We start from the raw sequence: 57,671 nt of genomic DNA, 5'->3' as shown, positions 1-57,671 counted from the left end.
GCTGTTTTGCTTCTTCAATTCCGCCCATTACCTCTACTACAATATCAATATTTGAATCATTTAGAACTTCATCTGCATGACTTGTTACTGCAATTCCATCAATACAAACATCGCGTTCTTTTTCCAAATCACGTACAACGACTGTTTTCACTTTCACTTCGTATCCTGTATCAAGTGCGATTTTTTTATAATGTTCTTTCAAAATATGAACAACACCACTTCCGACCGTACCTAAACCTAATACCCCAACATTTATAACGTTATTCATCTTCTAATCTCCTCCTAAAAGTTTAATTGTTACATCTATAAATCACCTTACTCTGCTTTTTTGTCATGCAGGTGGTGGTTATTTCCGTACTTATAAATCGTTTCATATTACCGCACCTCCTTTCAAAGTAAAAAAACACACCCATCCCTAGGAAAGGGACGAATGTGTTTTCGTGGTTCCACCCTTGTTCCAATCTAGACGTATTTCCTCCTAGATTGCTCAAGTTCAGATAACGGCTGATACCGCCAATAATTACTAGATTACTCGTTCACTATTGAAGTTCAAAGGTGGTAAAATCATTTCTCGTGTTAGGAAGCTCACACCCTTGGCTTCCCTCTCTGTAAACCGTAAAAATGATTTCGTGTCCTTATCGTTACTTTTTCGTTCATGTTTATTTGTTAACTCATTATACTCGCATAAAAAACAAAATCAATAATATTTTTTAATTATTTTAAATTTTCAATCTCTTATACTATAAAAAACACACTCATCCCTAGGAAAGGGACGAATGTGTTTTCGTGGTTCCACCCTTGTTCCAATCTAGACGTATCTCCTTCTAGATTGCTCAAGTTCAGATAACGGCTGATACCGCCAATAATTACTAGATTACTCGTTCACTATTGAAGTTCAAAGGTGGTAAAATCATTTCTCGTGTTAGGAAGCTCACACCCTTGGCTTCCCTCTCTGTAAACCGTAAAAATGATTTCGTGTCCTTATCATTACTTTTTCATTCATGTCTATTTGTTAACTTATTATAGTTATCAAATTTTTAAAAAGCAAGCCTATTTTTACTAACTATTTTCAAAATAATTTTTTATTATATTTCACAATAGCATTATGCAACTGCCACTCAATTTACCTATTTTGTCATTTCTCCAGTTTATAAATCAACGGTTAATATATAAAGTGAAACTTTAATCAGTGGGGATTTTGTTCATCCCCACTGATTATTAGCCTTCACCAATCGGGCTTTTACGGGCAGTTGATCCCCACCTAACTTCTTTGCTTTCGCTGAATTTTGAGGTAGGGGTGTTACTGCCCGTTAATGCGGGATAAATCCCCATTCTAAAACCCGTACATACTCACCTCACAAAATTATATCAATAAAATTTTTAATACAATCTTTTTGTATAACTTTCTTCTAAAGAACGTGCAACATCTTCTTCTGAAGCATTCACTTTCGCATGCTCTAACAACATTTTTGCTGCTGAAGGTAACTCTTTTTTATGTAACCAAGATTCTGGATCCCACATCTTCGAACGAATAAACGCTTTTGCACAATGAATGTAACACTCTTCTATTTCAACAACAATTCCAAGCAACGGATTACGTCCATTCGCCTGCATTTCTTTCAAAATTTCTTCATCGTTTGTAATATACGCTCGGCCATTTATTCTAAGTGTCTCCCCAAGACCTGGAATAAAAAAGATTAGTCCTACACGTGGATTTGAAATAATATTCAAAATGGAGTCTATACGACGATTTCCTGGTCTTTCTGGAATGATAATTTTATTATTATTGAGTACGTATACAAATCCAGGTGCATCTCCTCGCGGCGAGGCATCACACTCCCCCAACTTATTTCCAGTGGATAATACTAGAAAAGGAGATTTAGAAAGAAAATCTACGCAATGGTGGTCTAATGATGAAATGACTTTTTTCAACGCTCGCTCACTTGGTTGCCCCAATATTTTCCGTAACTCTTCCTCTGTTGAAATAATCGATTTTATTTCCGTACGCTCTATCCCCACTTATAACCACTCCTTTTTCTTTATTTTCCCAAAATTCAATACAAATATTGTATAATAAAATTTGAGGAAAGGGGAATTAAAATGACAGAGTGGTTAACAATATTTGATCCTGAAAGAAATACACTTGGGAAGAAATTACGTGATGAAGTGCATCGTGACGGCGATTGGCACGAAACATTTCATTGCTGGTTTGTAGAAAAAGATAATGAAGATATGTTTTTATATTTCCAATTACGCTCTAAAAATAAAAAAGAAGCTCCATGTATATGGGATATTACTTCAGCTGGACATATTATGCATGATGAAGATGTACAAATTGGTGGTCTTCGTGAAATTGAGGAGGAATTAGGGCTTTCCTTTCAAACTAATGATTTAACATACAAGGGAATCTTTAAAATAGATTATGAAATTTCAAATCTTACTGATCGCGAGTTTTGTCATATGTATTTTCACAACGTCATCAATCCACTTCCATTCGCACCAGGTGAAGAAGTAGACGATGTGATGAAAGTACATGCAACTTCTTTTCTACAACTATTAAAAGGAGAGATTTCATCTTTAACGACTATTTCAGTCTTAAACAATACACCGATTACGATAACATTTGAAGATATTTATCCGTATGATCTTGCATACTATGAATTTGTTATAGAGCAAGGAAAAGAATTATTAAAAAATAATAGTTTATAAATAAAATAGGACTCTTAGCATAATATTGCGTAGAGTCCTATTTTTTATTATTGTTCAAGGATTTTTAATCTACTCTCTACTTGTATAAATAAACGAATGATTAATAACAGCATAACCACTATAATCGCTATTATTGTATGTGGATATCTAAACAGTTATACTAATAACACTTCCAATTAACATCATGATGAATCCGTTCTGCTTCATCACTTCTGCACTATACCTGTTACCCGCATCCCATAATTCCTTATTTTTCATAGATCGTTTCGTACGATAACCATATGCCGCATTAATATCGGTCGGTGGATTTTTTTGAAGAATAATTGCCGCAAGTACAAAAATAATACCAATCAATATGCTTATTCCTATGTTTACTAGTGCATCAATCAATTATATCCCCCTAACTTACACTTTCATTATACGACATAACCCTTATTTTCCTAATTTATAACACATTCACTTTCTTTCTTTTGATGTCTGGAACATACTTGGAAGTGTTACAAAACGTGCCCCTTTCGTTTTTAACTGCGGAATGATTTTGTCTAGTGCATCTACAGATCCTTGTAAATGCCCACCTGGTGTTGAATGTTGGAGGATGACACTTCCAGGAAATGAATTCCCTAGCACATTATTTGTAATCGTATCAGCACTCACACCTTTCCAATCAACTGTATCAACACTCCACTGTACAATCATAAAATTTTGCTCTGTGGCCCATTTTAATTGATTTTCAAGTATTTCACCGTATGGCGGACGTATAAACTTCGGTGCATAACCAGCTAAACGATTTAATATTTCTTCCGTTTTTATAATTTGATTACGGTACTCATCCTCATTTACTTTCGCTAAGTTCGGATGACTATACGTATGATTACCAATTACATGCCCTTCATTTGCAATACGCTTTACTACGTTCGGAAATTTTTCTGCGTTTTCACCAAGTAAGAAAAAAGTAGCTTTTACATTATGTTGTTTTAACTTATCTAATATTTTTGGCGTGAATTCTAAATCTGGTCCATCATCAAATGTAAGAGCGACTTCCGCTTTATTATACGGTCCTGAAAATGCGTACGCATATTTTTCAACCCATGAAAATGGTGTCCACGATCCACGATCATCTGCTTTCATTTGTACTTCATAATTTTGAGGGATATATGCGTATGGCAATGAGTTTATATAGTCTCCATAATAAAATGAGTTATATGGCATATAAGCATACGAAACATCTCGTTCTAGTCCCCATTGATATGGAGCAAACATTTCTGGCGAATAAAAATAATACATGATAAAAAACCTCCCTAAATTTTCATATGTGATTCATCTGCACTTTGTTAGAGAAATTGTTATTCATAAACAAAAATAAGACTGTCCTTAATTAGGACAGTCTTACTGCTTTATATTATTAATAAATTGATGTACTATCTTTCGGCAAAGTTTTCACATGTTTTAAATAGTTCGTCACTTTATCATCATCTTCTTGCGGATATTGATATTCATACGTGTTAGCGACTTCGTTCGCCACTTCCCTAAATAAATCACTCATGACAAAGAATGACTCCCATATGTTTTCATATTCAGCATTAGAAAATGTCCTTTTAAATTGCTCCCACATATCTTCTTCAATATATTGCTCAAAATGCTTTCCAAACTTCCCTGTATTAACTGTAAAGTCTGTTTTCATACCAATATACCATTCTAGCATTACGATGAACATATCTCGCACTGGTCCTTCAAGCATTCCTTTTGCATAAGAAAGCTCTTCTCTCCATAGCCCTTTTGCCACATTCGTACTACACCACCAAAATTCATTACAGCAATCTAAAAACTCTTTTTCTGTAGGCTTTTTTATTAAGTAATCTTTATCGCTTGCTGGTGGGAATTCTTCCAGACAATTATCTTTATCAAGAAGCAGTTTACTTAAACTATCTTGTCCAACGAACTTTTTTATTAACTCAACTGGAACTAGCGTTAAATCAATCCGATTTCCATCTATGAACTGCATTAAATATGGAAACTTTCCGTCTTCATCTGGTGGAACTAACGACATTTCTTCTGGCATTTGTACAATCATTATTTCTCCAAATCTATGAATCCAATTATGATTAGACGTAAAAGATTGTATATCATTTACAACATACATAATATCATAGTCTTGAAAACAATCTTTTTTCACATTTGGATTTACACGCGATCCATTCATGATGACAGCTCGAATTCTTTCATCCTCTTTTGCTATATTTATAATTACGTCTAGCATTTCTTTTTCAGTTCTCATCTATTTATAGCCTCCAATTTTTTAATATACAATATAGTGCTATGTATACTGGAGGTCCACGAGCTAATCTCGTTATACACGATACATGTTATAATTTTTGAAACTTCTTTTTCATCCTTTTCCCTCCTTACATCACTCTTTTACAACTACCATTCCTTTCAATTTACCAATGCTTTCTACCATTCACTTTTAATTATACCGAAAATTCTGTCTCGAATACAAAAAATAAAGAAGGGACATCTACCCCTTACAGAATAGATATCCCTTCTTTTAAAGTTAAATTTAATTCCTATGGATTAGTAGACCAAAGCCCAGCAGATTTAATAAATGTACGTTTATTTAATTTCAGCTGCGCTACGATAAATTCTGCAATATCTTCCGCTTGCATTACTTTATCAGGGTTTCCATCAGTTAATCCTAAATCTACAGCCATATCAGTTGCTACTGTACTTGGAGTTAAAGCTGTTACACGAATGTTATGTTTGCGAACTTCCATCGCTAACGATTCTGTTAAACCAAGGACACCAAATTTAGAAGCACTATATGCACTTGTTACAGGTGCACCTTTTTGTCCTGCTGTAGATGAAATGTTAATGATATCACCAGATTGTTGTTCAATCATGCTCGGTAAAGCTGCACGAGTTGCATAGTATACACCCATTAAGTTTACTTGAATGATTTTTTCCCAATCAGCAACGTCTAATTCTAAAAACTTACCGAATTTAGAAATACCAGCGTTATTAATTAAAATATCAATAGATCCTAAACCATTTTTTAACGTTTCAATCGCAGTTGTTACTTCTTCGTATGAAGAAACATCTGCAGTTGCAATAACAGCTTTTACGCCTTCTGCTTCTACTTCTTTCGCTACAGCTTTTAAGTTTTCTTCTGAGCGAGCTAAAAGTCCTACATTTACGCCTTCTTTCGCTAATGCAATCGCTACAGCGCGACCAATCCCTCTACCTGCTCCTGTAATTAAAGCATTTTTACCTTGTAATAATTCTGCCAAGTATAACACTCCTTAATCATTTCAGTTATGTATTATATTAAAATTGTATCTATGTTTATGTAAAAAGGCAATGATGCACTTTCATGTGCGTAGGTTACTTGTAGGTAACTATAGAAAGTTTTTATTTATAAGTTTCATTTTTTTACCGTTATTCATGTAAAATAAAAACAAATCCAGCATAGGGGAGTGTATGAGTATGAAAAGCGAAGGAAAAGCTTATCAATATAATTGCAGTAACGGTAAATGCATTTTTAAAGAGAAATAGTGTTAGAAGGTTCTCCTTCTAACACTATTTCTCTTCATGATTTGGCATACGCACAATAAATTCAGTACCTTTTCCTTCCTCACTCTCAACTTTTATTTCCCCATGATGAAGGTCGAGTACTTTCTTTACAATAGCTAAACCTAAGCCACTTCCTCCATAGGCACGATTTCGTGAAGAATCCGCTTTATAAAAACGCTCAAAAATATGTTGTTTCTGTTCTTCTGATATACCAATTCCTGAATCACGGATACGCACTTCCACTACTGTCTCACGTTCCTTTAACTGAATAGTAATCGTACCACCGCTTGGAGTAAATTTAATACTATTATGAATTAAATTAATCCACACTTGACTCATACTTTCTTGGTCAGCAATAACATGTACTTTTTCTAAATCTAGTTCTAACTCAATTTCTTTTTCAGCCCAGAGTGGTTCACTATTTAACACAATTTGCTTTAATTGTTGATCTAATCGATAGCTCACTCTTTCTGGTATATATTCTTCTGATTCTAAAAGAGTTAGCTTTAGTAAATTTTGACTTAGTTTAGATAATCTCGTTGTTTCAGTTTCAATAATGGTAAGATAATGCTTTCTTTTTTCCTCAGAAAGATTATCGTCTTGTAGTGCTCTAGCAAATCCTTTTATAGAAGTTAATGGTGACTGTATTTCATGAGAAACATTTGATACAAACTCTTGTCTCATTTTCTCCATCGCATTCAGTTCATCTGTCATATCATTTATACTTTTTACGAGCACGCCAATTTCGCCATCATACTTTTCTTCATTTCGTATTTTTACGGAGAAGTCTCCTTTTGCAATTTTTTGTATCGGTTCAATAATAGTCCAAATCATTGCCTCTCGTTTTGGCCTCATTAATATTCCAATCACTGTCCAAATAAGAATAATAAATACAAAACCGACCATATCACTAATTAGAAAGGCAACAAACGGCGATACGTTTACGTCAAAAGCATTCAATATACTAGTTGCTACATAAAATGCGATAGACCAAATTATAGTAAGAAAAGAAAAGAGCGCTAATACCGCTCCAAATACTTTCAGCATCTTCAACTTACTCATTCGTTTTCTTTTTCTCATTTACTTACCTCTAAGCGATACCCTAATCCTCTTATTGTTTTAATACTAAATTTCGACTGCTCTTCTTGAAACTTCTCACGTAACCGATTAATATGAACGTCTAGTGTACGTTCATTCCCTTCAAAATCATATCCCCATATTTCTTCAATTAATTGCTCTCTCGAACAAGTTCTTCCCGATTTAGACCCTAAAGTAAAGAGCAGCTCAAATTCCTTTAACGGTAATGTAACCGTTTGTTCTCCAGATGTAACTTCGAATGTTTTACGATTTAATAATACATTTCCAACTTGAATCGATTGGGAAACTGTAATTTGGTAACGTTTCAATAATGCCTTTACTCTCACTACTAATTCTATAGGGTCAAATGGTTTTACAAGATAATCATCTGTCCCAAGGTGAAATCCTTTTACTTTTTGTGATGTTTCCCCTTTGGCAGTTAGCATCAGAACCGGGATATCATAGTATTTTCTTAATTCAAAACATACATCAAATCCATCCATATTTGGCATCATGATATCAAGAATAACCATATCGACTTTTACGTCATCCATTTTCTGAAGTGCATCTACTCCATCAATTGCCTCATATGTTTGAAAACCTTCTCGTTCTAAAAATACCGAAACGAGTTCTCTAATGTGTGGATCGTCATCTACTATTAAAATTTTAGGTATCAAAGGAACCATTTCCTTTCTACTTAGCATCTAATATATTGTTTAAAAATGAATCATCAGTTGAGTAAAATCCCACTGATGATTCATTTTATAATGCCCCCTCTTTAATTTTCAATTGCTGCGTTGCAAACTCACGATACATATCATGCGTCTGTAATAATTCATCATGCGTACCACTACCTGTAAGATTCCCTTTCTCAATAAAGACAATTTTATCTGCATCTACAACAGTAGAAAGTCTATGCGCAATCACTAACGTTGTTCTGCCTTTCATTAAGTTATTTAACGCTTTTTGAACGACAGACTCAGATTTACTATCTAAGCTTGAAGTCGCCTCATCTAACATAAGAATTTGCGGATTTCGAAGTAACGCTCGGGCAATAGCAATTCGCTGTCTTTGTCCCCCAGAAAGCTTCACACCACGTTCTCCAACTTCTGTTGCATAACCATTTGGTAAGTCATGAATAAATGCATCAACATATGCCATTGCTGCTACTTTTTCAATTTCTTCATCCGTTACTTCGCCCTCGACGCCATAACAAATATTATCACGAATTGTTCCATCAATTAACGGACTATCTTGTGATACGTAACCGATTTGACGTCGCCATGACTCTAATGAATAACTCGTAATTGATTCTTCCCCTAATTTAATGGCGCCACTAGTTGGCTCATAAAAACGTTCCAATAATGAGAATAACGTTGTTTTCCCACTACCACTTGGTCCTACAATCGCTGTCACTTTTCCGGATTCAATTGTGAAATCAATATTTTTCAAAACTTGCTCTTCTTCGTTATACTCAAAATGTACATTTTCAAGAACGATCGGTTGCTTAGCATTTGTCACTTTCACACCAGTTTCATGATCTTCTACTTCATATTCTAAAATCGTATTAATTCTTTCCGTTGCACCAATTGCCTTTTGGAATTGTGTAAAGAACATAGATAATTGACTCATTGGCATTACAATTTGAACTAAATACAAAATAAACGCTACAAGTTCACCGGTTGTTAATGCACCGCTAGAAACTCGCATCCCGCCATACCCTACGATAATAACAAGTAGTGCCATTAAAACAAACGACATAACTGGCGAAATTAATGCTTGCACTTTCCCTTCTTTCAAACCAAATTGTAATAACTTTTGTATACCTGTATTACCCGTTTCATATTCTCTCTTTTCTGTATTTGAAGATTTCACTAAACGAATTTCTGATAACACTTGCGTTAACACACTTGTAAAAGATGCAGTTTCATCTTGAAGCGCTTTTGAAATCTTATACATTTTTCGTCCAAGTGGAACTAAAATTAACACAGACAACGGAATAACCGTTAAAAGTAACGCAGTCATTTTCCAATCTAAAACAAATAATACAATTAACGATCCAACAATTGAAATACCACCTGTTAATAAGTTTGACAAATGCTCAGAAATTAACGTTTTCACAACACCTGTATCATTCGTCATACGGCTAATAGTATCACCTGTTCTATTTTGATCGTAATAAGATACCGGCAAGATAAGTACCTTTTTCCACAAACGTTCTCTTAGTCCCGCTACAATCTTCTGCCCAATATAATTTAGTAAATATATAGACAACCCTGCCGCAATAGTTTGCATTACAAAGAAAGCAACTAACCCAACAATTTGTCCTGCACTAATTGAAGAAAGCGAAAAATTATCTACTAATCCTTTTGTCAGCATAGGAATAAATAAACTCGCTCCCGTAGAAAGCAAACTCATTAACAACGCAAAAACTAAAATTCCTTTCGGAGGATTTGTATCTTGAATAAGGCGTAAAAACTGCCTCCAACTCCCTTTTTTCTTTATTTCATTTCTAACTTCCATTCCTGTTCATCTCCTCATGTTAAACAAAACTGTTCTTTCTAAAATTAGAATACGATACAAATGTAAACTGAATGTAAACACACTTTTTCTATTTTTACAAAATATACATAAAAACTCATCTTTACAACAGATATAAACATCTGATATTATTACCTGGTACTTAATATTATTCTATGTAAATTATAGATAAATAATTTAAAACACGATATAAATCTCCAGTTAGTGAAAGGAGTATCCTTTTTGCAAACAAATATACATTCTGAAAAGGAAACAATTATTTTTATTCATGGATTAGTTGGCAATCGTCACGCCTTCAAAAAAGAGCAAAAACGATTTTCTGCCTCCTACAACATTATAACTTATGACTTATTAGGTCACGGTGATGATAAAGGAGAAGCAATCGACTTTTCATTACAGCGCCTCGTAGATCAATTATTAAACTTATATGAACAAGAAGGTATTAAAAAAGCACATATTTGTGCGCTAAGTTACGGCTGTTACATCTCTACAATTTTTGCACAAATGCATCCAGAAAAAGTATTAAGTATTTGTCATATTGGAGGACATTACAATAACCCTTCTCGTTTATATAATGTATTTCAAAATTTTTGGGAGAAGCGAGGAGATGAATACTCTAAATGGCTCTCTCAATACGCAAATACTATTTTTCCAAGCGGTATATTAAAAGCAAATCCGTTCGCAGTCATTTCAAGAAATATTTACTACCGTTTCGGATTACAATTACATTCATCCATAATTGCCCAGTCATTACGACATCGGTTAGAATTCGATTTAAAATCTAAATTAAAATCACTTCCTCACCCTATACTATGGGTAATGGGAGAGCATGATCATCTCTATAAATCTTGTCTATTTGATTTGAAATCTATTTTGCCTAACGTTCTATATAAGGAAATACCGTTAGCGGGACATGCAGCGAACTTATTTCGTCCTAACTATTTCCATGACTTATATGATCGATTTTTAAATGGAAAGTTAAAATAAAAACTATTAAACTTCCAATTTATTCAACTATAAAAAGGCTTCCCAAGTTTCCTTGGAAAGCCTTTTCTCTATACGAAAAGTATATAAAACTACTTTTTCTTAGTATGCTTTTGTGTAACCTAATAGGTGCTTGCTCCAGTAAGAGTTACTTACAGAACTAATACGTACACCAGTTGCATCTGTTTCTGCACTAATGAACTGACCGTTTCCTAAGTAAACACCCATGTGAGAAGGACCTGATTTATAAGTATTTTGGAAGTATACTAAATCACCTGGTTGTGGATTGCTAGTTTTTGTTTTAGAGCTCCAGTATCCAGCAACTGTTTGACGAGCGCCTTTATGACCAGTTTGATTTAATACGTAGTGAATGAATCCACTGCAGTCAAAACCAGCAGGTGTTGTACCAGCAGTTCTGTATGGTGAACCATTTAAAGATCTAGCGAATCCAGCGATTGAAGATGTATCTCCACCTGTTGTTGGTTTTTGTACGTCTTTACCTGGTTGTTGAACGTTATTTGTAACATTATTGTTATTTGTAACGTTGTTTACTCCGCCTTTTACAAACTTAACGAAGTCTGCACTTACGTAACCTGTGCGGCCGTTATGGTTAATTTTGTACCAACCATTTTCAGCACCAGTAACGTTTAATACTTTACCATTCGTTACTCCACCGATTACAGCGTTGTATGTAGCTGGGCCTGTACGTACTTTTAAAGCACCAGTGTTAACAACATAAGAACCACCAGTTTGAACTGTTGTAGTATTGTTGTTTGTAGTTGGTTGTTGTGTTTCGTTAGATACAGCAGAACCACCTTTTGTTACGAAGTCTTTGCTTACGTATCCAGTTCCACCATTGAAGTTGATTTTAAACCAATCTTGTACTTCACCTACAACTTGTACTGTTTTACCTTTGTTTACAGAACCTAATACTGTATGAGATGTACTTGGGCCTGTACGTACGTTAAGTGAAGAAACGTTTACTGTGTAAGTACCTGTTCCTTGTTGAACAGTCGTTCCTGTTTTGCCACCAGTCGTTACGAAGTCACCACTTACATAACCTGTTTGACCATTTACGTTTACTTTGAACCAACCATTTTCTTGTCCAACTACTTGTAGCACTTGGCCTGACTTTACTTTAGAAATAACGTTATGTCCTGTACCAGCACCTGAACGAACATTTAATACATCAGCAGTTACTGTGTATTTTAATTCAGAAGTTGTTTCTACAGTTTTTGTTTCAGTTACAGTCGTTTGAGTTTGAGTTTGAGTTTGAGTTTGTCCATTAATTTCTTTTAGCGCTTCATTTGAAACTTGTGCATGAGCAGAATCCATTCCTGGAACTGCAACGCCAGCTACAGAAGCTGCTGCTAAACCTGCAATTACTTTTTTCATAAGTTGTCTTTACTTCCTTTCCCTACTATCCTCTTAAAAAAAACTAAAACTTTAATACTTTACAATATTATCAAAGTAAAATATTCATCCAGTTCCATTTTTTAGCAAGAGTTTTATTTTTCACACAGAGTTCATTTTAAATGAACGAAGTGAAATCTGTGTGAACTTCATGTGAACTTTATCATTAATTATAGTATTTTTGCAATGATTTTTTCAAATTTCTCATATATCGCATGAAAATTCGACATTCCATTTAATATCTTAATATAAAACATCCCTTTTCTATCTTCTATAAAAAATTCTATTAACCTAATACAAACCACATTATGTATTTCCTTATAAAGCTCCTTACATGAAGTATACTTTCATCATGACAAAAATCACTCTATTTATCAATAGTATAATATTTTTAGAAAACTAAATTTCTATACTATCTACAATTTTGAAATAATTTGACGAATTGTAAGATTTATTTCAAAAAAGCCATTTCTCCTTTAAAGAAAACACACACTATATCAACTGTTCTCTTTTTCCCATAATGGAATTTATAGGATATTTATAGTATTATATACATATCTTAATAAAAAAGAATTTTAGCGAATTGATTAAAGTTTCATTCCCTTATAAAATGAAACTTTAATCAGTAAGGGTTTTATACATCCTCCGCTAATTATTAACCCTCACCACTCGGGCTGCCCATTAATACGGAGTTTTATTGGAATAAAAAGAGGAGGCATATTTGTGAAAAATATAATAGATGATCCAATACAAAAAAATATAGAGCTATACTATGCTTTTATTCAATTCGTTTCAATGATAACATTACAAAAAGTATCAGCTATTGAAACACGTAAAAATGAATTAAAAAATCAGATGAAAAATGCCAGACAAAAAAACCCTTATTACGTATAAAAAAAGGTGAACAGGTTATATTCCTGTTCACCTTTTATCAAATTATTTATAAATTTTCACACGGTCCTCTAGCGGTTGGAATTCTTTTTCACCAGCATGTACTACCGGTTTACCAAATGGCATTTGCGCAATAAGTTTCCAATTCTCTGGAACATCCCACTCTTTTCTCACTTCTTCATCAATTAGCGGATTGTAATGCTGTAACGTAGCACCAAACCCTTCAATTTCTAAAGCTGTCCAAATTGCAAATTGTAACATTCCTGATGATTGCTGAGACCAAGTTGGGAAATTATCTTTATATAATGCAAAGTTAGCTTGAAGGCTTTCCACTACTTCACTGTCTTCAAAATATAAAACCGTTCCATAACCACTTTTAAATGCATTCATTTTTTCTTCAGTAGGTGCAAAGTTATTTTCAGGTACAATTTTTCGTAACGTTTCTTTCGTAATATCCCATAATTTATCATGTTGTTCTCCTAATAAAACAACAACGCGAGCACTTTGAGAATTAAAAGCTGAAGGTGTATGTTTTACAGCATGATAAATCACTTCTTGAATTTTCTCATCAGAAACTACTTGCTCTTTACTAATTGCATAAATAGATCTTCTGTCTTCAATTGCTGAGTAAAAATCTTTTGCCATCATAATTCCCTCCAATTTTCAATTGAGGCTATTTCATATGTATATATCATATTACGCCCCTCAAACTTATTATTAATAAGCTTATAACTTTATAATATCACAACAACAAACAAACTCAAATAATAACACTTATATTTAGAAGCCTTTTCCTTTTTAAAATAAAAATAAAAAGACTGTTTGTTGTTATCTAAAATTAGTAACAACAAACAGTCTTACTTATGTAGCGATCTAGATTCGTATTTTACTTACTTAATTAACTAATCCAAATGCATACGACATTAACTTATTTGTCTCTGTAAAACGTTTTGTTTTACTTGATGTCCCCATGACCACTGTAATAATTCGATTATCACCTTGCTTTGCAGTCCCAGTAAAACAGTATCCTGCACTATCTGTAAATCCAGTCTTTAGTCCGTCCATTCCTTCTATATATAAACTTTTATTATTTTTGTTTAACATGTCGTTTGTGCTTATAACATTAATATTATTAAATGCTAGCTGACTTTGGCGTAAGTGAGTCACTTCTAATATTTCCGGATAATCTTTTATAAGATGATACGCCAATTGTGCTACATCACCAGCCGTCATTTTTGTTTCACTTCCATCTGGCTCTTGTAATCCAGAAGCATTTGCAAATTTAGCATGTTCCGACATTTTTAACTGTTTCGCTTTTGCATCCATAAGCTGAACGAAATCTTTCTCCGATTTTGCCATATGTTCTGCTAAAGCCACAGCCGAATTATTAGCTGACTCAATCATTAATGCATGATATAAATCTTTAACAGTTAATGTGTCATTAACTTGTACTGGGATTCTCGCTCCTTCTGTTTGTGCCGCCTTCGCACTCATTTTTACTGGATCTTCCCAGCGAACTTTCCCGTTATGTATACTCTCTAGTAAGAGATACGCTGTCATCATCTTAGACATACTAGCCGGTGCAAAAGCTTCATTTTCATTATATTGATAAATAATATCTCCATCACTCGCATCGATAATCATAGCTGCTTTTGCGTTAATTTCTGGTGGGATGTACTTTGGCGGGACTACTTTTTCAGTAAATCCTGCTTTAGGTAGTTCTGCCACTTGCAAAGGTTGTCCCTCTACATTCGCTATGCTCTTTTGATTTCCTTGGAATAAGAACCAACATATCCCTAAAATAATAACTAATAGGACTGTCATCCTTCCCCATTTTAACCGATTCATTTCAAAACTCCTTTAGCAAACCTTTTATACACTCACATTTAACCTTAACAACAATTCCTTTATATAGTCAAGGTAAAAGGTATATTTATTCATATACAGCAATGATTATTTTAATTTATTTATGTTAAACTTACAATATTGAAACGTAAGAATATTCAATAATAAAATCTCGTAAATAAAGCGAAACTTTAATCAGCCCCACCAATCGGGCTACCCGTCAAATAGCGAGATAAACTATTTAATAGAAGGGATTCATACAAATGCTACTTCCAAAATCATTAAAATACGGAGACACAGTTGGGATCTACTCCCCTTCTTCACCAGTAACCTACACTTCTCCAAAAAGATTTGAACGAGCAAAATCTTACTTACAACAGAAAGGGTTTCATATATTAGAAGGTTCATTAACAGGTCGATATGATTTTTATCGTTCTGGTAGTATACAAGAGCGTGCTGAGGAACTAAATGTCTTAATAAGAAATCCTAATGTTTCTTGTATTATGTCAACAATTGGTGGGATGAATTCAAATTCAATATTACCTTATATTGATTATGATGCTTTTCTAAAGAACCCTAAAATAATGATTGGGTATTCAGATGCAACTGCTTTATTACTAGGAATTTACGCCAAAACAGGAATCCCTACATTTTATGGACCAGCTCTCGTCCCTTCCTTTGGCGAATTTGAACCTTTTGTTGATTGCACATACAAATATTTTGCTGAAACTTTACTACATGATCATTCTCTTCCTTATCATATAAAACAACCATTATTTTGGTCAGATGAATTTATTAATTGGGAAGAAAAGACGAAGGAGAAAGAACTTCGACCAAACGATTGGATTTCAGTAATTGATGGAAAAGCTACTGGGCGTATTATTGGCGGGAATTTAAACACGATACAAGGAATTTTGGGTAGCCCCTATATGCCACATATTCAAGAAGGCGACATTCTCTTTATTGAGGACAGTTCAAAAGATGCAGCTACTATTGAAAGAAGCTTTTCATTACTTAAAATTAACGGTGTATTCGATAAAATTTCAGGTATCATTCTTGGAAAACACGAGCAATTTGATGATTGTGGTACCAACCGAAAACCTTTTGAAATACTATTAGAAGTACTTCAAAATCAAAGAATTCCTTTTCTAGCTGACTTCGATTGTTGTCATACACATCCCATGATTACCATACCTATCGGTGTTCAAGTAGAGTTGGATGCAACAAATAAAACGATACATATTGTAGAACCTTGGAAAAAATGAATTCATAGATAGCTTCTATTGTTTTACAATAAAAGCCATGATACTATATAATTTGGAATGTGAAAGGTTAAACAAAATACGTTCCAATATATATCATTAGAAAAATTAGGTATAAATATATATTTATATGCAAAAGAGAGTGAATAAATGAAACCAACTATTAAAAATTACGTATTTTTACATGTAGCTTTTTTGATATATTCTATCATTATGGTTTACATGAAATGGGCAGCTAAATTCCCCATTGCTTCCATCTCATTTTTTGTTGCTTATTTCGGACTAGTTATACTTTTATTCGGATATGCAGTTTTATGGCAACAAGTAATTAAACATTTCGAAATTTCAAAAGCATATTCACATCGCGGAATTATTATACTATGGTCAATGCTTTGGTCAGTATTTCTATTTGGAGATACGATTCAGTGGAATCATTTACTTGGTGCGGCTATTATTATCGTCGGAATTGTGGTGGTGACAAAAGATGAATAGTTATATGTTATTATTTATTTTCGGGATAATTTTAGCTAATTACTCACAAATATTATTAAAAAAAGCTACTTTGCAACAATACGATTCTAGAATAAAAGAATATGTGAATCCTTATGTTATTATCGGCTACTCTTTATTTGTAATTAACGCCGGATTAAATGTTATCGCCATGAAGGGCATGGCATTAAAACAAGCATCAGCATTAGAATCCTTAAGTTATATCATCATATTAATTTTCGGTTGGTATTTCCTAGGAGAAAAAATAACGAAACGTAAACTCATCGGCAACATGATTATTATCGTTGGTGTAATCGTTTATTGTATCCAATAGTAAAAAGCTCCATTTATCACAAACGGAGCTTTTTACTATTGACCTAAATTTTGCACTTTATCTTTCAAATCTCGAACTTGATCTACCGTCTGCATAAGCTCAGAGTTTTTAAATTGCTCTACATCCACTTTGCCTTCTTCTATCTTTGTCTTCGCCGTATCAATTAACGTATTTAACTTTTCGTTATATCCGACGATTTGTTGATGAAGATCCTTTGCTACATCAGGTGGCGTTAATTCATTGAATACGGGTATATCTTGTTTAATTTCACTAAGCTTCGTTTCTAATTCTTTTCGAGCCTCGCTATCATTAACGGCCTTTTCTGCTAATGCTGGTGCATCATTTGCAAATGCACTTATTTCATTTACATAGTCTGTCGCCTTTTGAGCATAATCTATGGAGTTCTTTCCTTCTTCCACTATTGAACATCCCATTAAACCAATTAAAACTATGAATACTAATACAATTGATTTTATTTTCATTTTAGACCCCCTTCGTCCTTATAATTGTCTGTAATTTTCTCTATACATAACTTCTAGCTAAATTGTTTATAACCTTTTTCAAATAGCTATTTACCCTCTTACATGCCCTATTATCGTTACAACATCTATTTCTATATGTACGCTTATAATATCTTCAATTATATCCATATACCCTTGTCCTATAGCTGTTCCATAGTGTAATGTAAGCCCCTTCTTTTCATACACTGACTTTGGCACTGAAAAAATAAATCTCCTCAAGTTTCTTTCATCAGCTGGTTCCATAATTAAAACAATCCCATCCTCATCAAACATATACGCTCGCCCTCCAACTTTACATTCACTATGGCTCAGTATTGCCTTGGTCAGCAAAATTTAAAACATAATAAGTTAAGATACACTCCGCTCTATCATAAAGTGAAACTTTAATTAACCCTCACCAGTCGAGTCTTTATCGGCAAATAGCAGGATAAAAATAAAAAGCATTCATTCTTTTTTGTTAAGAATAAATGCTTTTTAAAAAATTAATTTCTAACTCTAGCATCTTTTTTTGACGAGGTTTTACTTTCCTTACGGGAACTCCAGCGTAAATATACCAATCATCTAAACTCTCTTTTACCATACTCATCGCGCCGACTGCCGTACCTTCTCCTACAATTACATTTGGAAAAATAATAGAATTGGCACCAATAATCACATGTTTTTTTAAAATAACTTTTTCTGCTTTCACATTCCTATATTGATTCGGGACGGTTGGCCCCATTAATGTATTTCCACTGAAATCATCAAGTACTGCATATACGATTGTTTTAGCTGAGATGTTTGCAAAATCATGCATTTCAATCCCAACTTCCCCTCCATATAACGCTGTATACGCTGATATGTGCGAATAACTTCCAATTGTGATTTTACCACTTAAAATGCAAAAATCATCAATTCTTACATGATTGCCAACTGATATAGCACTCGGATTATATATACTTGCTTTTTTACTAACCAATACATTTTTCCCAACAGATAAAAATCCAATTTCCTTTAGTTCTTCTTGACTATAAAAACTATTCATCTACCGACACCACCTTCTGCTCTAAACAGATTACAATTTGCTCTACTAGTTCTTTCGTCATTCCTTCCCATAAAGGTAAACTTACGATTCGTTTTGCTATTTTATTCGTCTTTGTTAAATCTGTAGACTTATAGTTTTTAAAAAGAACTTGTTGGTGGCAAGATGGTGAAAAGTATAATCTAGCTTCTATTTTCTGTTTTTTCAGTTCTTCTATTACTTGTATGTTGCGAACTTCTTCTGGACAAATGATAGGCATAAATTGGTGAATAACTGCTTCTGTCTTTTGGACTTTCCACCCTTTTTTCATTAACCCAGTATTTTGTAACAACTGTTTATACCATTCAGCAATACGAGTGCGTTCTTTTAATTTTTGATCCCACTTTTTTATAGTCGCAATCCCAATAGCTGCTGCGTATTCAGACATTTTACAATTAAACCCCATCATCGTGCATTCACGATTTCTATCAAATCCGAAATTCCCCATTCTTTTAATACGTTGTATATCTTCTTCGTTTTTACTATATATGAGCCCTCCTTCACCAATTCCGAAAGGCTTTGTTGCATGAAAGCTATATACGATCATTCCACTAAAATCTTGACCGTAATGCATTCCTCCATTCATTAAACCAAATCCCGGCGCCGCATCTACGACAACCGGAATCCCCTTCTTCTCTAATTCTTCATATTCTTCTAAGTTCATCCATGATCCAAAAGTGGCGTACGGGACAACAATCGCAACCTCTTCTTTTAATTCTTCTATCTTATGCAAAAGTACGGTTTTATCCATATACCAATCATCTATTGAAATATCAATAAAGTAAGGTTCCAATCCACACCAAATAGCGGCTAAGGCAGTCGCAGGGAATGTAAAGCTAGGCATGAGAGCATACTTTCCCTTTCTTCTTTTCTTTAGTTGAATAACCGCCATTAACCCTAACGTTGCGTTTGCTACTGTTGTAACAGCTCCCCTGTTTTGAAAAAATGACGACATAATTGTTTCCTCAAAACGTTGATTTATAGGTCCATAATTCGTATATATGTGAGATGTATCAATTTCCTTCAATTCATCCAAATACTCACTTACAGGTACAGTTGAAGCACGTAAAAAAGGAATACTCTCCATATCTATCTATTCCTTCCTATCATTTTCGGACAATATAGAGCATATCTGTTTCAGATAATCCAAATTTCCTAGCACTTTTCATTCCTTGTTTTTCCGCTATGTTATATAATTCCACCTTAAATCCTACATTCATTAATCGTTGAATAAATCCCGATTGATTATAAATTCTCACATGATCTTCTTGACCAAAAGCTAATTTCCTCAATTGTGGTGTTACAATTAATTCATTCTCTACAATAAAATCTACATTCATTACGATTGGTACTTGAATAATTCCCCATCCATTTGGCTTTAACACTCTATATAACTCTCGCATTGCTTTGTCATCATCAGGAACGTGTTCTAACACATGACTACATAATATTACATCAAAAGTATTACTATCATATGTAATCCTTGTAACATCAATTTCCTTCATTAATGGATCCTTTGGTTCTAAGTCACCACATACATACGTAATATTTTTATACTCGTTAAACCAATCTCTTAACTTCGCTTCAGGTGCAATATGAAGCATAGTATAGTTTCTATTTAACAAGTCCGTTTCCGTTTCAATGTACGCACGATACAATCTTTCACGATCCATCGAATTACAAACTGGACATATCCCTGTATCTTTATTCCACATCTCAAATTTATATTTCGGAAAATCATAATGTGCTGGCCAAGGTGAAAATTTTTCAAATTGTTGATTGCAATATTGACAATAACAAGATTCTTTCTCGAACATATGAGCAACTAACTTGTTTAACCCTTTTTTTATCTTTTCATTATAAATTTGATCTAGTTCGCCATTTCTTACTGCATCCTTAACTATAAATCCCGCATTTTCTAAACAATAAGATAAACTCTCTTTATACTCACTTTCGGAGCTTAAAAATCCACTATTATATGCATCTATAATTAATTCAATCCACTCTTCAATTGTCATTAAAATAAAATGCATTTGTTTTTGATTTTGTCCACTATGTTGTCTAAAATAACTAAGAGGTTCTTGTATATAAACTACTTTTCCTTTCCTCATCATATCTAGCCAAGTTGCAATGTCATTAATAGCAGAATAAGCCTTTCCTTTAAAATATCCAAACTTCCCGTCAAACAAATTCCGATTAAACAAAACAGTTGTCGGCTCACCAACTACATTTTTCAAGTTTTTTAACATATAATTCCCTAATTCTTTTCCTTCAAAAAGTGTAGTTTCTTTCGCGATTTTCATATTTAATGTTGAAGGTGGTAATATCTCTCCATTCTCATCAATCAGTTCACGATATGACGTCACAAATGAAATATTTTCTAACGTCAAAAAGTATTTCATCATTCTCTCGATCTTTTCATGATGAAATAAATCATCATCTAATAAAAAGTTTATATAGTCCCCATTCGCAAGTTCTACACACTTATTAAAGTTTTCGGCAACTAACGGCGTTTCATTTTTAACATATGTAATACACTCATATTCACGTAAGTACGGTTGAATCATAGCATTGACTTCATTATTTGTACTGTCGTCAGAAATAATAATTTCAATATTTTCATATGTTTGATTGAGAGCGCTGTTGAGTGCTAATTCTAAGTAATAAGGTCTATTGTACGCAGGAATAAGTATACTTACTTTCGGTAAAGAAGAATTATTATTTATATGTTGTTTTTTCTTTTCTATGTTTATTTTCTTCGCTCTAATTTTTTGGTAATAGTCTAATGTATATAATATCGATGATGGAACTATCCTTCTTGCATAATCTAGAAAATTAGTTATTGCTTTGTCTAACTCTTTTTCAGTGGATAAGAAACCATATTTTTCGCCTGCTATAATACTGTGTGAAAAATCTTCTAACCCATCCATCATTTTATTAGATTCATTTAACTGTTGATCTGGATGTAATCGAAAGTAACTAAGTGTCTCTGCTATATATACTGCTTTTCCTTTACTTAATAAAGATAACCATGAAGCTATATCTACGTTACATAAATACCGCCTCTTATCAAAAATCCCATATGGTTCTTGTAAATCATTTTTACGAAATAAAACTGTTGTCGGTTCTCCAATATAATTTTTTTGATCCACAATTACCTTATTTCCTAATTCTGTTCCCGCTATAATGGTATCCTCTTCAAATAAACGGACAGTCGAATAAATATGTCGTAGCTCTTTCCCTTTATCATCAATGACTTGACGATGAGATGTTACAAGCTTAATTTCATTATCTAAATCATCGAAAAAATACTTCATCATTTTTTCAATTTTATTCACATGAAATACATCATCATCCATTAAAAAATTTATATATTCACCGTTCGCTTCATTAAATAACATTAGCGCATTTTCAAATTGTCCGAGAGTTGATCTATTTTTTATATAAATAATATTTGAATGATCACATAAGTATTTTTGTAACACTTTTTCTGTTTCATCATTCGTGCTGTCATCTCCAACTATAATTTCTATATTAGGGTACGTTTGTTCTAACACACTACATAGCGCCTTTTCAAAGTAACGAGGACGATTATACGTAGGAATTAATACACTTACCAACGGAAGTTGCTCTACCACCTCTTCAGTTCTTTCAATACGAGTTCTCATTTTAACTCTCTCACCTCTTCGCATATTATTTATATACGCGACACAAAAATCACATTACTTTAACTGTATGGAGCCTATATACTTTTATGCAAACATGAAACAAATTATCATACTTTTCGTTCCTGAATAAACATATTTAATAATGCGGACATTTTATTTGCACCTTTTTTATTCGTATGATCACTATCATAAAAATCATCATCACAAAATAATGGTGAATCAAATAGATCTATAATTTGAAATGAATATTGAGTTTGAAAATCATTTATAACTTTATAAAAATCTTCTTTTAATTTCTTACTACTACAATTGAAATAATGTGAAGTAACTGGGAATACAACAATTAATGGTTTTATATCATTTTTTAACAGTAATTCTAAATATTTTTTAAAAATTATTTTATTTTCAACTAAAGTTTGAGGATACGCCAATTTAGCATGTGAAGCTGCTCTTATTTTCCCGTGTTCTTCAAAAGGAATATGAAGAGGAGTAGTATTCCATTCAGCATTTATCCAAGGCAGTATCAATGATTCATCTTTTAGTTCATCTAATAAAATATATTCAAAATGCAAATTAAAAATAGAAAGAAGTGGTTTCGGAGTATTTAGATGGGAGAATCCATCAGTGGGTAGAGGAGAGTGAACTACAGTATGATGACCATCTTGAAACAATGGATAATATACTTTGTGAATTCTATATGATTCAGATGATAACGACATATCAAAGTAAAACGAGAAATAGGCTATTCCTATTAAACAATATTGAAATGAATGATTGTTTGATAAAAGTTGTGACGCTATTAAATAATCATAGTATAGATCTTGCGATGGAAGTGTTAATTTTATTGACTTTTTTGAGAGAAGCTCCGTACTTATGCCACAATGTGGATAAGACAAACCGGTAGCAAACAATTCATACGTCGGATCACTCTTTGCTTTTTTCATAGAAATGTATAAAGACATAAGATCCGGATTTATTTGATAGATAGAAATTAATTTATCCTTCCATTCATACATGTATTTTGTTAAATTAATAATTTTTGAACTTTGCACGCCCCTATTTATCAAATCATTTGTAAGTTTTTCTGCGTCCCCTCTCCAAATGACTATATATTGAAAAGAACTTTCTAGACGAACAACATCTGAAACGTCCACAACATGAACTATTGTTTTACATTTATTTTTGTCTAACGTATTTCGAATCCTATCCCCTGATAATTCATCACTTAAAACAATGATTTTATATTGCTCCTTCATGTACATCCCCTCCATTATATGTATAATATGAAATTCATTTTTAATTCGTAACAATCATATACACCTGCAATCTAACAAAAAATAGCTCCACCATTAGGCGTAGCTATTTTTACAATTATTGCTTATTCAAATTATATTCCTTTATCTAACTCATAAAGTTTACGATACTTTTCATTTTCTTTCAGAAGTTGTTTATGACTACCTTGCATGACAATTTGGCCACGATCAAGGAATATAACTTCGTCTACATGTTCTATTCCTACAAGATGGTGCGTAATCCAAATAACCGTCTTTTCTTCCGTTGCAGAAAACATTGTTTCAATTAAAGACAATTCTGTTTTTGGATCTAAACCGATAGTCGGTTCATCAAGTACAATAATTGGTGTTTCTTGCATAAGAGTTCTAGCAAAAGCAACCCTTTGTCTTTCCCCACCAGAAAACCGCTTTCCCATTTCATGCATTTTTGTTTGTAATCCGTCTGGAAGAGAAGTAACATGTGAAGCTAATTGTGCTTTCTCTAAAGCTTTCCATATCTCTTCATCCGTCGCCTCTGGTTTGCCAATTCGTACATTATTTCCAATTGTCGTATCAAACAAATGGGGCTTTTGATTTAATACAGAAATATATTTAGATAAAAGATTCGTATGAGCTCGTTCACCATTTAGTACAACTTGGCCATTTACTGGGCTTAACGCCCCTGTTAACAATTTTAGTAAAGTAGATTTCCCTGTGCCACTTCTCCCTAAAATAGCAATTTTCTTCCCTGCTTTTATTTGTAATGATACATCTTTTAATACAATCTCATTACTATCTGGATAACTATACGATACGTGATTCAGTTCAATATCTACATGTTTTGGTTCAATATAATCTTTCTCTCCATGCAAATCCGTTTCATCATGTAAAACACTATCACTTTCTACGCCATTAAGACGATGGGTAGATTCTACATACGACGGTATTCGATCGATGGCATCTGCAATAGGAATAAGCGCGTTCGTTACAGATAAAGTCATTAATACGAAAGCTGCGATAACTGTAGGAGCAATTTGTTCACTTGCCGCTTCATTACCAGTCCATATGATCATCGAAATAACTACAATACCTACTACTAATTGAATGATACTGTCCCGAATATGATACCAGCGTTTCACTCTCTTTTCGATTTTTAACAACTGATCATTTTGTTTTACATACTCATTAATAAATTCATCTTTACGACCACTTGCTTGCCAATCAGATAATCCAAAAACAGCATCTGTCAGTTGTTGATACAAACGGTTTCTTCCTTGCTTTAAAGTAACATGATGTTTCTTCATCAAAAGTAATGATACAAACGGAAGAAGAAAAACGATAATAGCTAACATACAACCTACAATAAGTGCAAAAACAAAATCAAATGCACCGATAACAAGTACGAAGATACTATAAACAACTAGCGCTAATATGCTAGGAAATATTGTACGTAAATATAGGTTTTGCAAATGCTCTATATCTTCGGATAACACTCCTAACATATCACCCGTTTGAAATCGAGAACGGAAAAATAACGCCTGTGGTTCTACTATTCTATATAGCCTCGTTCTCATTTTTTCTAATATACGTAGTACGACATCATGTCCAACTAAGCGCTCTATATAATGAAATACAGCTTGCCCTATACTAAACGCTCTTGTTGCAACAATAGGAACATATACAGCCATTACATTTTCTGGTCTAAGGGCAGATTTTGAGATCAAATAACCTGAAATAAAAAGTAACATCGCTCCTGAACTAACTCCAAGAAGACCAAGGAAAATAGTTAAAGTCATTCTACCTTTATTTTGTTTTATATAAGGTTTAACCCAGTTACTCATTTCTCTCCCCTCTCTTCCCTATGAAAATGTAATGTCTCATTCTCTAAAAGTTCTTCATACGTCCCACTTTCTTTCATTTCCCCTTTATTTAAAATAAGAATATGGTCCATTTGTTTCATCCAATGTAGACGGTGGGTTGCTAAAAATACTAACTTTCCATTAAATAGACGTAACATCGCTTGCTTTATTTCAAATTCGGTTTCAATATCAAGATGTGCCGTAGGCTCATCTAATAAAATGATTGGTTTTTTACTTAAAAGCGCACGCGCCATAGCAACACGCTGTTCTTGTCCGCCACTTAGCATACGTCCACCTTCTCCAATTCTTTCGTGCATCCCATTTGGAAGTGATGTAACGAGTGAACGAAGGCCGACTTCATTAATAACTCTTTCAACTTCTTCATCTGTTGCATTTGTTTCATAAAAACGAATGTTATCCTTTAATGAAAGCGGAAAAATATAAGGTTGCTGCGGAATATAAGCGATATTTTTTTGCCAATCTTCACGAGTAGACCCGTCAATTTCCACACCATTTACAATCATCTTTCCAGCTGAAGGAGTTAAAAATCCTGCTAATACGTCGATTAACGTCGATTTGCCTGCACCACTTTCACCAATAACACCAATAGCACCGTTACCTTCCCAAGTAAAATTAATTCCTTCTAATATAGCCTTTTCAGATTCAGTATTATTAACTTTGATGTCTTGTAATTTCAAGCTACTAGAGGCATTCCATACTATATCTTCATTTAAATCTTTCTTTTGTATTCCTTTTTGTTGTTGCAAAATCTCTTCTATTTGCTCCATCGCAATTTGTCCATCTAATGTCGCATGATAATTTGCTCCCACTTGTTTAATCGGCAGAAAATATTCCGGAGCTAAAATCAAAATTGTAAGGGCTGGTAATAGTATAATCGTTCCATCTATTAAACGTATCCCTAATCCAACTGCCACAAACGCAATTGATAAACTCGTAAAGAAATCTAATGCAAAAGAAGAAAGAAAAGCAACTCGCAAAGTACGCATCGTTGCTTTTCTATACCTTTTACTTACTTTTTCAATCTTTCCTTCGTGCTGTTCACTTTTCCCTAAATACTTTAATGTTTCTAAACCTTTTAACGTATCTACAAAATGGTTCGAAAGTACACGATATATCTCGTACTGACTATCTGCCATTTTTTGCGCTGCTAATCCGAGAAGAATCATAAATATGATCACGATAGGAATCGTTACAACTAAAATGATTCCAGACTCAATATCTAGCGTAAAAACATATAGTACAATTAGACCTGGAACGATGCTACTTCTAATCATTTTAGGAATCGCTAATTCAATATATGTTTTAAATTTCTCAATCCCTTCAATTGATAAGGTAACCAGATGACCAGTCCCAACAGTTTGAACATACCTTGGACCTAATGTGAAATATGCCTCTACTAGTTGTTTTCTTAGTAACGACCCTGTTTTTTCAGCAAAACGTTCCACTAATATTTGTGATGTTCGAACTACTATATGACGCGCTGCAAACGCGATACCAAAATAAACAATTTCACTTAATATTGTTTGTACTGTCTCTCCATGAAATAAAAACGTAATAGCTCGTGCTAAAAAGATTGTTTGCGCAATAATACTAAAAGCTTCTAAAATACTAATAATCGTTAACGCTACATATAAAATACGGCTACCGGGATAAGACGGAAGTCCTCTTTTTCTTTTCATTAGTACTCCAAATCGTTGTCTGACTTAACAGGTTGTCTAAATACATAATAACTCCATATTTGACTTCCGATAACGAAAGGCAAAATAGCAATCGCAAAGTAAGTCATAAGTTTTAATGCATAAGCTCCTGATGCTGCGTTGTAAATTGTCAAATCATTCATTGCTCCTAAAGAGCTAATCATAACACGTGGGAACATACCGATAAATACACTCGCACTTAGTAAAATGATTGTTAAACTCGTCATAAAGAAAGCCCAACCATCTCTTCTTCTTTTATTTAATAAAGTGGACACTAATAGTGCTACAAAAGCTCCGATTGGTACCATAATCCATTCTGTTCCATGAGCAGTGAAAATGTCGGTTTTCCATAACCCCACACCAGCAAAAACAAGAAGTGTAATTAATGAAAATGGTGCAATTTTTATTGCAGCAATTCGTGCACGTTCTCTCAATTTACCAGTTGTACGTATCGTAAGAAATTGTAATCCGTGAACAATACATAGTAGGAGAAACATTACTCCTCCAAGTAACGCAAATGGATGAAGTAATTGCAAGAATCCACCTACAACATTTTTACTCTCATCAATAGGTACACCTACCATAAAGTTTGCAATCGCAACTCCCCAAAGGATAGGAGGTAACATACTTCCAATAAACATCCCCCAATCCCATGCACTCTTCCATTTATGATTATCTATTTTCGCACGAAATTTAAAGGAAACACCTCTTAAAATTAAAGCAAGAAGCATAAATACAAATGGAATATAAAAACCACTAAATAAAGTTGCATACCAGTGCGGAAATGCCGCAAACATCGCTCCACCAGCACAAACAAGCCATACTTCATTCGCGTGCCAGAACGGTCCTATTGTATTTAAGTAAACTCGTTTTTCAAAATCATTCTTTCCTAAAAACCTCGAAACCATTCCTACCCCAAAGTCGAAACCTTCCAGTACGAAGAATCCAACAAACAAGATTGCAATAACTAAAAACCATAACTCATTAAGAGATAACATACTCTTCCTCCTTATCAAATGGATCATGGCTTTGATAATCCTTTTTCGTTTTCTTATTCTTGTGGCCCTTAATGGTACGAACAAATAAGTACACACAAATTCCACCCATAATTAAATACATTGATGTGAATGAAATAAGTGAGAATAATACTTCACCGAATGTTACATTTGGTGATACAGCATCTTCTGTTTTCATTACACCAAATACAACCCAAGGTTGACGACCCATTTCAGTCATAATCCACCCTACTGTATTACCGATGAATGGAAGAGAAATTGCATACACCATTAATTTTAAATACCACGTTTTTTCAGCTAAACGATCTTTTCTTGATAAGAACCATCCGTAAGCTCCTAGAAGAAGCATGAATGTTCCACTCATTACCATCGCTCTAAAACTCCAAAACATTGTATGCACTGGAGGAATATAATCTCCAGGTCCATATTTTTCCTCATATTGTTTTTGAATTTGATTCATCCCTTCAACTTGACCGCTAAACTTATCATACGATAATAGACTTAGCATATAAGGGATTTGAATTTCAAACGAATTTTCTTTCTTCTCTGTATCAATTTTCGAAAATACTGTAAATGGTGCTGGATCCTCACTTGTATTCCATAGCGCTTCAGCTGCCGCCATCTTCATTGGATGTGTCTTAATTAATTGTTGCGCTTGTGCATGACCGAAGAATAATACAAGCGCCGTTGTAATTGTTCCAACAATGATAGAAATTCGGAAAGATTTTTTAAATACTACAGTTTCTCGTCCTTTTGTAATTTTCCATGCACTTACACCAGCAATAAAGAATGCACCTGTTGCAATTGCCGCTGTAATTGTATGCGGGAATTGTACCCATAGTTGTGGGTTTTGAATAATGGCTAAGAAATCATTCATTTGCGCACGACCATCAGCTGCCATTTCATACCCGACAGGTGACTGCATAAATGCACTTGCAGTTAAAATCCAGAATGCTGATAACATCGTTCCAATTGAAAGGAGCCAAATACACATTAAGTGAATTCGCTTCGGTAATTTATCCTCACCGAATACCCATAACCCCAGGAATGTAGACTCAATGAAAAATGCCAGTAATCCTTCAATCGCAAGTGATGGACCAAATACATCACCTACAAAACGTGAATACGTTGACCAGTTCATACCAAACTGGAATTCTTGTAAAATACCTGTTACTACACCTACTGCAAAGTTAATAAGGAATAATTGCGTCCAAAACTTTGCCATCTTCTTATATACTTCTTGCCCTTTTACCACATACAACGTTTGCATGATCGCAATAATAAAAGCTAAACCAATTGACAGCGGAACAAAAAAGTAATGGAAAATCGTTGTTGATGCGAACTGTATTCGTGCCAATTCGAGCGTTTCCATACTAAAATCACTTCCTTCATAGTTTTTATAATAAAAGTTAATTGAGCAATCTTATCAAACTCAATTATTAAGAAATACGAAAAGACAAAAACATTCTGTATGTATTGTCGAAAAATATGAAGTTTCAGTTTTTCAAACTATTGTAATGCTATTTTTTACCTTTTCACTATTTCTGTAGTGTTTTATTCGTTAATCGAATTGTATAATATACCTGCATAGTAAATTCAGGTTATTTTTGACGTATTATTGACATCATTTTGTCTGAAATATGTCTTTTGTCATTTTTTTGAATCAGATTTTTCTCATTAGCAAAATGTGTTTTTTCAATATACTTCTTACTTTTATATCTATAAAACAATCGTTTTTCTCTTCATACACTTGACTTTCACCCGAAAAAATGCCCTCGAAACTACCCTCGATAAACGCTTGTTTTTTGTCAAGAGAAAAATGTATTTTTAAAATTCAAACTCGAAATAATGTTATTCAAAAATAGAAAATAACTTCCCTCTTCCTCGACTAAAAGTTCATTTTTTTGTCATTTTTCCAGAACAAATAAAAAAACTGAAAGTCGATTAGACTCTCAGTTTTTTTTATTTATTTTGCTGTATGTTTTCTAACGGCTGGTAAAATTTCAGTAGCAATTAATTCAATATTTTTCTCAATTTTATCAAATGGTACACCGCCAAAATCAATTTGTGCCATAAAGCGTTGTTGGCCAAATAATTCATATTGGTACAGCATTTTCTCAATGATTTGTTGTGGGCTACCAACCATTAAAGCATCACGGTAATCTATTGCATTTGTAAATTGCTGTTTCGGATACCCACCACCGCGCAGTGTAAGCATACCAGCATTAATGTGAGGGTAATATTCACTAAGTGCATCTTGTGAATTTTTTGCCGTATAAAATAAACTCGTTGTCGCAACTGGTAAACTAGCTGAATCAAATCCACTTTGTACAGCCGCCTCGCGGTAAGCATCTACTGACACTTTAAAGTTAATTGCTGGACCACCAAGTGTTGTTATCATCATTGGTACACCCGCGCGTCCCGCTTTAATTGCACTAGCTGGTGGACCTCCAACCGCACGCCAAATTGGTAAGTTATTATTTTTCGCTCTCGGAATAACCGATGCATGTGCGAGCGGTGCTCTGAACTGTCCATTCCATGTTACATGTTCCTCGTTATTAATTTTTAATAAAAGATCCATCTTCTCTTCGAATAATTCTTCATAATCATTCACGTCATAACCAAGTAAACTATATCCCCCAATACGAGATCCACGACCAGCCACAATTTCTGCACGTCCATTAGAAATCAAGTCAATTGTAGCGAAATCCTCATATACTCGAACTGGGTCAGATGTACTTAATATCGTTGCTGAACTTGCAATTTTTATATTTTTCGTAGCTTGCGCGACCGCACCTAAAATAACTGTATGAGCTTGTGTTGTAAAATGCGTTTGATGACTTTCACCGACAGCAAACACATCAAGCCCTGCCTCATCTGCTAACTTAGCTGTTTCAATTAGTTCGTGAATTCTTTTCTCTGGCGTAATTTTCTCCCCATTATGTGGATTTAAAACATGATCACCAATTGAATATAATCCAAACTCAATTCCTTTTCTTATATCTATACGGTATTTTTCCATAGTTACTCTCCCCTTTAATAAAGTAGTATTAGTTTTTTTCTAAAAACGTTGGTAAGTCAGGTATATCTCCGTATTCCCTACGCCTTCACTTGATTAGTCAATTGATAGTATAAAAAAAATTACTCTTGGGGTAATTCTTTTTTTTCACTATGCTTATGAACTTTCGTCATTAGCTCGTATAATATTTTCTGCTCTTCTTCATTTAATACATCATCAAAAAACGAAGATTGAAATGCAAGTTGCTCTGGCAATGCTCTCTCTAAAGCTGCTTCTCCTTGCTCTGTAAGACTAATTGTTTTCGTTTTCCAATCTTGTTTTCGTACAATATATCCTTCTTTTTCAAGACGAGTTAACATTCGAGAAATGCCACCTTGTGTAACAGTTACCTTTTCAGCTAACTCCATTTGTGTTAGTGGTTGATACGTACGTATTTGCAAAAGCACATCAAATTGAGCTGTCGTTAAATCAAAACGTTTTAAAAACTCATTTGACATTTGATTACTTTGGTTCGTAAATCGTATTAAACGTAACCATATTAATGATCCTATCGTATTATCACGCATGTTTGATCACTTCCTATCGTGAATCTTACTATCACTTTACCACTCAAGTGATAGTAATGCAAGAGAAAATCACATTTTTTATATAACTCAACTTACTTTTACTTAACTAAAGGCATCACTCGTGTAGTATTAGGTCTACTTGCCATTCTCTACATCTCCATAAAAAAAGGATTAAGCTCCAACGCCAATCCTTATCATGCATTTATTTTTTGTTTTCAAAACAATATGTTTGAAATTCACATCGTCTTCTAATCTATTATTTTCTTTTATCGTACCGTAAATTCATTTGAGCATACCGTCTTCATGTAAAACTTGTATAAGTTTGCATAAAAGGCTCTTGTTTACACCAATTGGGCTCTTACGGGATAAATCATTTAAGTTCTACTTTTACTTCCTCTTTAGACATAACATCAGGTCTATAAATTAATTCAAGATTAGAATCACCTTTTTTCGCTTCAAATGTTATGGCTCCTGTTAACTTACCGTTTGGATCTACATCTTTAATTTTAAAAATATTTTTATTACTAGTTGAAAATGTATGGTCCACGATACTTCCATCTCCTCTTTCAAGGTAAAAATCTAATGGATTAATTCTAACTTTTTGATTACCAATATTCTCTACTGTAACATGAACAATAACAAACTCATTACCTTTTTCCAGCTTATCATATTCTGCCACTTGTGCTATTTGTACTTTATGGACTGTTAATTTTTGATTTCTAATTTGAGTAGTTTTTTCAACATTATATTCTCTTGTATCTTCATTCTTCGTATTTTCTTTTTTGGCACTACTTTGCTCTTCCTTCGTATTATTTGATACAGTTTTAGCTACTTCTTTCTTCTCATCACATGCCGATAAACTGAAAGCTAACGTCCCTGCTAAAGTGACTGTCGCGATTTTTTTTAACATAAATTCCCTTCCCCCAATGTAAAAATGATAAAAATCCCCAAAAACTATATATTATACTAACAGATAAATGAACAGCATATTGTCGTTATGTGTCGAATGTAATAAGGCTATGTATAAGTATGAAGTCTTACTTTGCTTCATCTCTCAACTGTTCGACATATGATAAAATTTTAACAATAAGACATCCACCTTACTTACGAACTCTTTATTCCCATAACTATGTGTATCATAAATTTTTAAATAAGAAAAAATTAAAATAAAATGATAAAATTAAACAAATCACTAATATAAAGGTGGGCAGAACATGCATATTTCTAAACAATTTATAAAACCATTCCCTGAATATGAAGACATATTTTATGATGATTTGGAACAACATAAAAAGCACTTTTTACCCATTTGTTCTATAAACTTACAATGTATTGAACCGGAATTGGACGAATGGGTACATATTGTGTCAGCAAAAGAAATCCATGATGGTTGCGTGGGTGATTTCACCAAACCATTTCACACAAATTTTACGAAAGCAGATACATTAGGATTCGATGTCATTAATGGAAAATATAAATTTGAAGCGGATTGGAATTATTTCGAAATCGAACAAAATAATTCTGACATAATAGAACAAGCCTATGAGAGTAATAAAAGAGATTATCAAATCCGTAAAGAGTATTTTCAACGTAATCAAAAAATTTATCCTTATTCTAGCTTAGGAAAAGAAATAACATCTGTAGAAGTATTAGAACAAGAGTTTGCTGAAAAACAAACAAATGGCTGGGGATTAAATTATCCTGTGGTAAATGGTATCCTAGATGATGTTCGTTTTATGACAGAAGAAGGTGAAGAATTATTAGAAGACTGCGATAACGAAGACGAAATTTTTGACTTTACGAATCTTCTATATGTACCAAAAGATGAATATGGACATCCCTTTACATATGTTGGATTTGTTACAGGATATTATTTTCAAGCTTATGGTGCCGATCGTATTTACTTATTCTTTAATAAAGAATTAAGAAAAGCAGTAATTTGTTTTGAATATACATAAGATAATTAAGAAAAGTCCATTTTGAACATTATTACTTGAATCAAAATGGATTTTTTATAAATAATTTATTTCTATTTCAATTCCGCATCTACTGTGAAATGTGTAAAACCTCATATAATGTAATATCCCCTATCTCTTCAATTTCAGGCTTTACTTCATAAAATTCAAACTGACTATATCCCCACTTATCTGGGTTATACACTATTACATTCCCTTTACAATTTTCTGTATTCTGGACATTCTTATTAAAAAAGTTAAATTGAGTTTCAATCAATGAATTCTTTTGAGAAATACTCCCCACGTATTCAACAACATACTTACATTTCTTAAAATCATCACTTAGATTAACAACTAATGGAACACCTATATTTATTTGTTGCCATCCAAAAGATTGTAAAATATTATCATAATATCCTTCAAAGATAAATTTGTTCATTCCTTCATGGCCATTCCAAATATATAAAGGTGCATAACAGTTATAGAAATTCCCGTCCTTGCCTACCTCAGTAATTAAATAAGCTTTAAAATTCAGGTCTTGAAAACCATCAGTTTTATGCCCATTATCCTTTACCCTATTCCTAATAATCTTTATATCATAATCCTTTGGCAAAATGACCTTATATTGCATTCCAATCATGTTTATCACTCACTTTCTATCCTATATACATAATGATAAACCGATGATTGACTAACGTAAAATAGGTATAAATTATGTTTGGTATCATTTATAATGATAGTGCATAAGGGGCTGAGATATATGGAAATAAATGATCTTATTATATTCAAAACTGTTGCCAGTGAGGGTTCTATTAGTAAAGCTGCTAAAGAGTTAGGATATGTTCAACCGAACGTAACTGAGCGAATCAAAAAATTAGAACAAGAATTAGAAACGCATTTACTACATAGAGATAACAAAGGCGTTTCCTTGTTACCTGCTGGTGACATTTTATTAGATTACACGAATAAAATATTAACTCTATTAGAAGAAGTAAAAGATGAAATTAAAACGAGTGGTTCTTCTTATATAATAGCGACGTCACAATCTATTTTGACAAATTATTTAAGTAGCGTATTGAAGAAAACTTCAGAAATTATCAAATATATGTAGAAAGTAGTAGTCATTTGCAAAAATCACTTCAGCAACAAAAAGTTGATATGGTCATAACTTATGAGTATTATCCTGACGCATCGTTTAAAAAAGTGTTCACAACCTCAATTTCTGTAGGCTTATTAAAAGCGAAAGAAAAATGTACCATTGATTATTCAAAAGAAATTTTCTTCGTTAGCAATGACAAAAAGTGCCCTTTTAGGAATAAGACAATACAATTTCTAAAAGAAAATAATCTATCTCAGCAACAACTTCAACAGTTGGATTCTTATTCGCTTATGGAAGCGTTTATTGATGATGGAAAAGGAATAGCTTTTTTACCGATTAAAAATGATAAATTGGTACCAATTGAAGATGTTCCAATTGAGAAATTAGCTGTTCATTTTTTTACAAATCAAAACTCTTTCAAACAAATCCCTGATGAACTATTTGGTTAATAAAAAATCCCTCCTTTATGAATCTAAAAGAGGGATTTTTATATTCTATACAATTGATTTTTCACACATTTTGCTCCACTTCTGCACTTTTCTCCTTCTTATTCCGTTTCATATTCTTCAGTCCCTTAACCGTGCCAACTAATCCTTTCGGGAAAACTAGCAATACGATAATGTACAATAAACCAAGAATAATCGTCCATCGTTCAAAGATCGGATACTCTGTAGCTAGTTCTGATAAATAATATTTTAGGGATTCAATAATCCCAGATCCAGCAATAGCTCCAATTAATGTTCCGACTCCTCCAATCATTGTCATCAAGAGTGCATTTAGTGTCATTTCAATTGAAAATACAGTCGTATTGACAAAGCGTAATGTAATAACAAATAAACCACCGCTAATTGCAGCTACTATTCCTGCTACTACACTTGCGATTATTTTATAATGGAGGACTTTATATCCAAGTGCTTCAACACGTTGTTCATTTTGTGAAATTGCCTTTAATACTTTCCCAATAGAAGACTTTGTAAAAAGACGTAATAGAATAAAAATGAAGCATAAACATACAAGTGATACATAATAAAAAGTAAAACGATCACGGAATATTTCTGGTACACCAAATGTAAAACCATCTCCTCCGTGAGTGAGCCCACGCCATTTTTCAGCAAGGACGAAAAACAACTGTGAAATAGCAAGTGTTAGCATCGCATAAAAATGACTTTTCAGCCGTAAAGAAAGTAAACCAATTATATAACTAACTATTGCTGAAATGATAATTGCAGCTACTATTCCAATTAAAAAGTTCGTTATTGATACGCCTTGTCGATCAAATAAAAGCGCTACCCCATATGCTCCTATCCCAAAGAACATACAATGACCGAACGATACAATTCCTGTATACCCAAGCAATACATCAAAACTCATTGCAAAAATAGCAAAGATGAAGATTTGAGTGAACAAAATTAACAAGCTCCTTGAATCATTTACGAACGGAAATACACTTAAACAAATGAGCATACATACTCCAAAGTATACTTTAATTCGGTCCGATGTGTTGTTCACCATTTCACCCCTTTTCACCAACAAGTCCAGTTGGCTTCACTATTAAGAAAAATAGTAACATTAACATATTAATTGCAAGTGATAAATCTGGTATAAAATACGCTGTAAAAGCACCAGCTAATCCAACAATTAAAGAAGCAATAGCTGAACCTTGTACGCTTCCTAATCCACCGATAATTACTACTATAAAAGCTAAAATTGCATACTGCATGCCCATCTCGGCGAAAATAACGCCCGAATACGGTGCTAATAAGAATCCTCCCAAAGCTGCCATCCCTGCTCCTAATAAAAAGACGAAAGAAAATATCGCTTTTACATTAATACCAAGCGCTTGAACCATTTCTTTATCCATTACACCTGCACGGATCATAAGACCTATCTTCGTCTTTTTGAGTAATAGTAGTAGTGCGATGTAAATAATTATCCCAATCAAAATAACAAATAGACGATATTTAATTAATATAATACCTCCGAATGTAAAACTTCCTTGTAACCATAACGGTAATTTTGCACTAATAGGGTTTGGCCCCCAAAATATTTTAATACACTCACTAAGAACGAGCATTCCTCCAAGCGTAACGAGCAGCTGTCGAACATGATTTCCATATACCGGTCTAATAAGAAACCTTTCTAAAATAAATCCTAGGAACATTCCCATGGCTACTGCTCCAACTAAAGCTAATATATAACTTCCTGTCATATTAAATAACCAAACACCTGTAAATGCTCCCCATGCAAATAAACCACCGTGTGCAAAGTTTAAAACGCTCATTAGACCGAAAATAAGTGAAAGACCTGATGCTAACAAAAAAATGAGCATCCCTGTTGAAATCCCATTTACAAATAAATTGATTAACACATCCATCCTTTTCACCTCGGATTCATGTTAAGAGATTCCTAAATATTTATGACACATTTCCTTATCCTTTTTTAATTCATTCATAAAACCGTTATGAACAATTCGTCCGTTATCCATAATGTAAAAATAATCACCAATTTGACTGGCCATCATAAAATTTTGCTCAACAAGTAAAACTGTTGTTTTCTCTTTCATCTTCAAAATAGCTACCATTAATTTCTCCACCATTATCGGGGATAGCCCTTTGCTCGGTTCATCAATAAGTAATAATCCATCACTATTAATAAACGCTCTTGAAATAGCCAACATTTGCTTTTGCCCTCCGCTCAAGAGCCCACTTTTCTTATTCCAAAACTGCTTTAAATCCGGAAATAGTTCCAGCATCCACTCTATTTTCCCTTCTACTTCCTCACCTTTTCCCCTAGCAAGAGCGAATGTTTCTTCTACTGTCAAATCATGAAAAATACCTTGATTTTCTGGTACATACCCTATTCCTTTCCTTGAAATTAAATGTGTAGGTAATCCACTTACTTTTGCACTATCATAATAAATTTCACCATCTGCAATGCGGTGAAATCCCATCACTGAACGTAATGTCGTTGTTTTCCCTGCCCCATTTCTACCAAACAGTACAGTAATCGTCCCTTTCTCAACAGCAAGAGATACTCCTTGCAAAATATGAAACTGATCTAAATACGTTTCTATATTATTCACTTGTAATAGTGCCACTATATAATCCCCCTAAATAAGCACTTTGTACACGCTCATCTTTCATAATTTCTTCTGGCAATCCTTCAGCTAATAACTCTCCATGAAATAAAACGATAAGATGATCTGACAAACCTAGTATCATATCCATTTTGTGTTCGATAAGTACAATTGTGCTCTCTGGATGTTTCTTAATATTTTCAATCACTTGTAATATAGCAGGGACTTCCTCAACCGAAATACCTGCCGTCGGCTCATCAAGTAATAACACATCCGTTTTTAAAGCCAATAACATCGCAAGTTCTAGCTTTCTTTTCTCTCCATGTGCCAAATCTTTCGCTAATATGTTCTCTTTCTCGTGAAGTAATACTGTTTTTAAGAAACGTCTCGCCTCTCCAACTTGTTGCTTTAATTTTGCTGAACTCGGGAAAAAACTATAGTAATCTTGTACGAATGATTGAACACTTAAACGGACATTTTCAAGTACCGTTAATTCTGGGAATATGTTTGTAAGCTGAAAAGAGCGACCGATTCCTAAGCGTGTTCGATCTGAAATCGATAGTTTTGTAATATCTTGCCCTTTAAAATACATTTCACCTGTTGTAGGTGAAATCTGTCCACTTAGTAAATTAAATAATGTTGTCTTCCCCGCACCATTTGGCCCGATAATAGAAATGAGCTTTCCTTTTTGGACAGTTAAATTTACATCTTTAATAACTTGATGTTCACCAAAAGATACACTAAGATTTTTCGTCTCTAGCAAATGTGTCACGAAATCCCTCCCTTTAAAGCCGTGAGTATGAAGGAAATATGTATAAAGAGGGTCCCCCCTCTTTATACAAAAACAACAGAAAATTCAGTCTATTTATTTTGAACTGGTGGTTCTGTTTCTTTCATCGTTAATTCTCGCTCTAACACTGGCACCGGATAATCAACACCATCTTGCTTTTTCAATGTGATAGAATACAGCGTCTGCATCGCTTGGTGGTCCTTCTCTCTAAACTTCATCTTTCCTTTCGGTGTATCAAATTCCATTCCTTCCATTTTCTTAATCAAGGTATCTACATCTGTATCACCTTTTGTTTTCTTTAAGGCTTCTACAATAGAAATTGCTGCTGACATTCCTCCCGCTGTAAACAAATCTGGCACTACACCATTAAAACGTTTTTTATGCTCTTCAACTAGCCAATCATTCACTTTATTTTTTGGAAGTGTGTGATAATATACAGAAAAACCTTGCATACCTACTAATGCATCCATTGTTTTTAATGCTGGTATATCTGGCGCACCTGTAGAAATTTTAATACCTTGCGCTTCCACATTCATATCTTTCAACTGTTTCCAAGGTGAATTTGCCCCTGCCCAAACGATAAATAAATAATCTGGTTTTGAACTAATGATATTTTGAATATTCGCTGTAAAATCTGTTGAATTTGTATCCGCGTATTGCTCATTCACAATGCTCGCACCTAATTTTTTCGCACCCGCTTTAAATGCAGCAATCCCTTCACGACCAAAAGCGTTATCTGGGGCAAATGTCGCAATCTTTACACCTTTTTTCGCAATTGCCGCTGCTCCTGCAATCGCATCTTGTGAGGAACTTCTTCCAGTTCTAAAAATATATTTATTCCAGTTCTTCCCGGTAATACTATCCGCAACTGCCGGTTCTACAACCATAATCTTTTCATATTCCCCGGCCAGTGGTAAAACCGCTAACGTATCACTTGAACTAGACGATCCAACTAAAAAATCAACTTTCTCTTCTTCTAATAACTTCGTAGCTTTTTTAACTGCTACATCAGCTTTCGTTTCTGTATCTTCTACAACAAACTTAATCTTTTTCCCATCTACTTTCCCAGTTCCACCAGTTGCATAGTCTAACCCTAATTCAAATCCGTTCACTGTTTGTTTTCCATACGATTCTAGCGGTCCTGTTAAAGAAGCAAGAACTCCTACCTTAATCGTTTTTTCATCCTCTGTACTTGTTTTCTTTCCTGAACAAGCTGCCGTTATTAATAACGAACCTAAAACACAACCAGTAAACATTGTCTTTAGCCACTTACGTTTTTTCATCGACATTGTGATCCTCCCCATACTTTACTTTCTGATAGAATCAAACACGCCAAAATCCCCTGTCCGTAATCATGACTAACTAATTCGATAGATAATGGAAAACTCTTGTAGTACCCTCTACATTCGGCACAAATATATAATCACCTTCCTATGTAATGGAAACGGACATACAATCAATATATATTCTGCAATCCAATTGAAAATACTGTTTCATTTCAGTAATGATCATACAAAAAGACTAACTTATTTTTTAAGTTAGTCTTTTCACCTTAATTAGAGTTAAGTTCTACTTTCTCTAACCCTTCAGCCAATTGTTTCTTATCTAGTCCTTCTCCTATTACTACTAAGTTTGTCGGGAAACCGAAGTCTTGTTCTAATAAAGTTGGTACTCCGAACGAATATTGGAATAGGTGAGGGTATTTATCTCCACGGAATTTCACAAAACCTTTCACTCGATAAATACTATCTGGTAAATTCGAAAGCCATTCATATAATTTGTCTTGATCAATCGGTTTCGTAAATTGATATGTCATCGTTTGTATATGTAAATGCTGTTTGACATGTAGTGTCTCATGTTCCTCATCATTTGGAAATTCTGCTTCTTCTATATCTTTTAAAGATATATTACAATACTTTGTCTCATACATTTTCGCATGATCATTTATTGCCTTTACTTCTTCAAATACTGTGTTCTTATCTTCATCTGTTAGTAAATCTGCTTTATTAACAAGAATGTGACTACCAAATTTAAGTTGCTCATGCAATAGCTGTTGTACATTTGCACTTAATATACTTCGGTTTAACCACCTTACTGCATCTAAAACGACTACAATTGATTTCACTTCCAGAAAAGGAGCTAAAATTGGCGAGACACACGCGTCTAACACTTCAATTGGATGCGCAACACCTGTCGTTTCTATATAAATTACATCTGGTCTTTCTTGTTGGTATAACGAATGTAATTGTATTTCAAGCTCTTCTTTTAATGTACAACAAATACATCCTTTAAGAAGTTCTCTTAAAACATTCTCTTTTCCAATAATATCTGTATCTACCGAGTATTCACCAATTTCATTCATTAATACTGCAACTTTTCTATTCTTCTTTTTCTCTGCTAACAATAAATTTTGTAATAATGTTGATTTTCCACTACCTAAAAAACCACCTAATATATGAATCTCCACTTTATTCATTCAACCGACCATCCATTTCTTTACTTCAAATGTATTCAAAGCGTAATAATTACGATTTATATTTATCATTTTATTAAAAGAATGACCATTTGTAAATATAAGAGATTCACTGTTCATTTACTTCATATGCAACTCTAACTCCAGACTCAATTGCCCCTTGCATCCATCCATGTGTTAATGTCGTATGCTCTCCTGCAAAGTGTACTTTTCCAGATGGTGGTGTAATATACGGAAATAACTCGAGCTCTTGGCCTGGTTCGAAAGCTGTAAATGCACCGCAAGAATACGGATTTTTACTCCAGCTAAAAGATGTTCCAGTGACAAACTCACTATAGACGATGTCACCGTATATTTCCGCTAAATTTTTTAATGCGTAACGAATACGATCTCTTTGCGGGAGACTATCCCATGTTAACGCCTCATCTGCCCACGTATAACTTGCTATAACGATAGCTGGTCCTGGAGTATGAATGCCATAACTCGGATAGTATGTAAAACGTATCGGTAAATCAGTAATAGATTTACCTCCACACTGTCCCGCTTTCTCCCAAAATCTACTTTTAAACTCTATTGCAATTTTAGTTGCAGCAATATAATTTAATTCACGAATTGCTCTTTTTTTAAAATAAGAGAATAAATAGTATGGCTGAACTTCTACAAACCTTAACGCTGAAAATGGAATTGTAATAATAGCAAAATCACTTGTTATTGTAAATTGCTCTAACGTTTGTTCATGATTTCCTTGTAACATTACTTTATTATCTTCTTGTATAATTTTATCAACCTTATACTGCATTAAAATATGTTCCCTTAATTGTGGTAAGAATGCATTCGATAACTTATCCATTCCACCAGTTATTTCATAATATTTCGTTGTTGAAGTAAAGAAAATCATTTCACGTAATACTTCAATTAAGGACATTCCCATATAAGCTTCCATATCAAGAAGTACCCCAATCATATCTATTGCACCATCTGAATAATACTCCATTAAAAATGAACCAAGCGAATACGTTTTATACTTTTTTTCAACGATAAGCCAGTTTTTATCAGGATCCTTCTTAATATAATTTAGTATTGGTTCTAATACCTCAATCATTAGCTCTTCTGCCGTTTTTCCTTTTTCTTTATCCAAAACCGGATATTCAAGTACACTTGGATCATTTTCAAACACATTCAATCTCGTTTGAATGTTATTCGTATAAATGATATCTGCAAAAGTTTTATTTATAAAAAGGTTTAAAGGTAGTTTAAATTTATGAATATACGCTAAGGTTAACTTATGGGTGTCAGGGATTCTCATCGGTCCCGCATTAAAATATAAACCCACACTAAATGGTTCCCGAATCGTGTACACTCTGCCACCTATTCTGTTATTTGCTTCTATAATCGTTACTTCGTGCCCAGCCTCTTTTAATAAAGAACCTGCAACTAATCCAGAAATCCCTGCACCTGCAATCGTAATCCGTTTTGGGTTATTCTTTTTAACAAGCCCTGCATGAATAATATGAAGCATTTCTTCCATTGTTAATGGGTTCCCCATACCATTTCCCCTTTTACAAAGGATTTTACTGAATTATATTCGGTTCACTGAATTCCTATGTTTTGTTCGCAGATTTGCACGGATACATTTTCAAATACTTGAATATCTTTTATAAAATGTAATAAACTAGATATGACTCTATAGAAGTAAGACGTATTATCTTACATAACAAAACCAATGAAATTGCGAGGAATTTTGAAATGAAAAAAGGTATTAACCGTGTTGTATTAGTAGGAACAGGAGCAGTTGGATGTAGTTATGCTTACTGCATGATTAACCAAGCCGTAGCTGAAGAATTTGTTTTAGTCGATGTAAATGAAGCAAAAGCTGAAGGGGAAGCAATGGATTTAAGTCATGCTGTTCCATTCGCCCCAGCTCCAACTAGAGTATGGAAAGGCAGCTACGAAGATTGTAAAGATGCTGACCTTGTAGTTATTACAGCTGGATTACCACAAAAGCCAGGCGAAACACGTTTAGATTTAGTTGAGAAAAACGCTAAAATCTTTAAACAAATCGTTCGCAGTATTATGGATAGCGGATTTGATGGCATCTTCTTAATCGCAACAAACCCTGTAGATATTTTAACTTATGTAACTTGGAAAGAATCTGGTTTACCGAAAGAACGTGTAATCGGTTCTGGTACAACGCTTGATTCTGCTCGTTTCCGCTATATGTTAGGTGAGTACTTCGATATTGGTCCACACAACATTCACGCTTATATTATCGGAGAACACGGCGATACTGAACTTCCAGTTTGGAGCCATGTTTCCGTTGGTATCCAAAAACTACAAACACTGCTTGAAAAAGACAACACGTATAATCAAGAAGATTTAGACAAAATTTTCATAAACGTCCGTGATGCAGCTTACCATATTATTGAGCGTAAAGGCGCAACTTATTATGGTATCGGTATGTCACTTCTACGTGTTACAAAAGCAATTTTAAACGACGAAAATAGTGTATTAACTGTATCAGCTTACTTAGAAGGTCAATACGGTCAAAAAGATGTTTATATTGGGGTACCTGCTGTTTTAAATCGCGGCGGTGTTCGTGAAATTTTAGAGGTTGAATTAAGTGAAGATGAAGAATTAAAATTCGACCACTCTGTTCAAGTATTGAAAGAAACAATGGCTCCGGTTCTTTAATTAAGATAAAAAGCAATCCAATTTATTTTGGTATTGCTTTTTATTTTCATTATCTCCTATGACTTTTTAGTGATTTTCTATCATTTCTTATTTTTTAGTCGCATCCTCATTATTTATATCAAGTACATCTAATAAAAAGATAAAGATTGGTATCCCGATAATAAGCCCCCATATTCCGAGGAAATGCTCTGAGAAGATAAGAATCATAAATGTGTAGAATATTGGTAAATTTGTTTTTGCAGACATAAACTTCGGATTTAAAAAATAACTTTCAAGAGCATGGATTACTGTTATGAATACGAGTATGTATACTACGTACATAACTCCGCCTACGTTGTAAGCAATGATACAAAGTGGAAACAAAGAAATAATCACACCTGCAACAGGAATCAACCCTAGTAAGAAAATCATAACAGCTAATACAAGTAGCTGTGGAAATCCTAAAACGATTAATGCAATGACAGTAAGAATACAATTTACAACGGCAATTAAAAACTGAGCCTCAATTACTTTGCCGAACGATCTTGCAAATCTTTCACCAAAATATGCAATTTCCTCATAAAAGATTTTTAACTTACTATCTTTAAACTTAGATGTAAATGTAATAATACGCTCTTTTTCTAATAAGAAAAATAAGCTTAAAATTAGAGATAATAATATTTGTAAACTTACCTTCCCTATATTTGCTATCGATTGATAGATGACATCTACACCTTGTTCTATATATTTTGATACTTCCATCCCATTAATTGTCGAAAGTGCATATTTAACGATTTCATTATCAGGTGGATTTTGAAAAAATAGTTTAAACTGATAAATTAATTGTGAAATTTGTATCGTCAGCACAGGTAAATATTTATATAACGTTGTGCCTATAAAGGAAACCAATATTATATATAAACATGCAATAACAATTTTCCGGTTTACTTTCAATTTTCTTGAAATAAAACGTTGAAATCGATCCATTAAAAAACGTCAGTATAAACGTAATTAATATTAAATTAATCATACTTTTTAATGCGTATAATACAAGCGCTACTATTATTAAAACGAGAAACCGTTGAAACCCTCTACTTCGAAAAAAACTCTTTACTTCATTCATTAAGAATTAACCTCCCCCTTCAATGGATGGAAATTGAATATATTACATTTTATGAACTCCTATAGACAATCTTTCTTACTAATTGAGAAGAATCCTTTTTTTCTTTTCATATTGTTAGATTCCAGTTATTTTTCATATAATCTTTTATAAACTAGGTAATTTTCTATTTTTAGACTGCTGTTCATACGCATATCCAATATTGAAAAGCTCTTTTTCACCAAACTGTTTCCCTACAAACACTACACCGATTGGTTCTCCATTTTTATCATATCCAGCAGGAACCGCTAATTCCGGATAACCAGCTACAGCTGATAGAAGAACTTCATCGTTATTAATCATAACTAGAGCATCCAAACCTTTTTCTACTAAATACCTATCTAGCTCTTTTCTTGCATTTTCTTGACTCGTTTGTACTACGTTTTCAAACTCTTCTTTCGTTATAACAGATTTTTCAGACCCTTCAATTAATGTTTGTCCGTATTTTATTCGTCTTTTACTATCCTTTTTATTAAACGCTATAATCTCTTCTAACGATTTTACCGGTACATTCTTTTGCTGTGAAAGATAGTCGTTTACATTATGCTTGAACTCATATTCTAATGTTTGCAAATTATCTACACCCTCAGCACTTAACTGGATATTATCAGTTAATATCGCACCTGCATCTTGAAGGTCTTTTCTAATTTTTTCTGCTACTGCTTTTCTATTTTCACCTTGTTGGTCTACAGAAAAAAGAAGCCCTATCTTTTTCCCTTTTAATCCATCTATCGATAAATCCTTTGTATAATCAATTCTTTCTTTATCTTTCATTTTTTCTGTCATAACATCTTTTTCGTCATAACCTATCATTGCATTAAATAATGTTGCTGCATCTTTTACCGTTCTTGCCATAGGTCCTGCTGTATCAAGAGTTTCAGCTAACGGAATAATTCCTGTTCTGCTTACCATACCTAAAGATGGACGTAACCCAACTACTGATTGCTGCGCCGCGGGTGCAACAATCGATCCCGTCGTTTCTGTTCCAATTGCAAGCGGTGCAAAATCTGCTGCAACTACTGTAGCAGATCCTGAACTTGATCCTGAAGTATCGAATGTAATCGGACCGTACGGGTTTAAATTTTGTCCTTTCTTCCCGCTATACCCACTTGGCATTGTAAAAGATAAATAGTTCGCCCACTCAGACATATTCGCTTTTCCTAAAACAAATGCTCCTTCTTCTTTCAACTGCTTCACAATTGTTGCGTCTTGATCTGCAATCCAATCTTTTAATACATAAGTTCCTGCACTAGTCGGCATCACTTTTTCCGTCTGTACATTATCTTTTACAACGACAGGAATACCATATAAATTCGAATTTTTGTTTCTACCCCGCTCTTGATCTAACTTTCTTGCTTCTTCCATCGCATTAGGATTTATCTCTGTAACAGAATTTAATGTTATTCCATTTTGATCATGTTCTTGTATTCTAAAGAGATAAATACTCGTTAATTCTTCATATGACAACTTTCCATCATCAATCATTTTTTGAAGCTCATCTACAGTCGCATTTACGACTTCTTTTTCTTTTATCTTTACATTTTCTATATTGATTCCTTTAAGCTGATTATGTATTGGTTGTAGCACTCTTTCTTTATCATATACAATACGCTCAGGTTCCTTTGGAAAATAATTTTTATACACGTAATATCCACCAGCACACGCTAATAAGACAATGCCTCCAGTGATAGACAGCGTTACCTTTACCCATTTCTTCATGTTGCTTCCTCCACTCTATAAGTTGCTTAGCTATACAAAAAAGAGAGTTACCTTTTACTTAACTCTCTCCAATCAAAATGCTAAATGAAAAAATGAAAGATTTCAATCTAATTACTTCTTTTTTTGCATTTGCTTTGCTAACATTTCTTTCACTTGATTATACGTTAACCCTGAATTTTTATTTAAACGCTTTACTTCCTCAACATCAGTACCTACCACTGTATATTTTTTATCATCACTCATATTTTCACTTCCTTTTTCACCGTATTATTTCTTATATTTCTTCCCTAAATGCGCATAAATTAACACCACTACAAAAAAGGAAGCTGTTTTTAAGCACAGCTTCCTTCTCGTTACATATTGTATTTCTTAATAAAATTTCACTACATCTTCAGTAGGCAAGAACGTTCTTTCTGCTGGTTGTTCGTTTGGTTCACCAAATGGCATTTGACCTACTAAGCTCCACTCTGCCGGAATGTTCCAAGTTTCTTTCACTTCAGCATCTACGATTGGGTTGTAATGTTGTAATGACGCTCCAATTCCTTCAGCAGATAATAGCATCCACACAGTATGTTGTAACATCGCATTTCCTTGATGAGACCAGAATGGGAACTGATCTTTATATAATGGGGCATTTTCTTGCATTTTTTCTACAGTTGCTTGATCTTCAAAGAATAGAACTGTTCCTACACCTGCATGGAAGCCTTTTAGTCTTTCTACAGTCGCTTCAAAGTTTTCTGCTGGTACGCGTGCTCTTAGTGTTTCTTTAACGATATCCCAAAACTTTTCATGCTCTCCATCCATTAATACAACCATACGACCACTTTGCATATTGAAAGATGTTGGTGCGTGTAAAGCTGTTTTTAACACTTCTTCAATTCTTTCTTTCGTAATTGCATCGTTTTTTGCTACTTTACGAATTGAACGGCGGTTCACGATTGCTTCTTTTAAGTTTGTTGTAGTTGCTGACATTTTAATTCCTCCAAATGTTTGTTTTATAATTTATTTTGTTATTTCATAACAAGCGAATTAGCAATATCCATCGGTATTACATTGCATACCTTCAAATGAATTTGTTTTATCCTTTTCAATTTCTTTATCAATGACCCTTTCTAGTGTTTCTTTACTAGCAAGCCCTTGAATGACTTCATCTCCAATCATGACAGTTGGAACAGCCATAATATTCGCTTCATCATATGCGTGCTGAATTGCTTCTTGATGTTTTTCCTTATATTTACGAGTTACTAAAGCATCTTTAAATTCTGCTTCAGGAAGTCCTACTTCTACCGCTAATTTTGTTAACACATCAATATCTTCAATGTTTTGCTCTTCTTGGAAAAATGCTGTGAATACGCGGTGGTGATACTCATTACCTAGTCCACGTTCTTTTGCAAATTGACATCCTTCGAAAGCTAAATGTGTATATGGGTGCGGTGAAACACGTGGCAAGCGCATATCGATTCCTAATTTCTTCGCTGTCGGAAGAATGAAAGCATCCCATGAACCTAATTTTTCTGGTTCATTCCATGGATCTATTTTTGAATATGGACTTGGACGTAATTCAAATGGCATCCATTCAATCTCTACATCTTTCTCTTTCGCTACCTCATCTAATGGACCTTTTGCTAAAAAACAAAACGGACATATAAAATCTGAGTATACTTTCATTTTTACAGTCATAACTTTTACACCTTACCTTATCGTTGTAATCAAATCAGTTACATTAATGATAAAAAAATATAAATATTATTTAAGCATTCATTTTTTCTTGCAAAGTTTCAAACAACTGCCCCATCGTAATATTTCTCAAAACTTCTTCCATCGCGGATTGTGCTTGAATTAAAATAATTTCTAACACCGCTTGAATATTCGCCCCAATTGGACAATCTGGATTTGGTTGCTCGTGAATATGAAATAGCTTGTCTTCTTCGACTACGTTCACTGCATGATACACATCTAACAATGTGATTTCATGTAAATCCTTTAGTAATCCCGCGCCACCCGGTCCACGATTTACGTAAACAAAGCCAGCTTGTTTCAAGTACGACATGATTTTACGAATGACTACTGGATTTGTATTGACACTCTCAGCCATATAGTCTGAAGTACAAAGTGAAGATGGATTGTTTTTCAAAATAGATAAAATATGAACAGCTATGGAAAAGCGGCTACTAATTTTCATCGTAATCACCACCTCGATGTAATCATTATAGTTACAACTGAAAAATAAGTCAATCCTTTTCATAGATTTTTTATAAGTAAATTAAAAAGTGTCCCATTATGATATATGAGACACCTCTTTTTATTCTGCAAATAGCGATTGAAATTCTTCAATAAATAGCTGCACAGCGATTGAAGAATCCTTTAATGAAGGAACAGCTAAAGCAATTTCTCTCCATACTTGTGGTTCCAATTCTCTCGTTTGCACATTTTTTGGTAAATTCGTTAAAGATAATTCAGCTAATATTGCAATGCCTAATCCTTCTTGAATCATATTTAAAGCTGTAGTAACTGTCGAAATTACATACTCAGCCCGAAGTGGTACGTTTGCTTGTTTAAACATATCAATAATAGGTGGTTCGTATCCGCCCTTACATAATATGATTGGTTCATTCTCTAAATCACTAATTGTAATAGAGTCCTTCTTACAGAGAGGATGATCCTCTCTTAAGATAGCAACCATTTTCCCCTTCGTTAATGGAACAATCTCCATATCTTTATTAGGCAAAATAACAATTCCTATATCAATAACCCTCGATACTAACCAATCTTCAACTTCTTTAATCGTTCCTTCACAAAGAACCACTTCTAATTTCGGATACTTCTCCTTAAAAAGGTTTATCATTTTGGGTAAGAAATGTGCAGAAGCACTCGGAAAACTACCAATTCGAATCGTCCCAACTTCGTGTCCTTTCTCCATCGCAACTTCTTGTTCAATCTTCTCTACACCGTTCAAAATCTCTCTAATATGTACAAGAATCCTGTTTCCTACATCCGTAACGAGGAGCCCTTTTCGTTTATCACGTATAAGAATAGTAACTCCTAACTCTGACTCAATACTTGAAATCGCATGACTAACAGCTGGCTGCGTCATATTTAATACCCTGGCAGCTTTCGTAAAACTACCTAACTCAACAGTTTTTATTAATACTTGCAGTTGTGTAATGGTCATAACTAATCACTTATACTCCTCATAAAAAAGATTCATTTTATTTATTACAGTCGATATCATATCATAGTGAAATGAATAACAACAAGGAGGTCTTTCAGTGACACAGCTTTCTCGAACTAAGACGGCCATCATCCTTACCTTTCTCGTTTTCATGTGGGGAATCAATTGGCCTTTATCAAAGTTTGCCCTGCATTATACACCACCTGTTTTATTTGCAGGCGTTCGAACTTTAATTGGAGGATTCATTTTACTCCTGTTCGCATTACCGAAATACAAAGAGTTACATTTAAAAGAAACGTGGCATTTATACGTTATTTCTTCTTTACTTAACATCATTATATTTTACGGATTACAAACTGTCGGCCTTCAATATATGCCTGCTGGGTTATTTTCCGCCATTGTATTTCTACAACCAGTTTTACTCGGTATTTTCTCGTGGATATGGCTTGAAGAATCAATGTACGGCTTGAAAATTTTCGGGCTTGTTCTCGGATTTATTGGTGTAGGTGTTATTAGCTCTAGCAGTTTAACAGGACATATTTCTATCATTGGAATCCTTCTCGCGTTAGGATGCGCTATCGGCTGGGCACTTGGCACAGTATTTATTAAGAAGACTGGTCACCGTGTTAATGCCATTTGGATGGTAACACTTCAGCTTATTATTGGTGGCCTTTGCTTAATTGGATTTGGTTCAGAGTTTGAAAGCTGGTCTAGTATCGCTTGGAGTATGCCATTTGTTAGCGTACTTCTCTTTATTTCATTCTTTGTTATTGCAATGGGGTGGCTTGCATACTTCACACTTGTTGGAGCTGGTGAAGCAAGTAAAGTTGGGGCTTATACATTCCTCATTCCACTAATAGCTATTATTGTAAGTTCAATTTTCTTACATGAGGCTATTACCATTAGCTTATTCATCGGACTATTATTTATTGTTGTGAGTATTTGTTTTGTAAATATAAAACCGAAAACACTTGCTGTAAGGCAGCAAGTTGAATTGAAATAAACGTAAGAAAGAGCCTACTGTTTGTAGGCTCTTTCTTACGTCTTACTTTTTACGACGTACTACAAAAACACACGCACTTACCGACGATACTATGGCAAAAATAGATAAGACAATTGCTATCAATTGCATATTACTAGTACCTTCATTTTTTTCTACACTAGACACTTCACCATGTTCTCCTGTTAATGACGTACCTTTTGCAATTGTAGTAAGTGAATGCGGTTTTTCAGCTTTTTCATCACCTGTCCATTCAACAATTTCTCCATCTTTATATTGTTGATATGCGTCCCAAGCTATTTTTTGCTCTTTATCCGGATTTTTAGCGACGAAAGTAAATCGCTGGAACTGACCTGTTAAAATTCCTTCTCCTGTCGCTTCCCATACTACAGTTTTAACTTTTCCGGCATTATCTTTTTGCTCCTCAACTTTCCATCCTGGCACTGGTTCATACTGTTGGAACTCCACTCCAGACGGTATTTTCAGTGTAACTTTTGTCGTTGCTACATTTTTTTCAACTGGTACTTTTATCGTATAAGTCTCCCAAGAACCAACGTCAGAAGTTGCTGGTTTTACAGTGACGTGCGCACTAACAGGTAACGAAAACATTCCCATTGCAATAATTGTTGCGATCATTGTTGTTCCTAATTTTTTTATACGTTTCATTTTCTATTTACTCCTTTTCATCTATAACATCTGTTTATCCTGCTACTCGCTAGCAGCATGATTGGTAAAATTTTATCTGCCACCTACAATAAATTTAAAATCTGTATCGAAACTATCAAGAGATTTTGTTAATCCATGAACATGTATATTCCAGTTTCCTGTCATATTAATATACATACCTTCTGCTTCATATTCTCCTAGTGAAACTACTGAAACTTTAAATGAACCTTTTCCCATGTTCATATCTAATGATTGAGTCGTCAATATCATTTGTTCCATATCAGTAACAGGCTGTCCCTTTTCGTCCTTTAGTGTAATATGGAATTTATTTTGTCCTACCTTATTCGGACTTACATTTAGCGTAAGTTCATATCCATTATCTAATTGCTTACTCTCTGTAAATGGTCCAGTAGGAGGCATCGGTGGTGTTTGTACGTTTGTCATAAAAGCTACGATTACGAAAATGATAATTCCAATGACAAACTCTACTTTCACCGTAGCTCCTAATCCTTGCTGCGCTCTTATTCTCCCTTTCACATAATGAATAATTCCCAATATCCCCATGAAAATAAATAATAGTATCTTTGCTAATAAAGCCAATCCATACTTCGTATCAAATAACGAGTGGATTGTTGGAATAAAAAATGTACTATTAAAAAGGCCTGTTATTAAAATCACAATGACAGCACCTGTTGCCCACGGTGAAAAACGCTTAATCATATCCCAATACATATGCCACTTATTATCCTCTTTACATAAAAGAAGAATAATAGATGATAAACCACCAACCCATAATGAAGCTGCTAATAAATGTAGAAAATCCATAACGACAGCAATGTCTTTAAACTTTAAACCGTATGCGTGACTATTAAAGGCCTTCATAACAAGTAGCCCTATAAACAATAGTATTGGAATACTCCATACTTTAAACGACGAAAACTTCTCATGCTTCACCGCAAAATACGTAACAATTATAAGCGTACTAATGAGAACCATTTGAGTAATCCATACATAACCAAAAACAGAAAGCTGTAATGTTTCTTTTAATAGTAAAGGATTGAATGCTTCTAGCCATGAAACATCAGCATTTATTTTCGCTTGCAGTGGTAGATTGAATAACAAGCTAATCAATATCCCAAATAAAGAGATCCATATTATGTTCTTACTCCTTGATCGAACCGAGGTTGCATTGCCTTTATACATAATAAGATTAAAGAATAGCACTCCTATAAATAGTGAGAAACTTGTATATAAAATTCCACGTTCCATAATCATATCGATTTGTGGGACGTAGCCCATCTCTTCCACTTGTATATCGTCTGTTTCCGCTTCCGCTAATCCAACCCGGAACGGGATAACTCCTTGAATTGGATGTCCATCAGCTGAAATCACTTTCCACTGAATAGAGTAAAGACCATTTTTGAGATTGTCTTTTAATCCAGCTTCTAATAGCTTTTTATTTTTTTTATCAATATGAGCATCTTTTAAATCGACCCTTTTACCTGATGTATCTCTCACGTACAATGTATTAAAACTTGAAACTTGTATGTCCTCATCGAATTCGATTTTTACAACAGATGGTGCTTTCTTCAATGTTTCATTTTCAGTAGGGTTTGATTTCACAACGTACGCATGAGCAGATGCACTTTGCGGTATCAATATGATAAGCACACACACAAGTAATAGCCATGTCCCTAATCTTCTCATTACTTTCACACTCATTTCACTTCTTTCTTCCTCATTGCTCTATTTTCATTACTTTAACTTCCGAAGTTTGATTCTCGGGCGAAATATTAACCTGATTAAATATAAACTTCTAATATAATAGTAACTATCACGATAGATACAACTTACATTTTTAAAGCCGATTGTTATTATATCATAAAATATATTTATGTAAGTTATCAAAGAAGAAAAGTTATCGTGAATCATTTGTGAAGAAAATGTGAAATACATAAATAAAAAGGTATTACGTTATTACGTAACACCTTTAAAAAATATCCCTCTTCTATTTCTCTTCCGGATAATCACAATACTCGATAATCGTTCCTTCAGTATCCGCTGGGTTAAGATAAATTAACCTTCTACCGTGCTTATTAATGCGTAGTGTATGCTCTAATGTCCGAATACCTTGTTCTTTTAACTCTTCTAGAGCCACATCTAAATCATCGACACGATACGCAACATGATGTACACCTTTACCTTTTTGTTTTATAAATCGGGCAATTGGTGAAGTGGTGTTATTTGTCGGCGCAAGTAATTCAATTCTATCTCCATCCACTTCAAGAATGGCTACTTCGCTTTCTACACCTGGTGCCTCACTTACGTAACGATCTATTAATTCTCCTGATAGAACCTGTTCATAAAAACGTATGGTACTATCTATATCACGAACTGCGATTCCGATATGATCAATTGTTTTTTTCATTTTATTTCCCCTACTACTTTATTTTTTCTCATTATTAATAGTAACAAAAAAGTTATAGAACAAGTTCTATAACTTTTTATTTAACCTATTTTCTTATCCGCTCTAGTTGCTGGTTGAACTTGATTTTTTGCTTTTACAACGCTAATGCCATATCCGATAAATCCACCGATAATCGCTGGGAAGATCCAGCCTAATCCTACTTCCTGCATCGGAAGGAATTTAGTGAACACTTGGCTTACTACTTCAATGTTAACTCCAGCTGCACTTAATCCATCGAATAAGCTGATGATAAATGTTACGATTAAGCTCACTTGATAAACTTCAGCTCTTCCTTTGAATAATGAATGGAAGAATGTTAAGAAAATCAATACGATTGCTAGTGGATAAATTGCTGTTAATACTGGAACAGAAACTGCGATTAACTGTGTTAATCCTACGTTTGCAACAATTGCACTAAATACACATAGCGTGATTGCAATTGCTTTGTAAGGAACATTTGGGAATAACTTATGGAAGAATGAAGAACATGCTGATACAAGTCCCACACTAGTTGTTAAACAAGCTACTGTAATCATTAATCCTAATAATACTCCGCCATATGATCCGAAATAGTAGTTAGAAACTTTCGCTAATACTTCTCCGCCGTTTTCTAAATGTCCAAGCTTTGCAACACTTGAAGCACCCATATAAGAAAGAGCTGTATAGATAATTGCTAAAATAGATGCTGCAATTATTGTCGCTTTTGCACAAACGACCATAATTTGTGTTTTCGTTTTCGCACCTTTTTCTTTAATAGCATTGATGATGATAATCCCGAATACGAATGATGCAAGCGTATCCATCGTTAAGTATCCTTCTTGGAATCCTTTAAAGAATGCATGTGATGTATAAGCTTCCACTGGTGCTTGCATATCTCCAATCGGATGTATAAAAGCAACGATTACTAAAATACCGATGAAAGTCAACTTAATTGGCGTTAAAATTTTTCCAACAATATCGACAATTTTCGCGGGATTTAGCGAAAAAAAACAAGTGATGCTAAAGAATATAATTGTGAAAAGAATTAAAGGTGTAGAACCTACTCCCTCTGGCATAAACGGCTTAAGACCAATTTCATAAGATACATTTCCTGTTCTCGGTATTGCAAATAATGGACCGATCGCTAAGTATAAAACTGTTGTAAATACAATCCCGAACACTGGGTGAGCACGACTTGCTAATGACTGTAAATCATCTTTACCTGAAAAACCAAATGCTAGTACACCTAGTAATGGTAATCCAACACCAGTTACTAAAAATCCAGCGTTAGCAATCCATACATTCTCTCCTGCTGATTGACCAAGCATCGCTGGGAAAATTAAATTTCCTGCTCCAAAAAATAGTGCAAATAACATTAATCCAATAACTACTATGAACGAAAACGGTACTTTATTCGCCATAATATAACCCCCATTCAAATTTCCTTATCTCATTTTCCAATTTTAACTAATTGAATTTTCTGAATATTTAATTTAAGTATCAACTATTCTTGAACTCATTATAGTTTGCTATATAATATTTTGCAATACTATTTTCGAACTTTTCTTTTATTTTATAAATATACATTTTTTAACATGAAAAATAGACTAAAAAACCAACACGGTCATCCATGTTGGTTTTTCCATTTACTATCATAAATTAAAATTTCGCTGCTACTTTTTTAACGTTTTCTAGACCTTCTTCAACAATTTGTTGTGAACGATCTGGATATTGATTGTGTCCTTCAATTACAACTGTCTCTGGATTTGTAATTCCCCAGAATCCAAGTACAGTTGTTACGTAATTAACTGCCATTTCCATAGGAGCCATTTGTTCTGAAGAGTAATCTGAACCACGAGCACCTAACACAACTACTTTCTTACCACCAACTAAACCTTCTGGGCCATTTGCTGTATATTTAAACGTTTTTCCAGCTTGAGATAAGTATGAAATATATGTGATTAATGGTGCTGGTACTGTAAAGTTCCATAATGGGAATGCAAATACAACCTTATCAGCTTCTAAAAACTGATTTAAATATTGATCTACTGTAGCAACTGCCTTCTCCTCTTCAGCTGTTAACTCCATACCTTGGCTACGTTTATATCCACCTGAAATCGCGATATTTCCGTAATAAGGAAGATCTAATGCAAATAAATCTAATTCCGTAATTTCTGTATTTGGATTTGCTTCTTTATAAGTACTTACAAATGTTTCATACATTTTTGAACTAACTGCTTGCTCCGCTGGACGATCGTTTGCTTTTACAAATAATACTTTTGACATTTTTTTATTCCCCTCTACATTCTTATTTTCTTCTTTTTTACCAAATAATGAGCTAAATAGTCCCATTTTCTTCACCTAATCTTTCTTTTCATATTCATTATTCATCATCATAAAAATTCTTATTCTAAGAAAAAGTTCCAATAGATACCTTAAGTTACGCCATTGTAACTTTTTGTTATTTAATTACCTTATGTAAGTGATTGTAATATAGCCACTTACTTTAGTCAAGTAACTTTTAATAAAAAATAAAATCTCGACTTAAAAATATTAAGCGAGATACAATTGAACACCAAATACATCTTTATTACTTGTATAATAAACTTAGAGAGGAAAATTCATATATAGAAAGGATTTATTCATGAGCACTATAGAAAAGATTCAAACTTTTATTATTCTTTTTGCTGTTACATGCGGCATCGTACTCGGACAATTTAATATGATACATACGTATTCAGACAAATTTATTGTCCCCTTCTTATTTTTCATGCTATATGGATTATTCCTCAGCATTCCATTAAAAGAAATAAAAAACGGATTTCGCAATTTAAAATTTGCTGGAACAAGTCTTACTATTAACTTCTTATGGACACCTTTACTCGCTTGGGGGTTAGGAGCACTATTTCTTTCCGATCATCCAGCACTTTGGGTTGGATTTATAATGTTAATGGTTACTCCATGTACAGATTGGTACTTAATCTTTACTGAAATAGCGAAAGGTAATGTAGCACTTTCTACTGCAATTTTACCTGTAAATTTAATTTTGCAAGTTCTACTCCTTCCCATTTATTTATTTTTATTTGCTGGTGTCATGAAAACTGTAGCGATTTCTGTTTTAGTAGAAAGTATTGTTATCGTAATCGTCTTACCATTTATACTTGCACACGCTACAAAGTTCATTATGAATAAAATGAAAAAAGCTGAAACTCTCGAGAATAAACTCATTCCGTTTTTCAGCTCTGCTCAAATTGTATTTTTAAGTTTAGCAATAGTAGCGATGTTTGCATCACAAGGTAAATATTTACTACAAAATATGAATGTTGTTTTATTATTACTCGTTCCTGTTCTATTGTTCTTCATCATTAATTTTTTACTAGGACAATTTATCGGGCGCATGATGCATTTATCTTACAAAGATACAGTAAGTCTAAGCTTAACAACGTTAGCAAGAAACTCACCTGTTGCACTCGCTATCGCTGTAACCGCTTTTCCAGACGAACCTCTTATCGCACTTGCACTCGTTATTGGACCATTGATTGAGTTACCAGTACTAGCTTGTGTGTCACAAGTTTTGTTGCTTATTAAGAAAAAACGGCAATACGCATAATAAAAAACGTCCCATTTTGGGACGTT

At 33.8% G+C, this 57,671-nt stretch carries 53 protein-coding genes, 4 pseudogenes and 2 other annotated features (1 of these 59 cut by a window edge); of the genes and pseudogenes, 12 read left to right on the top strand and 45 right to left on the bottom strand.

The genetic code is table 11. The features are described 5' to 3' along the window. Together HMPREF1014_RS09875 and HMPREF1014_RS09870 are read right to left on the bottom strand one after the other, a co-directional pair. Positions 1–268 carry the 5' portion of a homoserine dehydrogenase gene (locus HMPREF1014_RS09875; RefSeq protein WP_001066899.1) on the bottom strand. The gene continues 1,028 nt to the left of window position 1, outside the view, so only the first 268 of its 1,296 coding nucleotides appear in the window; the start codon lies at positions 266–268; its stop codon lies beyond the left edge, outside the window. Positions 269–419: 151 nt separating this feature from the next. After that, positions 420–651 (bottom strand) — a binding site (T-box leader). Positions 652–765: 114 nt separating this feature from the next. Further along, positions 766–997: a binding site (T-box leader), on the bottom strand. Between the two features lie 383 nt (positions 998–1,380). Next, entirely contained in the window at positions 1,381–2,019 is a 639-nt protein-coding gene (locus HMPREF1014_RS09870; protein ID WP_000510727.1) for a pyridoxamine 5'-phosphate oxidase family protein, read from the bottom strand. An 81-nt stretch (positions 2,020–2,100) separates the two neighbouring features. On the opposite strand from HMPREF1014_RS09870, the gene HMPREF1014_RS09865 reads away from it, so the two are divergent. Beyond that, entirely contained in the window at positions 2,101–2,709 is a 609-nt protein-coding gene (locus tag HMPREF1014_RS09865) for an NUDIX hydrolase (RefSeq protein WP_000141352.1), read from the top strand. Positions 2,710–2,756: 47 nt separating this feature from the next. On the opposite strand, the pseudogene HMPREF1014_RS09860 reads toward HMPREF1014_RS09865, so the two are convergent. The 4 genes and pseudogenes from HMPREF1014_RS09860 to HMPREF1014_RS09845 all read right to left on the bottom strand — a co-directional run bounded on the left by HMPREF1014_RS09860 (position 2,757) and on the right by HMPREF1014_RS09845 (position 5,993). After that, positions 2,757–3,099 (bottom strand): annotated as a pseudogene (locus HMPREF1014_RS09860) (SdpI family protein). Positions 3,100–3,165: 66 nt separating this feature from the next. After that, positions 3,166–3,993, bottom strand: coding sequence for a peptidoglycan-N-acetylglucosamine deacetylase (locus HMPREF1014_RS09855; RefSeq protein ID WP_000291200.1), 828 nt, complete (start codon positions 3,991–3,993; stop codon positions 3,166–3,168). 118 nt (positions 3,994–4,111) lie between these two features. After that, positions 4,112–4,984 (bottom strand): aminoglycoside 6-adenylyltransferase, encoded by an 873-nt coding sequence (locus HMPREF1014_RS09850; protein WP_001258534.1) that lies wholly within the window; start codon positions 4,982–4,984, stop codon positions 4,112–4,114. A gap of 289 nt (positions 4,985–5,273) precedes the next feature. Then, a complete protein-coding gene (locus HMPREF1014_RS09845) occupies positions 5,274–5,993 on the bottom strand; it encodes a 3-ketoacyl-ACP reductase (protein WP_000818985.1) in 720 nt (239 codons plus the stop codon). A gap of 196 nt (positions 5,994–6,189) precedes the next feature. Between HMPREF1014_RS09845 and HMPREF1014_RS32575 the strand changes: the two are divergent. After that, a pseudogene (locus tag HMPREF1014_RS32575) lies at positions 6,190–6,258 on the top strand (DUF3139 domain-containing protein); the annotation flags it as partial. A gap of 24 nt (positions 6,259–6,282) precedes the next feature. Here the strand turns inward: HMPREF1014_RS32575 and hitS are convergent. From hitS to HMPREF1014_RS09830, 3 genes are all read right to left on the bottom strand, one after another. Further along, entirely contained in the window at positions 6,283–7,356 is a 1,074-nt protein-coding gene (gene hitS / locus HMPREF1014_RS09840; RefSeq protein WP_001231623.1) for an envelope stress sensor histidine kinase HitS, read from the bottom strand. After that, positions 7,353–8,030 carry an envelope stress response regulator transcription factor HitR gene (gene hitR, locus HMPREF1014_RS09835; protein WP_000612414.1) on the bottom strand — a complete coding sequence of 226 codons (678 nt, stop codon included), beginning with the start codon at positions 8,028–8,030 and terminating at the stop codon, positions 7,353–7,355. The genes hitS and hitR overlap by 4 nt, the downstream gene beginning before the upstream one ends. Positions 8,031–8,115: 85 nt before the next feature. Next, the gene (locus tag HMPREF1014_RS09830; protein ID WP_000453863.1) at positions 8,116–9,876 is read right to left on the bottom strand and encodes an ABC transporter ATP-binding protein; all 1,761 of its coding nucleotides are present in this window, start codon (positions 9,874–9,876) and stop codon (positions 8,116–8,118) included. 240 nt (positions 9,877–10,116) lie between these two features. On the opposite strand from HMPREF1014_RS09830, the gene HMPREF1014_RS09825 reads away from it, so the two are divergent. Further along, on the top strand, positions 10,117–10,881 hold the full coding sequence (locus tag HMPREF1014_RS09825) for an alpha/beta fold hydrolase (protein WP_001194289.1): 765 nt from the start codon (positions 10,117–10,119) through the stop codon (positions 10,879–10,881). A gap of 99 nt (positions 10,882–10,980) precedes the next feature. Here HMPREF1014_RS09825 and entFM read toward each other — a convergent pair whose 3' ends face one another. Next, positions 10,981–12,273: an enterotoxin EntFM gene (gene entFM, locus HMPREF1014_RS09820; RefSeq protein WP_000755498.1), complete on the bottom strand. Its 1,293-nt coding sequence runs from the start codon at positions 12,271–12,273 to the stop codon at positions 10,981–10,983. A 741-nt stretch (positions 12,274–13,014) separates the two neighbouring features. Between entFM and HMPREF1014_RS09815 the strand changes: the two genes are divergently transcribed. Beyond that, entirely contained in the window at positions 13,015–13,185 is a 171-nt protein-coding gene (locus HMPREF1014_RS09815; RefSeq protein WP_000789344.1) for a hypothetical protein, read from the top strand. Between the two features lie 42 nt (positions 13,186–13,227). Here the strand turns inward: HMPREF1014_RS09815 and HMPREF1014_RS09810 are convergent, their stop codons facing one another. Next, positions 13,228–13,830 (bottom strand): nitroreductase family protein, encoded by a 603-nt coding sequence (locus HMPREF1014_RS09810; RefSeq protein ID WP_001987122.1) that lies wholly within the window; start codon positions 13,828–13,830, stop codon positions 13,228–13,230. A 246-nt stretch (positions 13,831–14,076) separates the two neighbouring features. Beyond that, positions 14,077–15,030 carry a D-alanyl-D-alanine carboxypeptidase family protein gene (locus HMPREF1014_RS09805; RefSeq protein WP_001080871.1) on the bottom strand — a complete coding sequence of 318 codons (954 nt, stop codon included), beginning with the start codon at positions 15,028–15,030 and terminating at the stop codon, positions 14,077–14,079. Between the two features lie 260 nt (positions 15,031–15,290). Between HMPREF1014_RS09805 and HMPREF1014_RS09800 the strand changes: the two genes are divergently transcribed. From HMPREF1014_RS09800 to HMPREF1014_RS09790, 3 genes are all read left to right on the top strand, one after another. Next, a complete protein-coding gene (locus HMPREF1014_RS09800) occupies positions 15,291–16,292 on the top strand; it encodes a S66 family peptidase (protein WP_000926335.1) in 1,002 nt (333 codons plus the stop codon). Positions 16,293–16,439: 147 nt separating this feature from the next. After that, positions 16,440–16,781: an EamA family transporter gene (locus tag HMPREF1014_RS09795; protein ID WP_000805126.1), complete on the top strand. Its 342-nt coding sequence runs from the start codon at positions 16,440–16,442 to the stop codon at positions 16,779–16,781. Next, positions 16,774–17,112: an EamA family transporter gene (locus tag HMPREF1014_RS09790; RefSeq protein WP_001089868.1), complete on the top strand. Its 339-nt coding sequence runs from the start codon at positions 16,774–16,776 to the stop codon at positions 17,110–17,112. Before HMPREF1014_RS09795 ends, HMPREF1014_RS09790 begins: the two co-directional genes overlap by 8 nt. Before the next feature lie 35 nt (positions 17,113–17,147). On the opposite strand, the gene HMPREF1014_RS09785 is transcribed toward HMPREF1014_RS09790, so the two are convergent. The 13 genes from HMPREF1014_RS09785 to HMPREF1014_RS09725 all read right to left on the bottom strand — a co-directional run bounded on the left by HMPREF1014_RS09785 (position 17,148) and on the right by HMPREF1014_RS09725 (position 32,720). Then, entirely contained in the window at positions 17,148–17,594 is a 447-nt protein-coding gene (locus tag HMPREF1014_RS09785; protein WP_000695228.1) for a DUF6376 family protein, read from the bottom strand. Positions 17,595–17,684: 90 nt separating this feature from the next. After that, the gene (locus tag HMPREF1014_RS09780) at positions 17,685–17,906 is read right to left on the bottom strand and encodes a hypothetical protein (RefSeq protein ID WP_000459099.1); all 222 of its coding nucleotides are present in this window, start codon (positions 17,904–17,906) and stop codon (positions 17,685–17,687) included. A gap of 184 nt (positions 17,907–18,090) precedes the next feature. Further along, positions 18,091–18,657: an acyltransferase gene (locus tag HMPREF1014_RS09775; RefSeq protein WP_001084166.1), complete on the bottom strand. Its 567-nt coding sequence runs from the start codon at positions 18,655–18,657 to the stop codon at positions 18,091–18,093. After that, the gene (locus HMPREF1014_RS09770) at positions 18,650–19,780 is read right to left on the bottom strand and encodes a DegT/DnrJ/EryC1/StrS aminotransferase family protein (protein WP_000443947.1); all 1,131 of its coding nucleotides are present in this window, start codon (positions 19,778–19,780) and stop codon (positions 18,650–18,652) included. The genes HMPREF1014_RS09775 and HMPREF1014_RS09770 overlap by 8 nt, the downstream gene beginning before the upstream one ends. A gap of 19 nt (positions 19,781–19,799) precedes the next feature. After that, positions 19,800–22,361: a glycosyltransferase gene (locus tag HMPREF1014_RS09765; protein ID WP_001260428.1), complete on the bottom strand. Its 2,562-nt coding sequence runs from the start codon at positions 22,359–22,361 to the stop codon at positions 19,800–19,802. A gap of 107 nt (positions 22,362–22,468) precedes the next feature. Then, a complete protein-coding gene (locus tag HMPREF1014_RS09760) occupies positions 22,469–23,617 on the bottom strand; it encodes a hypothetical protein (protein WP_000664255.1) in 1,149 nt (382 codons plus the stop codon). A 131-nt stretch (positions 23,618–23,748) separates the two neighbouring features. Further along, positions 23,749–25,473: a thiol reductant ABC exporter subunit CydC gene (cydC, locus tag HMPREF1014_RS09755; RefSeq protein ID WP_000073645.1), complete on the bottom strand. Its 1,725-nt coding sequence runs from the start codon at positions 25,471–25,473 to the stop codon at positions 23,749–23,751. Then, positions 25,470–27,191 carry a thiol reductant ABC exporter subunit CydD gene (cydD, locus tag HMPREF1014_RS09750; RefSeq protein ID WP_000824024.1) on the bottom strand — a complete coding sequence of 574 codons (1,722 nt, stop codon included), beginning with the start codon at positions 27,189–27,191 and terminating at the stop codon, positions 25,470–25,472. Before cydD ends, cydC begins: the two co-directional genes overlap by 4 nt. Further along, positions 27,191–28,207, bottom strand: coding sequence for a cytochrome d ubiquinol oxidase subunit II (gene cydB, locus HMPREF1014_RS09745; protein WP_000950083.1), 1,017 nt, complete (start codon positions 28,205–28,207; stop codon positions 27,191–27,193). The genes cydD and cydB overlap by 1 nt, the downstream gene beginning before the upstream one ends. Beyond that, entirely contained in the window at positions 28,194–29,597 is a 1,404-nt protein-coding gene (gene cydA, locus HMPREF1014_RS09740; protein ID WP_000448872.1) for a cytochrome ubiquinol oxidase subunit I, read from the bottom strand. The genes cydB and cydA overlap by 14 nt, the downstream gene beginning before the upstream one ends. 594 nt (positions 29,598–30,191) lie before the next feature. Continuing rightward, positions 30,192–31,247, bottom strand: coding sequence for an LLM class flavin-dependent oxidoreductase (locus tag HMPREF1014_RS09735; protein ID WP_000417541.1), 1,056 nt, complete (start codon positions 31,245–31,247; stop codon positions 30,192–30,194). A 119-nt stretch (positions 31,248–31,366) separates the two neighbouring features. Next, complete coding sequence (locus HMPREF1014_RS09730) at positions 31,367–31,810, bottom strand: MarR family winged helix-turn-helix transcriptional regulator (RefSeq protein WP_001205523.1); 444 nt, start codon at positions 31,808–31,810, stop codon at positions 31,367–31,369. A gap of 370 nt (positions 31,811–32,180) precedes the next feature. Then, positions 32,181–32,720 (bottom strand): DUF4352 domain-containing protein, encoded by a 540-nt coding sequence (locus HMPREF1014_RS09725; protein ID WP_000913457.1) that lies wholly within the window; start codon positions 32,718–32,720, stop codon positions 32,181–32,183. A gap of 304 nt (positions 32,721–33,024) precedes the next feature. Between HMPREF1014_RS09725 and HMPREF1014_RS09720 the strand changes: the two genes are divergently transcribed. After that, the gene (locus HMPREF1014_RS09720; RefSeq protein ID WP_000548213.1) at positions 33,025–33,768 is read left to right on the top strand and encodes a hypothetical protein; all 744 of its coding nucleotides are present in this window, start codon (positions 33,025–33,027) and stop codon (positions 33,766–33,768) included. 88 nt (positions 33,769–33,856) lie between these two features. Here the strand turns inward: HMPREF1014_RS09720 and HMPREF1014_RS09715 are convergent, their stop codons facing one another. Further along, positions 33,857–34,405 (bottom strand): DUF4865 family protein, encoded by a 549-nt coding sequence (locus HMPREF1014_RS09715; RefSeq protein WP_000579875.1) that lies wholly within the window; start codon positions 34,403–34,405, stop codon positions 33,857–33,859. Positions 34,406–34,525: 120 nt separating this feature from the next. Between HMPREF1014_RS09715 and HMPREF1014_RS09710 the strand changes: the two are divergent. Then, positions 34,526–35,313 (top strand): annotated as a pseudogene (locus HMPREF1014_RS09710) (LysR family transcriptional regulator). Between the two features lie 61 nt (positions 35,314–35,374). Here HMPREF1014_RS09710 and HMPREF1014_RS09705 read toward each other — a convergent pair. The 7 genes from HMPREF1014_RS09705 to HMPREF1014_RS09675 form a co-directional block, all read right to left on the bottom strand. Next, complete coding sequence (locus HMPREF1014_RS09705) at positions 35,375–36,328, bottom strand: branched-chain amino acid ABC transporter permease (protein ID WP_009326792.1); 954 nt, start codon at positions 36,326–36,328, stop codon at positions 35,375–35,377. A gap of 49 nt (positions 36,329–36,377) precedes the next feature. After that, the gene (locus HMPREF1014_RS09700; protein WP_000382787.1) at positions 36,378–37,238 is read right to left on the bottom strand and encodes a branched-chain amino acid ABC transporter permease; all 861 of its coding nucleotides are present in this window, start codon (positions 37,236–37,238) and stop codon (positions 36,378–36,380) included. 21 nt (positions 37,239–37,259) lie between these two features. Next, positions 37,260–37,961, bottom strand: coding sequence for an ABC transporter ATP-binding protein (locus HMPREF1014_RS09695; protein ID WP_001196696.1), 702 nt, complete (start codon positions 37,959–37,961; stop codon positions 37,260–37,262). Beyond that, entirely contained in the window at positions 37,939–38,712 is a 774-nt protein-coding gene (locus HMPREF1014_RS09690; RefSeq protein ID WP_000149336.1) for an ABC transporter ATP-binding protein, read from the bottom strand. The genes HMPREF1014_RS09695 and HMPREF1014_RS09690 overlap by 23 nt, the downstream gene beginning before the upstream one ends. Before the next feature lie 89 nt (positions 38,713–38,801). Continuing rightward, positions 38,802–40,019 (bottom strand): substrate-binding domain-containing protein, encoded by a 1,218-nt coding sequence (locus tag HMPREF1014_RS09685; RefSeq protein ID WP_000062005.1) that lies wholly within the window; start codon positions 40,017–40,019, stop codon positions 38,802–38,804. 263 nt (positions 40,020–40,282) lie between these two features. Beyond that, positions 40,283–41,206 (bottom strand): CobW family GTP-binding protein, encoded by a 924-nt coding sequence (locus HMPREF1014_RS09680; RefSeq protein ID WP_001044941.1) that lies wholly within the window; start codon positions 41,204–41,206, stop codon positions 40,283–40,285. Between the two features lie 106 nt (positions 41,207–41,312). Then, positions 41,313–42,749, bottom strand: coding sequence for a flavin monoamine oxidase family protein (locus HMPREF1014_RS09675; protein WP_000528024.1), 1,437 nt, complete (start codon positions 42,747–42,749; stop codon positions 41,313–41,315). 200 nt (positions 42,750–42,949) lie between these two features. Here HMPREF1014_RS09675 and HMPREF1014_RS09670 point away from each other — a divergent pair, with 200 nt between their 5' ends. Continuing rightward, complete coding sequence (locus HMPREF1014_RS09670; RefSeq protein WP_000715321.1) at positions 42,950–43,894, top strand: L-lactate dehydrogenase; 945 nt, start codon at positions 42,950–42,952, stop codon at positions 43,892–43,894. Between the two features lie 87 nt (positions 43,895–43,981). On the opposite strand, the pseudogene HMPREF1014_RS09665 reads toward HMPREF1014_RS09670, so the two are convergent. The 7 genes and pseudogenes from HMPREF1014_RS09665 to HMPREF1014_RS09635 all read right to left on the bottom strand — a co-directional run bounded on the left by HMPREF1014_RS09665 (position 43,982) and on the right by HMPREF1014_RS09635 (position 49,923). Further along, positions 43,982–44,996, bottom strand: a pseudogene (locus tag HMPREF1014_RS09665) (AI-2E family transporter). Between the two features lie 144 nt (positions 44,997–45,140). Further along, positions 45,141–46,751: an amidase family protein gene (locus tag HMPREF1014_RS09660; protein ID WP_000759470.1), complete on the bottom strand. Its 1,611-nt coding sequence runs from the start codon at positions 46,749–46,751 to the stop codon at positions 45,141–45,143. A 111-nt stretch (positions 46,752–46,862) separates the two neighbouring features. Beyond that, positions 46,863–46,994 carry a hypothetical protein gene (locus HMPREF1014_RS32070; RefSeq protein ID WP_001278570.1) on the bottom strand — a complete coding sequence of 44 codons (132 nt, stop codon included), beginning with the start codon at positions 46,992–46,994 and terminating at the stop codon, positions 46,863–46,865. 126 nt (positions 46,995–47,120) lie between these two features. Beyond that, on the bottom strand, positions 47,121–47,723 hold the full coding sequence (locus HMPREF1014_RS09650) for a nitroreductase family protein (RefSeq protein WP_001277011.1): 603 nt from the start codon (positions 47,721–47,723) through the stop codon (positions 47,121–47,123). Between the two features lie 57 nt (positions 47,724–47,780). Then, on the bottom strand, positions 47,781–48,431 hold the full coding sequence (locus tag HMPREF1014_RS09645) for a DsbA family oxidoreductase (protein ID WP_000216673.1): 651 nt from the start codon (positions 48,429–48,431) through the stop codon (positions 47,781–47,783). 70 nt (positions 48,432–48,501) lie between these two features. After that, complete coding sequence (locus HMPREF1014_RS09640) at positions 48,502–48,933, bottom strand: Rrf2 family transcriptional regulator (protein WP_000704073.1); 432 nt, start codon at positions 48,931–48,933, stop codon at positions 48,502–48,504. Between the two features lie 120 nt (positions 48,934–49,053). Next, entirely contained in the window at positions 49,054–49,923 is an 870-nt protein-coding gene (locus HMPREF1014_RS09635; RefSeq protein ID WP_000156771.1) for a LysR family transcriptional regulator, read from the bottom strand. A 97-nt stretch (positions 49,924–50,020) separates the two neighbouring features. Between HMPREF1014_RS09635 and HMPREF1014_RS09630 the strand changes: the two genes are divergently transcribed. Next, positions 50,021–50,926, top strand: a complete 906-nt coding sequence (locus tag HMPREF1014_RS09630) for a DMT family transporter (RefSeq protein ID WP_000192805.1) — start codon at positions 50,021–50,023, stop codon at positions 50,924–50,926. A gap of 42 nt (positions 50,927–50,968) precedes the next feature. On the opposite strand, the gene HMPREF1014_RS09625 is transcribed toward HMPREF1014_RS09630, so the two are convergent. From HMPREF1014_RS09625 to HMPREF1014_RS09605, 5 genes are all read right to left on the bottom strand, one after another. After that, complete coding sequence (locus HMPREF1014_RS09625; protein ID WP_000821399.1) at positions 50,969–51,589, bottom strand: YcnI family copper-binding membrane protein; 621 nt, start codon at positions 51,587–51,589, stop codon at positions 50,969–50,971. A 72-nt stretch (positions 51,590–51,661) separates the two neighbouring features. Next, positions 51,662–53,311 (bottom strand): copper resistance CopC/CopD family protein, encoded by a 1,650-nt coding sequence (locus HMPREF1014_RS09620; RefSeq protein WP_000114336.1) that lies wholly within the window; start codon positions 53,309–53,311, stop codon positions 51,662–51,664. 286 nt (positions 53,312–53,597) lie between these two features. Continuing rightward, positions 53,598–54,017, bottom strand: coding sequence for a VOC family protein (locus HMPREF1014_RS09615; RefSeq protein ID WP_000750855.1), 420 nt, complete (start codon positions 54,015–54,017; stop codon positions 53,598–53,600). Positions 54,018–54,097: 80 nt separating this feature from the next. Beyond that, positions 54,098–55,456, bottom strand: a complete 1,359-nt coding sequence (gene brnQ / locus HMPREF1014_RS09610) for a branched-chain amino acid transport system II carrier protein (RefSeq protein ID WP_001284785.1) — start codon at positions 55,454–55,456, stop codon at positions 54,098–54,100. 238 nt (positions 55,457–55,694) lie between these two features. Continuing rightward, positions 55,695–56,387, bottom strand: coding sequence for an FMN-dependent NADH-azoreductase (locus HMPREF1014_RS09605; RefSeq protein WP_000522502.1), 693 nt, complete (start codon positions 56,385–56,387; stop codon positions 55,695–55,697). Between the two features lie 292 nt (positions 56,388–56,679). On the opposite strand from HMPREF1014_RS09605, the gene HMPREF1014_RS09600 reads away from it, so the two are divergent. After that, on the top strand, positions 56,680–57,645 hold the full coding sequence (locus tag HMPREF1014_RS09600) for an arsenic resistance protein (protein WP_000103811.1): 966 nt from the start codon (positions 56,680–56,682) through the stop codon (positions 57,643–57,645). The last annotated feature ends 26 nt before the right edge of the window (positions 57,646–57,671 follow it).

The sequence above is a fragment of the Bacillus sp. 7_6_55CFAA_CT2 genome (assembly GCF_000238655.1).
Lineage (GTDB): Bacteria > Bacillota > Bacilli > Bacillales > Bacillaceae_G > Bacillus_A > Bacillus_A cereus.
The sequence above is the reverse complement of the archived record's forward strand: the minus strand, read 5'-3'. Positions and strand labels throughout refer to the sequence as shown.

Coding starts and splice junctions, on each gene's coding strand:
- HMPREF1014_RS09625 (WP_000821399.1), bottom strand. CDS start 51,589: ATGAAACGTATAAAAAAATTAGGAACAACAATGATCGCAACAATTATT.
- HMPREF1014_RS09790 (WP_001089868.1), top strand. CDS start 16,774: ATGAATAGTTATATGTTATTATTTATTTTCGGGATAATTTTAGCTAAT.
- HMPREF1014_RS09725 (WP_000913457.1), bottom strand. CDS start 32,720: ATGTTAAAAAAAATCGCGACAGTCACTTTAGCAGGGACGTTAGCTTTC.
- HMPREF1014_RS09780 (WP_000459099.1), bottom strand. CDS start 17,906: ATGTTTGATGAGGATGGGATTGTTTTAATTATGGAACCAGCTGATGAA.
- HMPREF1014_RS09660 (WP_000759470.1), bottom strand. CDS start 46,751: ATGAAGAAATGGGTAAAGGTAACGCTGTCTATCACTGGAGGCATTGTC.
- HMPREF1014_RS09680 (WP_001044941.1), bottom strand. CDS start 41,206: ATGAATAAAGTGGAGATTCATATATTAGGTGGTTTTTTAGGTAGTGGA.
- HMPREF1014_RS09765 (WP_001260428.1), bottom strand. CDS start 22,361: ATGAGAACTCGTATTGAAAGAACTGAAGAGGTGGTAGAGCAACTTCCG.
- HMPREF1014_RS09770 (WP_000443947.1), bottom strand. CDS start 19,780: ATGGAGAGTATTCCTTTTTTACGTGCTTCAACTGTACCTGTAAGTGAG.
- HMPREF1014_RS32070 (WP_001278570.1), bottom strand. CDS start 46,994: ATGAGTGATGATAAAAAATATACAGTGGTAGGTACTGATGTTGAGGAA.
- cydA (WP_000448872.1), bottom strand. CDS start 29,597: ATGGAAACGCTCGAATTGGCACGAATACAGTTCGCATCAACAACGATT.
- HMPREF1014_RS09720 (WP_000548213.1), top strand. CDS start 33,025: ATGCATATTTCTAAACAATTTATAAAACCATTCCCTGAATATGAAGAC.
- HMPREF1014_RS09600 (WP_000103811.1), top strand. CDS start 56,680: ATGAGCACTATAGAAAAGATTCAAACTTTTATTATTCTTTTTGCTGTT.
- HMPREF1014_RS09650 (WP_001277011.1), bottom strand. CDS start 47,723: ATGTCAGCAACTACAACAAACTTAAAAGAAGCAATCGTGAACCGCCGT.
- HMPREF1014_RS09865 (WP_000141352.1), top strand. CDS start 2,101: ATGACAGAGTGGTTAACAATATTTGATCCTGAAAGAAATACACTTGGG.
- HMPREF1014_RS09685 (WP_000062005.1), bottom strand. CDS start 40,019: ATGTCGATGAAAAAACGTAAGTGGCTAAAGACAATGTTTACTGGTTGT.
- HMPREF1014_RS09800 (WP_000926335.1), top strand. CDS start 15,291: ATGCTACTTCCAAAATCATTAAAATACGGAGACACAGTTGGGATCTAC.
- HMPREF1014_RS09635 (WP_000156771.1), bottom strand. CDS start 49,923: ATGACCATTACACAACTGCAAGTATTAATAAAAACTGTTGAGTTAGGT.
- HMPREF1014_RS09620 (WP_000114336.1), bottom strand. CDS start 53,311: ATGAGTGTGAAAGTAATGAGAAGATTAGGGACATGGCTATTACTTGTG.
- HMPREF1014_RS09850 (WP_001258534.1), bottom strand. CDS start 4,984: ATGAGAACTGAAAAAGAAATGCTAGACGTAATTATAAATATAGCAAAA.
- HMPREF1014_RS09730 (WP_001205523.1), bottom strand. CDS start 31,810: ATGCGTGATAATACGATAGGATCATTAATATGGTTACGTTTAATACGA.
- HMPREF1014_RS09775 (WP_001084166.1), bottom strand. CDS start 18,657: ATGAATAGTTTTTATAGTCAAGAAGAACTAAAGGAAATTGGATTTTTA.
- HMPREF1014_RS09855 (WP_000291200.1), bottom strand. CDS start 3,993: ATGTATTATTTTTATTCGCCAGAAATGTTTGCTCCATATCAATGGGGA.
- HMPREF1014_RS09700 (WP_000382787.1), bottom strand. CDS start 37,238: ATGGATGTGTTAATCAATTTATTTGTAAATGGGATTTCAACAGGGATG.
- entFM (WP_000755498.1), bottom strand. CDS start 12,273: ATGAAAAAAGTAATTGCAGGTTTAGCAGCAGCTTCTGTAGCTGGCGTT.
- HMPREF1014_RS09705 (WP_009326792.1), bottom strand. CDS start 36,328: ATGCTCATTTGTTTAAGTGTATTTCCGTTCGTAAATGATTCAAGGAGC.
- HMPREF1014_RS09715 (WP_000579875.1), bottom strand. CDS start 34,405: ATGATTGGAATGCAATATAAGGTCATTTTGCCAAAGGATTATGATATA.
- HMPREF1014_RS09760 (WP_000664255.1), bottom strand. CDS start 23,617: ATGAAGGAGCAATATAAAATCATTGTTTTAAGTGATGAATTATCAGGG.
- HMPREF1014_RS09805 (WP_001080871.1), bottom strand. CDS start 15,030: ATGAATCGGTTAAAATGGGGAAGGATGACAGTCCTATTAGTTATTATT.
- HMPREF1014_RS09735 (WP_000417541.1), bottom strand. CDS start 31,247: ATGGAAAAATACCGTATAGATATAAGAAAAGGAATTGAGTTTGGATTA.
- hitS (WP_001231623.1), bottom strand. CDS start 7,356: ATGAGAAAAAGAAAACGAATGAGTAAGTTGAAGATGCTGAAAGTATTT.
- HMPREF1014_RS09675 (WP_000528024.1), bottom strand. CDS start 42,749: ATGGGGAACCCATTAACAATGGAAGAAATGCTTCATATTATTCATGCA.
- HMPREF1014_RS09615 (WP_000750855.1), bottom strand. CDS start 54,017: ATGAAAAAAACAATTGATCATATCGGAATCGCAGTTCGTGATATAGAT.
- HMPREF1014_RS09640 (WP_000704073.1), bottom strand. CDS start 48,933: ATGAAAATTAGTAGCCGCTTTTCCATAGCTGTTCATATTTTATCTATT.
- HMPREF1014_RS09785 (WP_000695228.1), bottom strand. CDS start 17,594: ATGAAAATAAAATCAATTGTATTAGTATTCATAGTTTTAATTGGTTTA.
- HMPREF1014_RS09810 (WP_001987122.1), bottom strand. CDS start 13,830: ATGATGGCAAAAGATTTTTACTCAGCAATTGAAGACAGAAGATCTATT.
- cydB (WP_000950083.1), bottom strand. CDS start 28,207: ATGTTATCTCTTAATGAGTTATGGTTTTTAGTTATTGCAATCTTGTTT.
- HMPREF1014_RS09830 (WP_000453863.1), bottom strand. CDS start 9,876: ATGGAAGTTAGAAATGAAATAAAGAAAAAAGGGAGTTGGAGGCAGTTT.
- brnQ (WP_001284785.1), bottom strand. CDS start 55,456: ATGGCGAATAAAGTACCGTTTTCGTTCATAGTAGTTATTGGATTAATG.
- HMPREF1014_RS09645 (WP_000216673.1), bottom strand. CDS start 48,431: ATGACTGTAAAAATGAAAGTATACTCAGATTTTATATGTCCGTTTTGT.
- HMPREF1014_RS09670 (WP_000715321.1), top strand. CDS start 42,950: ATGAAAAAAGGTATTAACCGTGTTGTATTAGTAGGAACAGGAGCAGTT.
- cydC (WP_000073645.1), bottom strand. CDS start 25,473: ATGAGTAACTGGGTTAAACCTTATATAAAACAAAATAAAGGTAGAATG.
- HMPREF1014_RS09605 (WP_000522502.1), bottom strand. CDS start 56,387: ATGGGACTATTTAGCTCATTATTTGGTAAAAAAGAAGAAAATAAGAAT.
- HMPREF1014_RS09795 (WP_000805126.1), top strand. CDS start 16,440: ATGAAACCAACTATTAAAAATTACGTATTTTTACATGTAGCTTTTTTG.
- cydD (WP_000824024.1), bottom strand. CDS start 27,191: ATGAAAAGAAAAAGAGGACTTCCGTCTTATCCCGGTAGCCGTATTTTA.